41 protein-coding genes, 1 other RNA gene and 1 pseudogene (1 of these 43 running past the window's edge) are annotated in these 57,671 nt (G+C 63.2%); 35 read left to right on the forward strand and 8 right to left on the reverse strand.

What is annotated here, in order from left to right; translation table 11 throughout:
* Positions 1–343: 343 nt before the first annotated feature.
* The 4 genes from PKA57_RS09335 to PKA57_RS09350 all read left to right on the forward strand — a co-directional run bounded on the left by PKA57_RS09335 (position 344) and on the right by PKA57_RS09350 (position 5,610).
* On the forward strand, positions 344–2,437 hold the full coding sequence (locus PKA57_RS09335) for an AAA family ATPase (RefSeq protein WP_324299839.1): 2,094 nt from the start codon (positions 344–346) through the stop codon (positions 2,435–2,437).
* Positions 2,438–2,730: 293 nt separating this feature from the next.
* Positions 2,731–3,846, forward strand: a complete 1,116-nt coding sequence (locus PKA57_RS09340; RefSeq protein WP_324299840.1) for a WYL domain-containing protein — start codon at positions 2,731–2,733, stop codon at positions 3,844–3,846.
* Positions 3,847–4,467: 621 nt separating this feature from the next.
* Positions 4,468–4,725 carry a hypothetical protein gene (locus tag PKA57_RS09345; protein ID WP_324299842.1) on the forward strand — a complete coding sequence of 86 codons (258 nt, stop codon included), beginning with the start codon at positions 4,468–4,470 and terminating at the stop codon, positions 4,723–4,725.
* A 219-nt stretch (positions 4,726–4,944) separates the two neighbouring features.
* The gene (locus PKA57_RS09350) at positions 4,945–5,610 is read left to right on the forward strand and encodes a hypothetical protein (protein WP_324299844.1); all 666 of its coding nucleotides are present in this window, start codon (positions 4,945–4,947) and stop codon (positions 5,608–5,610) included.
* A 518-nt stretch (positions 5,611–6,128) separates the two neighbouring features.
* Here the strand turns inward: PKA57_RS09350 and PKA57_RS09355 are convergent.
* Positions 6,129–6,755, reverse strand: a complete 627-nt coding sequence (locus PKA57_RS09355) for a TetR/AcrR family transcriptional regulator (protein WP_324299845.1) — start codon at positions 6,753–6,755, stop codon at positions 6,129–6,131.
* Between the two features lie 275 nt (positions 6,756–7,030).
* On the opposite strand from PKA57_RS09355, the gene PKA57_RS09360 reads away from it, so the two are divergent.
* Together PKA57_RS09360 and PKA57_RS09365 are read left to right on the forward strand one after the other, a co-directional pair.
* On the forward strand, positions 7,031–8,374 hold the full coding sequence (locus PKA57_RS09360; protein ID WP_324299847.1) for an LLM class flavin-dependent oxidoreductase: 1,344 nt from the start codon (positions 7,031–7,033) through the stop codon (positions 8,372–8,374).
* A gap of 78 nt (positions 8,375–8,452) precedes the next feature.
* A complete protein-coding gene (locus PKA57_RS09365) occupies positions 8,453–9,298 on the forward strand; it encodes a DMT family transporter (RefSeq protein ID WP_324299849.1) in 846 nt (281 codons plus the stop codon).
* A gap of 328 nt (positions 9,299–9,626) precedes the next feature.
* Here PKA57_RS09365 and PKA57_RS09370 read toward each other — a convergent pair whose 3' ends face one another.
* On the reverse strand, positions 9,627–10,853 hold the full coding sequence (locus tag PKA57_RS09370) for an amidohydrolase family protein (RefSeq protein WP_324299851.1): 1,227 nt from the start codon (positions 10,851–10,853) through the stop codon (positions 9,627–9,629).
* 606 nt (positions 10,854–11,459) lie between these two features.
* Here PKA57_RS09370 and kdpA point away from each other — a divergent pair.
* The 7 genes from kdpA to PKA57_RS09405 all read left to right on the forward strand — a co-directional run bounded on the left by kdpA (position 11,460) and on the right by PKA57_RS09405 (position 21,802).
* On the forward strand, positions 11,460–13,187 hold the full coding sequence (gene kdpA / locus PKA57_RS09375; protein WP_324299854.1) for a potassium-transporting ATPase subunit KdpA: 1,728 nt from the start codon (positions 11,460–11,462) through the stop codon (positions 13,185–13,187).
* A gap of 9 nt (positions 13,188–13,196) precedes the next feature.
* Entirely contained in the window at positions 13,197–15,284 is a 2,088-nt protein-coding gene (kdpB, locus tag PKA57_RS09380; protein ID WP_324299856.1) for a potassium-transporting ATPase subunit KdpB, read from the forward strand.
* A 10-nt stretch (positions 15,285–15,294) separates the two neighbouring features.
* Positions 15,295–15,903: a potassium-transporting ATPase subunit KdpC gene (gene kdpC / locus PKA57_RS09385; RefSeq protein ID WP_324299858.1), complete on the forward strand. Its 609-nt coding sequence runs from the start codon at positions 15,295–15,297 to the stop codon at positions 15,901–15,903.
* A 14-nt stretch (positions 15,904–15,917) separates the two neighbouring features.
* Positions 15,918–18,602 carry a sensor histidine kinase KdpD gene (locus tag PKA57_RS09390; RefSeq protein WP_324299860.1) on the forward strand — a complete coding sequence of 895 codons (2,685 nt, stop codon included), beginning with the start codon at positions 15,918–15,920 and terminating at the stop codon, positions 18,600–18,602.
* On the forward strand, positions 18,599–19,288 hold the full coding sequence (locus tag PKA57_RS09395) for a response regulator (RefSeq protein ID WP_324299862.1): 690 nt from the start codon (positions 18,599–18,601) through the stop codon (positions 19,286–19,288). Before PKA57_RS09390 ends, PKA57_RS09395 begins: the two co-directional genes overlap by 4 nt.
* A 255-nt stretch (positions 19,289–19,543) precedes the next feature.
* On the forward strand, positions 19,544–20,254 hold the full coding sequence (locus PKA57_RS09400; protein ID WP_324299863.1) for a TetR family transcriptional regulator: 711 nt from the start codon (positions 19,544–19,546) through the stop codon (positions 20,252–20,254).
* 150 nt (positions 20,255–20,404) lie between these two features.
* A complete protein-coding gene (locus PKA57_RS09405) occupies positions 20,405–21,802 on the forward strand; it encodes an MFS transporter (RefSeq protein ID WP_324299865.1) in 1,398 nt (465 codons plus the stop codon).
* Here the strand turns inward: PKA57_RS09405 and PKA57_RS09410 are convergent.
* Entirely contained in the window at positions 21,799–22,833 is a 1,035-nt protein-coding gene (locus tag PKA57_RS09410; RefSeq protein ID WP_324299867.1) for a hypothetical protein, read from the reverse strand. The genes PKA57_RS09405 and PKA57_RS09410 overlap by 4 nt on opposite strands.
* A 180-nt stretch (positions 22,834–23,013) precedes the next feature.
* Between PKA57_RS09410 and ettA the strand changes: the two genes are divergently transcribed.
* The gene (gene ettA / locus PKA57_RS09415) at positions 23,014–24,669 is read left to right on the forward strand and encodes an energy-dependent translational throttle protein EttA (protein WP_324299869.1); all 1,656 of its coding nucleotides are present in this window, start codon (positions 23,014–23,016) and stop codon (positions 24,667–24,669) included.
* 75 nt (positions 24,670–24,744) lie between these two features.
* Here the strand turns inward: ettA and PKA57_RS09420 are convergent, their stop codons facing one another.
* Complete coding sequence (locus PKA57_RS09420) at positions 24,745–25,371, reverse strand: TetR/AcrR family transcriptional regulator (protein WP_324299871.1); 627 nt, start codon at positions 25,369–25,371, stop codon at positions 24,745–24,747.
* A 158-nt stretch (positions 25,372–25,529) separates the two neighbouring features.
* Here PKA57_RS09420 and PKA57_RS09425 point away from each other — a divergent pair, with 158 nt between their 5' ends.
* Positions 25,530–26,918 carry an aminotransferase class III-fold pyridoxal phosphate-dependent enzyme gene (locus PKA57_RS09425; RefSeq protein WP_324299873.1) on the forward strand — a complete coding sequence of 463 codons (1,389 nt, stop codon included), beginning with the start codon at positions 25,530–25,532 and terminating at the stop codon, positions 26,916–26,918.
* A gap of 72 nt (positions 26,919–26,990) precedes the next feature.
* Here PKA57_RS09425 and PKA57_RS09430 read toward each other — a convergent pair whose 3' ends face one another.
* Entirely contained in the window at positions 26,991–27,674 is a 684-nt protein-coding gene (locus tag PKA57_RS09430) for an ABC transporter substrate-binding protein (RefSeq protein ID WP_324299875.1), read from the reverse strand.
* Between the two features lie 71 nt (positions 27,675–27,745).
* Positions 27,746–28,567, reverse strand: a complete 822-nt coding sequence (locus tag PKA57_RS09435; RefSeq protein WP_324299877.1) for a VacJ family lipoprotein — start codon at positions 28,565–28,567, stop codon at positions 27,746–27,748.
* Positions 28,568–28,957: 390 nt separating this feature from the next.
* Here PKA57_RS09435 and PKA57_RS09440 point away from each other — a divergent pair, with 390 nt between their 5' ends.
* The 3 genes and pseudogenes from PKA57_RS09440 to metH all read left to right on the forward strand — a co-directional run bounded on the left by PKA57_RS09440 (position 28,958) and on the right by metH (position 34,662).
* Positions 28,958–29,953 carry a metalloregulator ArsR/SmtB family transcription factor gene (locus PKA57_RS09440; RefSeq protein WP_324299879.1) on the forward strand — a complete coding sequence of 332 codons (996 nt, stop codon included), beginning with the start codon at positions 28,958–28,960 and terminating at the stop codon, positions 29,951–29,953.
* The gene (gene metF, locus PKA57_RS09445) at positions 29,950–30,843 is read left to right on the forward strand and encodes a methylenetetrahydrofolate reductase [NAD(P)H] (RefSeq protein WP_324299881.1); all 894 of its coding nucleotides are present in this window, start codon (positions 29,950–29,952) and stop codon (positions 30,841–30,843) included. The genes PKA57_RS09440 and metF overlap by 4 nt, the downstream gene beginning before the upstream one ends.
* Positions 30,844–30,857: 14 nt before the next feature.
* Positions 30,858–34,662: pseudogene (metH, locus tag PKA57_RS09450) on the forward strand (methionine synthase).
* A gap of 346 nt (positions 34,663–35,008) precedes the next feature.
* On the opposite strand, the gene PKA57_RS09455 reads toward metH, so the two are convergent.
* The gene (locus PKA57_RS09455) at positions 35,009–38,599 is read right to left on the reverse strand and encodes a hydantoinase B/oxoprolinase family protein (protein ID WP_324299883.1); all 3,591 of its coding nucleotides are present in this window, start codon (positions 38,597–38,599) and stop codon (positions 35,009–35,011) included.
* 230 nt (positions 38,600–38,829) lie between these two features.
* Here PKA57_RS09455 and PKA57_RS09460 point away from each other — a divergent pair, with 230 nt between their 5' ends.
* The 3 genes from PKA57_RS09460 (at position 38,830) to PKA57_RS09470 (ending at position 41,292) form a co-directional block, all read left to right on the forward strand.
* Positions 38,830–39,546, forward strand: coding sequence for a TerB family tellurite resistance protein (locus PKA57_RS09460; RefSeq protein WP_324299885.1), 717 nt, complete (start codon positions 38,830–38,832; stop codon positions 39,544–39,546).
* 147 nt (positions 39,547–39,693) lie between these two features.
* Entirely contained in the window at positions 39,694–40,560 is an 867-nt protein-coding gene (locus tag PKA57_RS09465) for a DMT family transporter (protein WP_324299887.1), read from the forward strand.
* Entirely contained in the window at positions 40,561–41,292 is a 732-nt protein-coding gene (locus PKA57_RS09470) for an N-acetylmuramoyl-L-alanine amidase (RefSeq protein WP_324299889.1), read from the forward strand.
* Positions 41,293–41,295: 3 nt separating this feature from the next.
* On the opposite strand, the gene PKA57_RS09475 is transcribed toward PKA57_RS09470, so the two are convergent.
* The gene (locus PKA57_RS09475; protein WP_324299891.1) at positions 41,296–42,258 is read right to left on the reverse strand and encodes a zinc-binding alcohol dehydrogenase family protein; all 963 of its coding nucleotides are present in this window, start codon (positions 42,256–42,258) and stop codon (positions 41,296–41,298) included.
* A 122-nt stretch (positions 42,259–42,380) separates the two neighbouring features.
* Here PKA57_RS09475 and rnpB point away from each other — a divergent pair.
* The 14 genes from rnpB to PKA57_RS09545 all read left to right on the forward strand — a co-directional run.
* Positions 42,381–42,760: RNase P RNA component class A (gene rnpB / locus PKA57_RS09480), an RNA gene on the forward strand.
* Between the two features lie 348 nt (positions 42,761–43,108).
* The gene (locus tag PKA57_RS09485) at positions 43,109–43,585 is read left to right on the forward strand and encodes a division/cell wall cluster transcriptional repressor MraZ (RefSeq protein WP_324299893.1); all 477 of its coding nucleotides are present in this window, start codon (positions 43,109–43,111) and stop codon (positions 43,583–43,585) included.
* Positions 43,582–44,586 carry a 16S rRNA (cytosine(1402)-N(4))-methyltransferase RsmH gene (gene rsmH, locus PKA57_RS09490; protein WP_324299895.1) on the forward strand — a complete coding sequence of 335 codons (1,005 nt, stop codon included), beginning with the start codon at positions 43,582–43,584 and terminating at the stop codon, positions 44,584–44,586. The genes PKA57_RS09485 and rsmH overlap by 4 nt, the downstream gene beginning before the upstream one ends.
* The gene (locus PKA57_RS09495) at positions 44,583–44,957 is read left to right on the forward strand and encodes a hypothetical protein (RefSeq protein ID WP_324299897.1); all 375 of its coding nucleotides are present in this window, start codon (positions 44,583–44,585) and stop codon (positions 44,955–44,957) included. The genes rsmH and PKA57_RS09495 overlap by 4 nt, the downstream gene beginning before the upstream one ends.
* Positions 44,954–46,723: a penicillin-binding protein 2 gene (locus PKA57_RS09500; protein WP_324299899.1), complete on the forward strand. Its 1,770-nt coding sequence runs from the start codon at positions 44,954–44,956 to the stop codon at positions 46,721–46,723. The genes PKA57_RS09495 and PKA57_RS09500 overlap by 4 nt, the downstream gene beginning before the upstream one ends.
* Positions 46,724–46,725: 2 nt before the next feature.
* Positions 46,726–48,195: a UDP-N-acetylmuramoyl-L-alanyl-D-glutamate--2,6-diaminopimelate ligase gene (locus PKA57_RS09505; RefSeq protein WP_324299901.1), complete on the forward strand. Its 1,470-nt coding sequence runs from the start codon at positions 46,726–46,728 to the stop codon at positions 48,193–48,195.
* A complete protein-coding gene (locus PKA57_RS09510) occupies positions 48,192–49,631 on the forward strand; it encodes a UDP-N-acetylmuramoylalanyl-D-glutamyl-2,6-diaminopimelate--D-alanyl-D-alanine ligase (RefSeq protein ID WP_324299903.1) in 1,440 nt (479 codons plus the stop codon). Before PKA57_RS09505 ends, PKA57_RS09510 begins: the two co-directional genes overlap by 4 nt.
* Positions 49,631–50,719, forward strand: coding sequence for a phospho-N-acetylmuramoyl-pentapeptide-transferase (gene mraY / locus PKA57_RS09515; protein ID WP_324299905.1), 1,089 nt, complete (start codon positions 49,631–49,633; stop codon positions 50,717–50,719). Before PKA57_RS09510 ends, mraY begins: the two co-directional genes overlap by 1 nt.
* A gap of 5 nt (positions 50,720–50,724) precedes the next feature.
* Positions 50,725–52,134, forward strand: coding sequence for a UDP-N-acetylmuramoyl-L-alanine--D-glutamate ligase (gene murD / locus PKA57_RS09520; RefSeq protein WP_324299907.1), 1,410 nt, complete (start codon positions 50,725–50,727; stop codon positions 52,132–52,134).
* Positions 52,131–53,279 carry a putative lipid II flippase FtsW gene (ftsW, locus tag PKA57_RS09525; RefSeq protein ID WP_324299909.1) on the forward strand — a complete coding sequence of 383 codons (1,149 nt, stop codon included), beginning with the start codon at positions 52,131–52,133 and terminating at the stop codon, positions 53,277–53,279. The genes murD and ftsW overlap by 4 nt, the downstream gene beginning before the upstream one ends.
* The gene (gene murG / locus PKA57_RS09530; RefSeq protein WP_324299911.1) at positions 53,276–54,466 is read left to right on the forward strand and encodes an undecaprenyldiphospho-muramoylpentapeptide beta-N-acetylglucosaminyltransferase; all 1,191 of its coding nucleotides are present in this window, start codon (positions 53,276–53,278) and stop codon (positions 54,464–54,466) included. Before ftsW ends, murG begins: the two co-directional genes overlap by 4 nt.
* On the forward strand, positions 54,466–55,950 hold the full coding sequence (gene murC, locus PKA57_RS09535; protein WP_324299913.1) for a UDP-N-acetylmuramate--L-alanine ligase: 1,485 nt from the start codon (positions 54,466–54,468) through the stop codon (positions 55,948–55,950). Before murG ends, murC begins: the two co-directional genes overlap by 1 nt.
* Positions 55,947–56,873 (forward strand): UDP-N-acetylmuramate dehydrogenase, encoded by a 927-nt coding sequence (murB, locus tag PKA57_RS09540; protein ID WP_324299915.1) that lies wholly within the window; start codon positions 55,947–55,949, stop codon positions 56,871–56,873. Before murC ends, murB begins: the two co-directional genes overlap by 4 nt.
* Positions 56,870–57,671, forward strand: partial view of a D-alanine--D-alanine ligase gene (locus tag PKA57_RS09545; protein ID WP_324299917.1) — the 5' portion only. It continues 122 nt past the right edge of the window; the window shows 802 of its 924 coding nt (coding positions 1–802); its start codon is at positions 56,870–56,872; the stop codon falls past the right edge of the window. The genes murB and PKA57_RS09545 overlap by 4 nt, the downstream gene beginning before the upstream one ends.

Genomic DNA, 57,671 nt, shown 5'->3' on the forward strand with positions numbered 1-57,671 from the left:
GACGGCCGGCGACCTCGAACACCTCCCAGATCGTCCGGTCCTTGCGCTCGGGACGCGCCGCGAGCCCAGCATGGGCGAGGAAGCGGTCCTCCAGCCAGGTGTTGAGCTCGGCATGGCTCTTCAACCGCAGCCGGGGCGTGCCGAAGCGCTTGCGCCGCAGGCCCCCCTGGTTCTCGACGTGCCCCTTCTTCCAGCCCGATATCTGCCGCCGCGATCGTGCTCCATCGTCTGCCGGTGTTGTCCGGATGCGTCATGCCGCCCGGGAAAGATGACCCGGCAAGGGATACGTCCGTTTCTGACGCATCCTGCCATCATGCTCTTCTGAAATATCCCGGAGAAGACGATGGTACGCAGCAATCGAAAATCACCACGCAAGGCATCGAACAAAACAGGCGACACCGCCCGCCGGGAGCTGGGCTGGTACGTCCGGAATTGCGCGATGGGTCCTGCGGCGGGGACACTTGAGAGGATCATACTGGAGCGTCTCAATCGGCTGAAAGAGCTCAGGACGGAAGGCGAACCGGACCTGGACGTTGGCGAGGATTATTTTCGCGCCGGGGACCTCGCCCGCCGTCGTCGAGAATTGCGGCAGGTGCTCAAGCATTTTGCGGTCTTACCGCCCGGCGATGAAAGTCTCGACATCAACGCGATTTTTGCTCGCGATGAGTTCGGGCTGGACGAGGTCGATACCGAGACTTTTCTTTTGCTCCTGCGCATGGAGCGCAACAGCGACCTCGAACGGTTTGCCGACGAGGTTCTGGAACGGCTTCACGAACCTTCACGTGCCCTCTCGGCTCTGCTCGGAATCGATCGCCGTGAAGCTCGGCGCCGGATCGCAGCCGATAGTCCGCTGATCAGCAGCGGTCTTCTGTGTCTGGGGGAAGGCAGTTTCTGTAGCGGGCTCGGCGGGCATAGCGGGTACCTCCAGCTCTCACCTCCTGTTCGCAGGGTCATGCACCGCTCTTATGCCTCCCGGCGGGAGTGGGTTGCCGCGATCGTTGGACAGCCGCTTGTAACACCGCTGGCATGGGACGATTTCGCGCATCTGGGTGCGGTGCGCGATCTGGCGGCCAAGGTGATTGCAGGCGCAGGCAAAACCAATGCCAGTGGTGTCAATCTACTGCTTCACGGACCGGTCGGCACGGGCAAGACGGAGCTTGCCAAGGTGCTGGCGGCACAGGCAGGCATGAGCATCTGGTCGGTCGGAGAAACGGACGACGAAGGCGGCGAGCCGACGCGCGGCGAGCGCCTCGCTGCGCTGAGGTTGGCCCTCCAGCTTCTCGGCAAGCGGAAAGACGCGCTTATCCTTCTCGACGAGGCAGAAGATATTCTGGCATCAGACACTCCCTTTTTCGGATTTCTGGCTCCCCGTCAGCGGGATGGATCAAAGGTCTATGTCAACCGGATGATCGAGAAAAATACCGTCCCGATTGTCTGGACATGCAATGACGTCGCGGGGATCGAGCCGGCAGTCCTGCGGCGCATGACGATGGCCGTCGAGGTCAGGACGCCGGACCGGCTGGTGCGGACGCGCATCTGGCGGCAGATTCTGAGCGAGACGGGGCCGGAACTCAGCGAGGAGGGTGTACAACGTCTCGCGGACCGCTATGCGGTTCCTCCGGCGGTGGCCGCCAATGCCGCGCGGGCGGCCGCTCTCTCCGGCGGCGGCGAGGCCGCGGTCGAGGAAGCGATGGGCGGTGTCCTCCAGATTCTTGGAATTGGGCCATGCGCCCCGGATGCCGATGCGCGCGATTTCGACCCGGCGCTTGTCAACTGTCAGAACGATCTGGAGGCGCTTGTGGAACGGCTCATCCTTCCGGGAACCTCACGTCAATGGTCGCTTTGTCTTTACGGCGCTCCGGGTACGGGAAAATCGCAATTCGCCCGTTATATCGCCTCGCGTCTGGGCATGGAGGTCATGCAGCAGCGGGCGAGCGATCTTCTGTCCCGCTGGGTCGGCGACAGCGAAAAGCAGATCGCCGCAGCGTTCCAGACGGCGCGCAGAAGCCGCGCCATGCTGGTTATCGACGAGGCGGATTCCCTGCTTTCCGACCGGCGTAGCGCCGCGCGGAGCTGGGAAGTCACACAGGTCAACGAGATGCTGACCTGGATGGAAAATCATCCATTGCCGTTCATCTGCACCACGAACCTGATGGATCGGCTCGATCAGGCCTCGCTTCGCCGCTTCACCTTGAAACTGCGTTTCGATCCGCTGACCTCCGCCCAAGCCGATCTCGCTTTCCAAAAGTTCTTTGGCATAGCCGCGCCGCGGGCTCTGGCCGACGACCTGACGCCAGGCGATTTTGCCACGGTGCGCCGCAAGCGCGACCTCTTCGGTGTCGCAACTCCGTCTGTGCTCGTCGACTGGCTCGATGAGGAAGCGGATGCAAAAGGAATGCGGGCCAGAGCGATCGGCTTCGCCGTCGGGCGAAACTAAGCAGAGGGTAGGCAGGAGAACATGGCGGACACCAAAGCCATATTTTATGGCTGCGAGGTCTCTTCTCTGGAAGGAACTCCCATCGAGATCGGTCGTGCCTTCGCTGATGCAGGGACAGACTTCATGACTTCCGGAAGCCATTTCAATAATCGCCGCCAATCGTGGCCTGAACAAAAACCTGTCTGTGAGCCAGAACGGCAGCGGCCAAGCGGCGCCACAACAGCGCCGGCGGGAGCAGATGCTTGCCATCTTGCGCCCCTCTGGACCATAGTTGCAGGGAGAACTTCAGTACAATGACGGCAGCCCGCAAGATTGGCGGATATGAGCCGAAACGGGGGGCTTGCGGGGGACCGGTGCGTTACGAAAAAGCGGATACCATTCTCCGGATCGCTCTGGATATGCAGGGGACGGCCGAAGGCCTGTCGCTTGACGATATCCGGCTGAACTATTCGGACAGGCCCCTCAGTCGGCGCACGGCGGAGCGATTGCGGGATGCCATCGAGCGGGTCTTCCCGCAAATGCAGCAGGCCAATTCCGGCGAGGTTCCCAAGCGCTGGAGGCTTCCGACAGGGACCGTCTCCGGCTTTGCCTCTGTCTCCGCCGAGGAGCTTGCCGATCTCGCAGCAGGCGTGTCGCTGCTGCGACGCGACAACATGCTCGTGCAGGCGGAGAATGCCGGACGCGCCATCTCGAAACTGCGCGCCCACATGAAGCCTGACGCGCTGACGCGGGTTGCGCCTGATCTGGAAGCGCTCACGGAAGCCGAAGGCATCGCCATGCGTCCCGGCCCGCGGCCGAAGATCGATCCGGAGATTGTAGCGATCTTGCGCCAGGCGATTCTCGCCGGCCGCAAGATCAAGCTTCATTACAGGTATCGGGGCTCGGGCAAGATCGGGTTCGATACCGTACATCCCTATGGCTTCCTCTATGGCAACCGCCATTACCTTGTCGCCTGGAGCGAGAACATTCAGGCGCGCGACTTCCGGAATTTCGCACTATCGAATATCGAGCGTGTGGAATTGCTCAATGGTGCTTTTCGACGGCGGCGTTTTTCCCTTCAGGACTATGCCGAGCGATCGTTCGGCGTGTTTCAGGAAAAACCCGTAGACGTCGTCTGGAAATTTTCAGCAAAAGCTGCGGGTGACGCGAAGGAATACCTGTTTCATCCTTCCCAGACGATGGAAGAGCAGCCCGACGGATCGCTTGTTGTCAAATTCCGCGCGGGAGGGCTTCTCGAAATGGCATGGCATCTGGTGACATGGGGAAGCAGCGTATGCATTGTCGAGCCGCCACGGCTAAAGCAATGCATGACCGAGTTGGCTGCCGATATTCGGAATACGACGCAGTTGACGACTTCAAGGCAGAAGCGCCAGCGAAAGACGCCGATACGCAGGACTGTCATGGGTTAAGTCACGCAGGCAACGCGTCGCGCAGCGCGTTCAGCTGTGCGTTGTAGGAAGTGACGATGATGATTTCCGATTGGCGCATGCGTTGCGTTGCGCCGTCCTTCTCCCTTCATGCGCCCAACAAAAGATCGCACACGGCACTGCGGATGGCCGCATCCCGGCGCGATGGAGTCAGCCTAGAGGACATTTGCTCCGGATTCGGAGTGTCGTATCGAACGACACAACGAATGATGGAGGCGCTGGCAAGCGCCTCTGCCAACGTGATAACGATAGATGCCGAGGATAGGTGAAGGTACTAGCGGCTTGAGATGCCCCCGCCCGAGCGCCTGCAACCGTGACAGGGAACTACGATCGTAGCATTGGAATTAGCTGCACGGGCCGCAAGGGATCAGGCGAGACACGCGCCACGCCCACGGACTTGACGATCTGAGCGACGGACCAACAGCGCGGCCGAGACCGCGTGATGCGACCCGAACCGAAGCCGACGCGGTGCTGGCTGGTCTGGGTCATGCGTCCCGGTCCGACCGTCACCATGTGCGCCGAGTTGACCGATGCAGTGATCGAGGCGCTGCGAGGACGGTTTCGCCTGCGGGTCACCTATGGCTCGTAGACGCTGCACCCCGGGTGGTCGAGCCGCATGGGTTGTTGTTCGGGCACCGCATTTACCACGTTGCGCGACAACCGGCGCGCAGAAAGACGATACTGAACTTCCGTATGGACCGGCTTCATGCTGCCGAGGTGATGGGCGAAAGTTTCGCCTTCGCATCGGAGTTCACTTTGGAGGACGGCGCCGGCTCGCCCATCGACCTCTACCAGGATCCAGCGCAGTATGGTGAGGTCCTCTGGTGTTTCGTGCCCGAGGCCGCAGAGTGCGCGGCTTGATTTTGCTTCCATCCCGCGCAAAGCCTGGAGCCCCAGGATGATCGGAGCCAGGTCGTCCGGTTCAAGGCAGCGGGGTGGCTCGAAATGGCTGGCGTCTCTCTCAGTGCGGCGACAAGATCGAAGTCATCGCACCTGAAGGACTGCGCGCCTTGGTCGATGGATATAGAAGGCCGGGTTTCGACGCCTTGCCTTGATTGGATCTTGTCAAGGGGGCTGTGAATGGTGGATGTTCTCGACCACGCGACATTGAAAGCCAAACAGCGCGCAATCCGCGATGGCTTTCCTGAAACAATGGGCCTGCGCGCTCATCGTGCCATCAGCTGGATCGGCCGGGCAGAGGCTTGCGGCGACGACGAAGATGCCCGCTTCATCTTTCTTTGGATTGCATTCAATGCCGCCTATGCTGACGAACAGGAGTTTCAGTCCGCTGCCTCCAGCGAACGTGCGGCTTTCGTCGATTATTTTCGTCGGGTCGTAACGCACGACAAAAATCGGCGAATCTACAAGGCACTATGGCAACGGTTTTCCGGACCGGTGCGGATGCTCATGGACAACCGCTATGTTTTCAACCCGTTCTGGCAACATCACAATGGCATTGATGGGTTCGAGGACTGGGAGGAAAAGTTCAGGGCCTCATTGCGGAGCTTCGCACAGGCATTCCAGGCTGGTGACAGTGTCCGCGTTCTGAGCTTCGTTTTTGACCGGCTCTATGTCCTGCGCAATCAATTGGTCCATGGCGGGTCGACCTGGAACAGCGGGGTCAACCGCGCGCAGGTGCGAGACGGTTCCGCAATCCTCGCCTTCCTAATGCCGGTTTTCGTGGACTTGATGATGGACAACCCTCAGGAGGATTGGGGGCGGCCATTTTATCCGGTCGTCGATTAAGGGCGGGGGTAACCCGATTCCAGCTGATAGGACGAGACCAACGCCATCTGATGCAGAGTTATTTTACGTAACGGCGTGTTCGCGAAGAGGAAGCAAAATCAATTACCTAACTGTTTTGTGTCAGGCGAACTTGAAAGATACCCCATCTGAATCACATTAAGTCTGCGAAACGATTCACTGGCTCCCGAAAAAATTCAATGAAATCAATGGTTGGCTGATTCATTTCCAACCTGTCCCCACAGTTCCTGTGACGCATGCAAGCCAATGAAGGCAAGGAGGCGCGACTTTAGGTGCTGGCCGAACAGGCAGGGCTCGAAGGTGCGTACCTTCTTGCGCCGCCTGCAAAGTCTTCATCCGATCGTTGGGCTGACGCCCGGGGATTGCCGGCAAAGGTTCCATACTTGAGGAAATCCATGGCACCATTATTGAGAGCGGACACGTCATTGCCGCCCGTCGCAGCGCCGGATGCTTGAACAGATCAATATTCCGATGCGCAAGTAAGGGGTAGTTAATCAACATCAACTTTCACTTAACGGCACCAACAATTCAAAGGTCTGATCAAGAAACTGCCGCAACTTCTTTTGGCTCGTTCCGGAAAATTTCAGCCGGATGATGACAAACGCGCTACCCAGCCAAAGTTGAACAAAGGTCTCCACAGGCTGAACGCGGGTGCCTGTGGCGACGAACGGCAGCGCTTTCACTCGCCGAGTTATCTTCTTTTCCAGATAGTTGATGTGCTCCAGAAACATGTCCCAGATGCCATGCTCATTTCCGACTGCTGCCGCCCATTGCAAAAATACAGCCGCATACTGAGGGTGGGTGTCGATCGAGTCCACGAAGGCATTGCCATACTTTTGCAAGTCGCCGGGAGAAGCGTCGCGCCCCTTGAGATATTGGTCGCATTGCTCACGGTAAAAAATCCCGACTTCCTCGACGACCGCGCGCACCAGACTCTCTGCATCGGGAAAGTATAAGAAGACGGTCGCAACAGCGACCTTGTTGGCGCGTGCTATTTCCGCATGAACCAATTTTCCCAACCCTATATCCGCCGCGATCTGGACGGCGGAGGCCAACAGCTCTTTCTTCCTGTCCTCACGCAACAAGCGTCTTCGTTTGGGTGCGGGTGCAGTCGGGTTCGCTGACATCTATTGATCCGAAGACATGGCTGAATCGGAAAACATAAGGCAGGTGAAGTCGGGGGAGAAAGACCTGGAGAGAAATCCAGACATGCGCGGGTCAATCCTTGAGATGTTGCCGCCGATAATGGCAACACCAAAAAGCCTTTTCATAAATGATTTCCCTTACCTTTGGGCGACTGTCGCCAGTAATGATAGAAGTATCATTATGCCTTGACAATCCCTTTTAATGATAGAAAACTCATTAGTAGCAAGCGAGATTGGCTCTGAGAGTGGGGAAAGCCGTGCCGAAGGAAATGCTGCTGTGTGCGTTCGACATGAATTGCGTTGGACATCAATCTCAGGGTTTGTGGCGTCACCCGCGGGATAATTCATCAGAGTTCAACACAATGAAGTATTGGCAGGATCTGGCGCGGACGCTGGAGCGCGGCCTGTTTGATGGCATTTTTCTGGCTGATGTAACGGGTGTTTATGATGTCTTTGGCGGAACACCTGACGCCGCATTGCGCGCGGCGACGCAGGTTCCAGCCAACGATCCATTTACGATAGTCCCTGTCATGGCGTCGGTGACAGAGAACCTTTGCTTCGGAGTCACGGGGTCAATTCCCTATGAGCCGCCCGTCAGCTTTGCGCGCAAGATTTCTTCGCTTGATCACCTGACGAGCGGACGTATGGGCTGGAACATTGTGACCGGTTATTTGGACAGCGCCGCGAAAGGTGTGGGAGCGAAGCAACAAACCGCACATGACACGCGATATGAAATCGCCGCTGAATATATGGAAATTGTCTACCGGCTTTGGGAACAGAGTTGGGAAGAGGGTGCTGTTTTGAAGGATAAGGAAACAGGTGTTTTCACTGATCCTTCCAAGGTTCACGCGATCAAGCACGATGGCAAGTATTTCAAACTTGAGGCTGTGCACCTTTGTGAGCCGTCGCCGCAGCGTACACCAGTATTGTTTCAGGCCGGCTCATCTGACAAGGGGCGGGCCTTTGCGGGCGCTCATGCGGAGTGTGTGTTCATTGGTGGAAACTCCCCGGAAGCGCAAGCCATCGCTGTCAAGAAATTACGCCAGGAGGCCGTCAATAACGGACGCAAACCGGAAGACCTCAAAATTTTCTCTGTCGTTACTGTGATTGTTGCACCTACCGACAAGGAGGCAGAGGAAAAACTGAATGACTACAAGAAATATGGTGACAAGAAGGGGGCGTTGGCATTGCTCTCAGGGTGGACGGGCATGGACCTTTCCAAACTGGATATGGACGCGACCATTGAGCAGGTTGAGTCCAATGCAATTCAGTCCGCTTTGAAATCTCTTGGCGCGGCAACGGTAGGCGAATGGGCAGACGCTTTGACGATTGGCGGAGCTGGAGAACTATTGGTTGGGTCTCCGCAGGCCGTCGCCGACAAGCTTCAACATTGGTTTGAAGTGTCGGGAATAGACGGCTTCAATCTTGCCTACACCGTGATGCCTGAATCAGTCGATAGTTTTGTCGATATGGTGGTGCCTGAGCTGCAAAAACGGGGCATCTACAAAACCGCATATACGAACGGCACCATGCGACACAAACTGTTTGGAGAAGGCGCCCGAGTTTCCGCCTCGCACCCGGCGGCACGATATCGCGCTTGATCTTGACCCTGTAGTGTCACGCTCGCTGGACGACCACCCCACAGTCCAGATCTCACCCTTCCCGGCACAGAGGCCGTTTTGAAGCTCATAATTCTGACTGCAATCGCGATGATTGCATTTGCAGCGAACTCTGTTCTGTGCCGCCTGGCGTTGGAGGGGCATCATATTGATGCTGCATCATTCACATCAATTCGATTGGTAGCCGGTGCAATTGCGCTCTTGGGTATCCTTCTTGTCCGTCGGTCAACATTTGTAATTCATCGGCCAAACTGGAAAACCGTCGGATCTCTTTTTGCCTATATGGCCTGCTTCTCTTTTTCATACCGATATCTGGACGCAGGAACGGGCGCCCTCATTCTTTTTGGTGCCGTCCAGCTGACGATGATCGGCGCAGCGCTCTTTGCCGGAGAGAGACTCTCTCTGATGATTTCTTCGGGTTTAGTCATCGCTGTGGGCGGGCTTGTGGTGCTTCTGCTCCCCGGGGTTTCTGTGCCCAATCCCGTTGGCGCGGTCCTGATGGGAATCGCAGGAATGGCCTGGGGTTTCTATTCGCTAGGCGGTAGAGGAGCCGTCGACCCGACCGCAACGACCGCGACGAATTTCTTGTATGCGCTCCCCCTTGCGTTGGTCTTGAGCATTCTGAGTTTTGGTTCTGCCTCACTGGAGCCATATGGAATTGCATTGGCGATTGCCTCTGGCGCAATCACGTCCGGGATGGGTTACGTCATATGGTATGCGGCATTGCCCTTGTTGAGTGCCACGCGGGCGGCGAGCGTCCAGCTGTCTGTTCCGGCGATCGCTGCAGTCGGCGGCGTGCTGTTCCTGGGCGAACCGATATCCTTGCGGCTTGTCATTGCAACAATCCTACTGATAAGCGGAATATCGCTCGTGCTCTGGAGCCAGTCGATGAAAAGCGCCCGATGAATCGCTGGGGCTTCGTCTGCATGTCCATATGCATAATTACCGGCAATCCGCCTATGACCGCTTTGGCGCAAGGCGGGCAGATTTAACGATAGCAGGCGTCCAGAAACTCGCTGACAGCACGTGAATGAAATCAAACATTTACGACGTCCAAGTCAATTCAGCCTGCACCAGCGATCTTTTGAATCACTTTGAGCCCGTGAAACGAATCTGTGACTGTCAGAAAAGCTAACCATCTCGATGATGGGATGAATCAGGGTCAATCTGTCCCTACAATTTCAATCGGCGCTTCGTGAAGCAGACTTATTCGCTGGATTGACGAAAAAAAAGCTCAGGCAGCATTGCTCCAGGCCACCGCACCGGCCTTGATGACGTACTCCAGAGCAGTTTCCGGCGTTGCGAGATCGGCGATCTTCTTCAAGGGATCGACCCTTGAAAGTACGATGTCCGCATATGCTCCTTCGGACAGAGTGCCGATTTCACCCTCCATCCGACAAAGAACGGGGTTGATCTGGTACATCGATCGCAGGATGTCGGTTGCGGGCTCCACTTCCGCGCGAATTGCAAATTCCCTGTTCTGACGAGATTGCGTCTCACCGATCAGGTCGGTGCCGAATCCCATGGTCACATTCGCGGCCCGTCCAATTTCGAGCGATGTGAGGCCGGCGCTGAGAACCTGCTTGTTCTTCTTCAAATTCTGCTCGGGTAGCCCTAGCGATGGGCCGAACGCCTCCATGGCCTCGTATGTCGCCAGGGTCGGCACCATGATCGCCCGATGAGCCGCAATCGCCGCCGCGGAATCCTTGTCGAGCATGTTGGCGTGCTCGATCGAACGAACACCGTTAGCGACCGCCATTATGATTGCTTCCGGCAGATAGGCGTGCGCCGCCACATACGTTCCCCGATGACGCGCTTCGGTGACGACGGCCGCAATCTCTTCGGGCGTATACTGAATGGATTCAAGCGGGTCGGTGGGCGTCGCCACGCCGCCTGAAACATGAATCTTCAGGAAGTCCGACCCTTCCTTCAACAGATGTCGCGCGCCCTTTCTTACGGCGTCCACTCCGTCCGCGATGATGCCGAAGGCGGAATGCGGCATGTGGCAAGCGCAGGACGGAACAAGGCGCGTGTCGCTGTCGACATCCCCGTGACCTCCGGTCTGGGACAGCATACGTCCCGCCCGGACAATGCGCGGTCCTTCCGCCGCGCCTGCAGCAATCGCGCGGATGAGCCCCGTCACATCGCCACCGAGGTCGCGGACGGTTGTGAAGCCGCGCTCCAGCGTTTCTCGTGAAAGCGTCGCCATAACGATGCCGAATTCCACCTCGGACCACCGGCTGAGACGCGCGAAATTCAGGGTGGCCAGACGGAAATGAACATGAGCATCGATAAAGCCGGGCAGCGCAAAAAGCCCCCGTGCATCGATCGTCCGGTCCGCCGTGCGTGTTTTCTCGCCGACGGCGACAATCCGGCCGTTTTCACATACGAGCGGAGCTTCTCCCGTGAATGTCAGTTTGTCCGTGTTGAAGATATTTGCATTCTCGATCAGTAGCCGCATCGTACGCTCCATGTCGCCGGCGAGCCGTGCCGCAATTACCGCGGGCGGCCAGAGGCGAACTGTTTGTTGATAAGGGCTTTGTGTCAATGCGCAGCGTTAGCGTCCGGTGCGTGAAGCCGGAATTTGGAAGCCGGGATGGTTCAGGGTCGGGGCCGGATAGCATCAGCCCCGAAACTGGACAAGCTCATTCTCGCTGAGGCTGCCAGCGGAACATATAACGCGCCGCATGCCGCCATGCCGAGGGCGCAGATCAGCCAGTCACCATGAGCTACCCCTGACGGCGTACCCATCTTTATACGTTCTTTATTGATCGAGCCCGAAGTCCCTCTCGAATTTTGATGGTGTGATCGCCGACAATCGTTGCGTTCGCCAAGGTTGAAGCGCGCCCGGCGCGTCGCGGCAAGGCAGAGGCTCACCATGCTCGATCTCGGAATGCTTGCCCTCGCGCTGGCCTGTTTCGCGGCCTTCCTTGGCTATCTCTTTCTTTGCGACCATTTGTGAGGCGCCATGAGTTTCGAACTCGTTCTGGGCGGTTGCGTCGCTCTTTTCATCCTGGGCTATCTTCTGGTCGTGCTCGCCATGCCCGAGAAGTTCTGAGGGCGGGTCATGACAGCGAACGGCCTGCTCCAGATCGCGATCTTCTGCGTGATCGTCGTTCTTATCACCCGCCCGTTCGGCGGATACATGACGCGCGTCTTTGCGGGAGAGCGCGTCTTTCTCTCGCCCGTCCTGCGGCCTGTCGAGGTGTTCTTCTACAGGCTGGCGGGCGTCGATGAGAAGGACGATCAGCATTGGCTGCGCTATGGCGGAGCTATGCTTTTCTTCAACCTCGCCTGTTTCCTTCTTCTCTATGCCATGCTGCGGCTGCAGGCTCATCTGCCGTTCAATCCGCAACGCCTCGGGAATGTTGATCCGCTGCTTGCCTTCAACACCGCCATTTCCTTCGTCACCAATACCAACTGGCAGAACTACGGCGGCGAAACGACGCTGAGCTATTTCGTGCAGATGGCGGGCCTCACTGTGCACAATTTCGTCTCGGCGGCGACCGGCATCGCCTTGGCGGTCGCCTTCATTCGCGGTTTCTCACGCGCATCGGCAAGCGGCATCGGAAACTTCTGGGTCGATCTCACACGCTGCTCTCTCTATGTCCTTCTGCCCGTATCCATCGTTGTCGGCCTCTTCTTCGTCTGGCAGGGGATGCCGCAAACGCTCGCCGCCTATGTCGATGCGACGACGCTTGAAGGCGCACGTCAGACCATCGCCGTCGGTCCCGTCGCGTCGCAAGAGGTGATCAAGATCCTGGGAACCAATGGCGGCGGCTTCTTCAATGCGAATTCGGCGCATCCCTTCGAGAACCCCAATGCCCTCACCAATCTCGTCGAGATGGTTCTTATCTTCGCCATCGGCGCGGCGCTCACAAATGTCTTCGGGCGCATGGTGGGGCAGGAACGGCAGGGCTGGGCGCTGTTCGGTGCCATGGGCGCGCTCTTCCTCGCCGGCGCGCTCTTTGCCTATCATTTCGAGGCCGCGGGCAATCCGAACATCGCTGTGCTCGGTGTCGATCAGGCGCAGACTGCGCTTCAACCGGGCGGCAATATGGAAGGCAAGGACGTCCGCTTCGGCATCGTCAATTCCGCGCTATTCGCAACAGTGACGACCGATGCCTCCTGCGGCGCGATCAATTCCTGGCATGACAGTTTCACGCCGCTCGGCGGCCTTGTGCCTCTCGTCAACATGGAGCTTGGCGAGATCATCTTCGGCGGGGTTGGCTCCGGCCTTTACGGCATGCTTCTTTTCGCCATCGTCGCCGTCTTCATCGCCGGGTTGATGGTCGGGCGCACGCCGGAATATGTCGGAAAGAAGATCGAGGGCTATGATGTGAAGATGACGGCGCTTGCCATCATCATTCTGCCGTTCTCGACGCTAGGTTTCACCGCCCTTGCAAGCGCCCTGCCGGCAGGTGTCGCGGCGATTGGCAATCCGGGACCGCACGGTTTCAGCGAGATCCTTTACGCCTTCTCCTCGACCACGGGCAACAATGGCAGCGCCTTCGGCGGTCTTTCCGGAAACTCGCCCTTCTACAATATCACGCTGGGTCTCGCGATGGCGCTCGGCCGCTTCGGGATGATCGTCCCGATGCTTGCAGTCGCGGGTTCGCTCGCGCGCAAGAAGCGGGTGGCTTTCTCCGTGGGCACATTTCCGACCGATGGCGGGCTCTTCGTTGCGATCCTCGTCGCCGTGATCATCATCGTCGGCGGCCTTACCTATTTTCCCGCGCTTTCGCTTGGTCCGATCGTCGAGCATTTTTCGATGATCCGGGGCACGCTTTATTGAGGATGGATCATGTCGCTCGTTCATCACCCGGCAGGCGGTGAGGCATCGTCCCATCGGCTCGGCACGGCGTCGCTCTTTCAGGGCGATCTCGTCAGGCAGGCGGCGATCGATGCAATCGCAAAGCTCAGCCCGCGAAAGCTGGTCAGAAACCCGGTCATGTTCGTGGTCGAGATCGTGGCCGGGCTGACAAGCGTGCTTCTGCTGCGCGATGTCGCTGCCGGCGGCGCTCATATCGGTTTCACCGCCCAGGTCGTCTTCTGGCTCTGGTTTACCGTGCTTTTCGCCAATTTTGCGGAAGCGCTCGCCGAGGGGCGCGGGAAGGCGCAGGCCGACGCGCTCCGCCGCACGCGATCGGAAGCCATCGCCAAGCTGATAAGCGGGCAGGGCGCAGGCTACGAGATCGTCCCTGCATCCCGGCTCGCGGTCGGCGATATCGTGCTTGTCGAGGCGAACGATCTCATTCCGAGTGACGGCGAGGTCATCGAGGGCGTGGCCTCTGTCGATGAATCCGCCATCACGGGCGAGTCGGCGCCTGTCATCCGCGAGAGCGGCGGCGACCGTTCCGCCGTCACAGGTGGCACGCGCGTTCTGTCGGATCAGATCAGGGTTCGCATCACCGCCGCGCAGGGTTCGACCTTCCTCGACCGGATGATCCATCTCGTCGAGGGCGCGGAGCGGCAGAAGACGCCGAATGAAATCGCGCTCAACATATTGTTGGTGGGTCTGACCATCATTTTCCTCTTCGCGACGGTCACGATCCCGAGCTTCGTCAGCTATGCGGGCGGCGCCGTTCCGGTCACGGTGCTCGTCGCGCTCTTCGTCACGCTCATTCCGACGACCATCGGCGCGCTTCTCTCAGCCATAGGCATCGCGGGCATGGACCGGCTTGTGAAGTTCAACGTGCTCGCCATGTCGGGCCGCGCGGTCGAGGCCGCGGGCGATGTGGACACGCTGCTGCTCGACAAGACGGGCACGATCACGCTCGGAAACAGGGTGGCGAGCGAATTCGTCGCCATGCCGGGCGTGAGCGCGATGGAGCTCGCCGACGCGGCGCAGCTTTCCTCCCTCAGCGACGAGACGCCGGAGGGCCGCTCCATCGTCGTGCTCGCCAAGGAAAAATATGGCCTGCGCGGCCGCGAGCTCGCCGGTCTGCATGCGAAGTTCATCCCGTTCTCTGCGCAGACGCGCATGAGCGGCATCGACATGGAAGGGCACAGGATTAGAAAGGGTGCCGCCGACTCGATTCTTGGTTTCATTCGCGCCGAGGCGCCGGATGCCGTGGTGCCGAAGGAATTTCAGCAGGCCGTCGACCGCATCGCGCGCTCCGGCGGCACGCCGCTTGCGGTCGCGAAGGATCAGGCGATCCTGGGCATCATCCATCTCAAGGATATCGTAAAGGGCGGTATCCGCGAGCGCTTTGCCGCGCTGCGCCGCATGGGCATCCGCACCATCATGATCACGGGCGACAATCCGCTGACGGCCGCGGCCATCGCGGCGGAATCGGGCGTCGACGATTTTCTTGCGCAGGCAACGCCCGAGGACAAGCTGCGGCTCATCCGGGAGGAGCAGGCCAAGGGAAAGCTCGTCGCCATGTGCGGCGACGGCACCAATGATGCCCCCGCGCTCGCGCAGGCCGATGTCGGCGTCGCCATGCAGACGGGTACGCAGGCCGCCCGCGAGGCGGGCAACATGATCGATCTGGACAGCGATCCGACCAAGCTCATCGAGGTCGTCGCCATCGGCAAGCAATTGCTGATGACGCGCGGAACGCTCACCACCTTCTCGATCGCCAATGACGTCGCCAAATATTTCGCGATCATTCCGGCCATGTTCGCGGCCTTCTATCCCGGCCTCGGCGTTCTCAACATCATGCACCTTGCGACGCCGCAAAGCGCGATCCTGTCGGCGATCATCTTCAATGCGCTCATCATCATCACCCTGATCCCGCTCGCCCTGCGCGGCGTCCGGTACACGCCGCGCAGCGCCGCCGCCTTCCTCATGCGCAATCTGCTGATTTACGGGGCGGGCGGAGTGATCGTTCCCTTCATCGGCATCAAGCTCATCGACATTCTCATCACCGCCATCGGTCTTGCATGAGGTGCAGGTCATGCTGAAGGAAATCCGTCCCGCCATCGCTCTCACGATCCTCTTCACCGTGGTGCTTGGCATCATCTACCCGCTCGGCATGACGCGCCTTGCACAAGCGATCTTTCCTCATCAGGCGGAGGGCAGCCTCATCCTGCGGAACGGAACGGTGATCGGCTCCGGGATCATCGGGCAGGAATTCGTCCGTGCCGACTATTTTCACGGGCGCCCCTCGGCGACGACGGGGACCGACGAGAAGGGTAACACCATTGCGCTTCCAGACAATGCCGCCAATTCGATGGGGTCCAATCTCGGGCCCACGAGCAAGGCGCTGATCGAGCGTATTCGGAGCGATGCCGAAAGGCTGAAGGGCGAAAATCCCGGCATGGCCGTCCCGGTCGATCTTGTGACGACCTCGGCAAGCGGTATCGACCCGGACATCACGCCCGCCGCCGCGCTCTTTCAGGTGCCCCGCGTCGCAAAGGCCCGCAATCTCGATCCAGCCCGGCTTCAGGCGCTTGTCGGTCAGTTCACGCGGCCGCGGACTCTCGGTATTATTGGCGAGCCGTCGGTCAACGTCCTGCAACTCAACATGGCGCTCGACGCCGCGACGGCAAAAATGGTGCGCTGATCCGACAGGGCCATATGGCAGGCATCGACCAGACGGCGAGACGACCCGCACCCGAAGCCCTGCTCGTGGAGGCGGCAGCGGAAGGGCGGGGCAAGCTCAAGATCTTCCTTGGCGCCGCCCCCGGCGTCGGCAAGACCTATGAAATGCTCAGCTCCGGCGCCGAGCGCCATAGGGAAGGCGCGGACGTCGTTGTCGGTATCGTCGAGACGCATGGCCGCGCGGAGACGGAGCGACTGGCGCGCGGCCTCGAAACGCTGCCCCGGGCGCGTGTGTCCTACAAGGGCCGGATATTGGAAGAGATGGATATCGACGCCGTTCTCGCGAGACGGCCTTCGCTCGTTCTCGTCGATGAGCTGGCGCATACCAATGCGCCCGGATCGCGCCATCCCAAACGCTATCAGGATGTTGAGGAACTGCTCGATGTGGGCATCGACGTCTACACGACGCTCAACGTGCAGCATGTCGAAAGCCTCAACGACGTCGTGGCCCAGATCACGCGGATTCGCGTGCGCGAGACGGTACCGGATTCGATTATCGACCGGGCGGACGAGATCGAGGTCGTCGATGTCACGCCAGAGGTGCTGATCCAGCGCCTACATGAAGGAAAGGTCTATGTGCGCGACGCAGCGCAGCGCGCGCTCAAACATTATTTCTCGCCCGGCAATCTGACGGCGCTGCGCGAGCTTGCGCTTCGGCGGACGGCGCAGCGTGTCGACGAGCAGATGCTGAACTATATGCGCGCTCATGCGATCGCGGGCCCGTGGCCGACGGATGAGCGGCTTCTCGTCTGCATCGACGGCGGGCCCGCATCGACCGGCCTTGTGCGCTATGCGCGCCGCTCGGCGGACCGGCTGCGCTGCAACTGGGCGGCGATCCATGTCGAGACGCTCGGTCACGTTCCGGTGAGCGAGGCCGAGCGCGACAGGTTGAGCGAAGCCTTCCGCCTCGCGGAAAAGCTCGGCGGGAAAGCCGTCATGCTCTCGGGCGATCATGTGGCCGACACGATCCTCGACTATGCGCGCGAAAACAACGTGACGCAGATCGTTCTCGGGCGGCCGGCCGGCGGTCGTTTCCTCGCGGCCTTCCGGCCCACTCTCGTAGGCTCGCTCATCCGCAATGCGGGCATGATCGGCATTCATGTGGTGCCGGGCGATGCCGGGTCCACCGAAAGGGCCATCCGCACGCGCGCCGTCGGCGACGGCATCGACCCGATGCCCTATGCGGTGAGTACACTGACCATCGGTCTTGCGATCGTCTTGGGAAGGCTCATCCAGCTCGTCGCGCCGCTTCCCAATATTTCGCTCGTCTTCCTCGCGGCGATCCTCTTCACGGCCGTCAATTACGGTTTGTGGCCGTCGCTTTTTGCCTCGCTCCTCAGCACGCTCGCGTACAATTTCTTCTTTCTGCCGCCGCTCTACACATTCACGATCACCGATCCGGCGAATGTCCTGGCGCTCATCTTTTTTACCGTGGTGGCTGTTCTCACCAGCAATCTGACGGCCCGCACGCGTCGCCAGATCGTCGTCGCGCAGGCGCAGATCAAGACGACGACGGAACTCAACTCTTTCAGCCGCAAGCTCGCCGGGATCAACGATCTCGACGATCTTCTCTGGGCCGCATCCTTCCAGATCGCCTCGATGCTGAAGCTGCGCGTCGTCTTTCTCTTTCCCGCCGACGGCCATATGAGCGTCGCGGCGGGCTATCCGCCGGACGATGTCGCCGACGAGGCGGACCTCGCCGCCGCTCGCTGGGCCTTCGATCACCAGTGCCCGGCGGGGCGCGGCTCGAACACGCTGCCCGGAGCGAAGCGGCTCTTTCTGCCGATCAGGACCGCAAGCGGAATGCTCGCCGTTGTCGGTCTGGATCGCGAGGCGCCGGGCCCGCTCTTCACCGCCGACGAAGGGCGGCTCCTCGATGCGCTGCTCGACCAGATCGCCGTTTCGATCGAGCGCATCCGGCTTGCCGAGGATATCGACAATGCGCGCGTCATGAGTGAGACGGAGCGGCTGCGCGGCGCGCTCCTCACCTCCATTTCGCACGATCTCAGAACGCCGCTCGCCTCGATCATCGGCGCTGTCTCGAGCCTCAGAAGCTATTTCGACCGTTACGATGCCAAGCAGAGGGGTGAATTGATCGCGACCATCGAGGATGAGGCAGAGCGCCTCAATCGCTTTGTCGGAAACCTGCTCGATATCACGCGGCTAGAGGCGGGCGCACTCAACATCCGCGCCGACCGCGTCGAGATCGGCGAGCTTGTCGAAACGGCGTTGCGCCGCGCGGCGCGCCTGCTGGCGAGGCATCGCGTGGAGGTCGATCTGTCGCCGGACCTGCCACCTGTTCGCGCCGATTCCGTTCTGCTCGAACAGGTGATCTTCAATCTCCTCGACAATGCGGCCAAATATTCGGGCCCCGGCAGCCTCGTTCGCATCAGCGCGGAGCGCGCGCATGACGAGGTTCTCATTCGCGTGAGCGATGAAGGCGAGGGCATCCCGCCCGACGAGATCGAGCATATCTTCGACAAGTTCCACCGCGTCCGCGCGGGTGATCAGCGTCCGGCAGGAACGGGGCTCGGGCTTGCTGTCTGCCGCGGCTTCGTCGAGGCCTTTGGCGGGCGCATCACGGCCGCCAATCGGACGGACAGGCGCGGGGCGCAATTCACCGTCATGCTGCCCGCAGCCATGGGCGGAGGTCAGCCATGAGCGCCCAGACGCATATTCTTGTCGTTGACGACGAGCCGCAGATCCGGCGCTTCCTGCGCACGAGCCTCGGCGCGCAGGGCTACCGGCTTTCAGAGGCGGCGAGCGGCGCCGAGGCGCTGGCCAGGGCGCAGAAGGACGAGCCCGATCTCGTCATTCTTGACCTCGGCCTGCCGGACGGTGACGGCTTTTCGGTTATCGAAAGACTTCGCGAGAAGTCGCAGGTCCCCATCATCGTTCTCTCTGTGCGCAACGACGAGAAGGGCAAGGTGCATGCGCTCGATCTCGGCGCCGACGACTACGTGACCAAGCCGTTCGGGATGGAGGAACTGGTCGCCCGCATCCGGGCCGCCATGCGCCACAGGCTTCAGGCGCAGGGCGAGGCGCCGGTCTTCCGCAGCGGTGATCTCGCCGTCGATCTCGTGCGACGCATCGTCACGGTCGGGGACCGGGAGGTGAAACTCTCGGCCCGCGAATACGATCTGCTCCGCATTCTCGTCATGCATGCGGGCAAGGTGCTGACGCATGGTTTCCTGCTTCGTGAAGTCTGGGGGCCCGCCCATACGGAAGACGTGCAGTATCTGCGCGTCTATGTCCGTCAACTTCGCGAAAAGCTCGAAGCCGACCCGACGATCCCGCGTCATATACTGACGGAAACGGGAGTGGGCTACCGGCTGAGAGCGGAATGACGGCAGGCCTGCTGCGATTGGCGTCAGTTCGTCCGGATATGCCGCGATGGTCCGCTTGCGGTCATCAGCACTTTATTTGTGCGTCTGCATAAATCATCCACATAATTTTTATTCAAATTGGGGCATACGGCTGTTCGTCTGACGCACATTCCGGCAAAAGACGTGTTATTATGTCAAATTGTTAGGATCGCTGCGAAATTGAAGCGGGGGCGTGCTGTCAGCATGAGAGGCGACGAAACAAGAGACCGTATCAAGTTGGCCGCTTTGAAGCTCTTTGCGGAGCGCGGCGTCGATGGGGTCTCGATCCGCGAGATCGTTTCGGAAGCCGGGCAGCGTAATGTCGGCTCCCTGCATTACTATTTCCGCACGAAGGAAGCGCTGGTCCGCGAACTCGTGATCGACGGCGCGAAGGTCATCAATGAGCGGCGCAACGAGATGCTCGCCCATCTTCACCGCGATGGCGGGCCGAAGACGCTCCGCGAAGTCATCGAGGTGCTCGTCTGGCCGTCGATCGGCGGCACGGATACGAGGGAGCAGGACGGCACCTATATGCGCTTCGTCGCGTCCCTTTCGATGAACCACCGCGAGATTATCGTCAGAGCGCTGCAAGGCGGTGAGTGGGATTCCGGCTATCGGGAGTGCCTGAAGTACATAAGGGAGCTGTTGCCACATATTCCCGAACGGGTTCTCGATCAGCGCCTCGTCTTCATGGGCATCTATCTTGGGGCGACCGTCGCGACCCGCGCTTCGGCGGTCGATGCGGGTGGCAAGGCCCGCGATTTCTGGATGATCAAGTCCACCATGGACAATTTCATCGACACGATCGAGGCGCTGCTTGAAGCGCCGGTCGAGGGGGAAGCCGGGTTGCACCGGCCCGAGCATGCGCGCCCCGGCGAGTTTTCCGAAATTCGGGCGTCGATCGAATTGCGCAACCAGGCGGCGGGCCTGGCGGGCGGACGCCGATGAAGCGCGCATAACCCTCAGGCGCTTCCGTTCGGGCTCGCAAACTCTTTCATTCCTGCTACAGAATCCGGGTCCCGGTTCGGGTGAGCCTCATGCCTGCCGGACAATGAGGGCGTTGCCGCAACGAAAATTCCGGAACGGGTGGCTTTTGAAATGAGCAGCGAGGCGGGGCGGCAGGACGGCTGGCGCGATCTGTTGCGGGAGGGGCGTTTCGCCCGGTTTGCGCTTCTCTGCCTCGGGGTCTGGCTCAATGCAGCGGACGCATTGATGACGGCCACGATCATGCCGAGCGTGGCGCGCGACATTGGCGGCTATGCCTATTTCGGCTGGGCGATTGCGGGCTATCTGCTCGGCTCGATTGTGGCGGGCGCCAGCGCCGGGCAATTCTCCATGCGGTTCGGCGTGCGGCGAGCCCTGGCGATGGCGGCCATCGTCTATGCGGCGGGATGCGTCGTCAGCGCGATCGCGCCAGAGATCGCGAGCTTCCTTGTCGGCCGGCTCCTCCAGGGCGTGGGCGCAGGCTGGGTCGTCGGCCTTTGCTATGTCGCCATCGGAACGATGTTTCCCGAGCATCTATGGGCGCGGGTGCTTGCGTCCATTTCGGGCGTCTGGGGCGTCGCCACGCTGCTGAGCCCGTTGATCGGCGGCATATTCGCGGAAGCCGGCATCTGGCGGTGGTCGTTCTGGCTCTTCGCTGTGCAGGGGACAGGCTTTGCGGCGGCGGCGCTCGCGCTGCTTGGAGAGGGGCATCCGCAACGGGACGACCATCCGCTTCCGATCCGGCAGCTTGCGATCCTGACGTCTGGCATTCTCGCCATCGCGGCGGCGGGGCTCCTTCCGGACGCCGCTCGCGCGCTTGCTCTCGGCGCGGCGGGTCTTGCGCTCCTCCTCTGGTTCGTTCGCTTCGATGCGCGCTCTCGCGCGCCCCTTCTGCCGCGCCAGACCGGGAACCCCGCAACGGCCGCCGGGGCAGGCTATGCGATGATCTTCCTTCTCGCGGCCGGAACGATCAGCTTCAGCGTCTATGGCTCGGCGATCATGCAGGCGCTCTACGGGAGTTCGCCGCTTGCCGCCGGATATATCATCGGCGCGGAGGCCATGGCCTGGACGCTGGCGGCGCTCGCCGTTTCAAGCCTGCCCGACAGGTGGCACGGCTTCTTCATCCGCCTCGGCGCGAGTTGCATCGTTGCAGGCGTGGCGGGGCTTGCGATCGCGATGCCGCGCGGCCCCGTGGCCGCCATCGTCGCCAGCGCCATAATCATGGGATGCGGCTTCGGCCTTGCCTGGGCGTTCATGGCGCGGCGCATTCTTTCGAGCGTCGACGGAGAGGAGAGGGCGGTCGCCTCTTCCGCCGTGCCGACGATGCAGCTTGTCGGCGGCGCGGCCGGCTCGGCGGGCGCAGGCGCCATCGCCAATCTGCTCGGCTTCGTCCATGGCATAGACGCGACGACGGCGGCGGCGGGGAGCTTCTGGCTCTTCGCGGCCTTCGTGCCCGTGGTCGGGCTCGGCTGGCTTGCAGCCTGGCGGCTTGCGGGGCTCGAGCGCGGCTAGATGAGGCCGCGCGCGGAAAGCTCGTCCTTCACATAGGCGTAGTAAATCGGCGCGGCGATGACGCCGGGCACGCCGAACCACGCTTCCATCGCCAGCATTGCGATCAGCATTTCCCATGCGCGCGAGCGGATCTGCGTGCCGATGATGCGCGCATTGACGAAATATTCGAGCTTGTGGATGAGGACGAGGAACAGGAGCGATCCGATGGCGGCCGAGGCTGAAACGCTGAGGCTCACGATCACGATGACCGTGTTCGAGATGAGATTGCCGATGACGGGAAGAAGTCCGGCAATGAAGGTGACGGCGATCATGGTCTTCACAAGCGGAAGATTGATGCCAATCGCAGGCAGGATTGCCGCCAGATAAAGCGCCGTCAGGGTCGTGTTGAGCGCGGAGATGCGGACCTGCGCGAAGACCACGCGGCGGAAAGCATTGCCGAGGATCTGCGCGCGCCCGAGCAGCGCTCCCCGGAGCGGGGGCAGATTGGCGGGCGTCGGCGTCGCCTCGCCCAGCACGGCGAGACCGCCGATGACCGCGCCGACGATGATGTGAACGACGATGCGGCCGAAATTCTCGCCGACGCTTTGCAGGACGCCGGCATGCGCCCGCAGCCATTGCGCGGCTTCCCGTTCCCAATCCTGCGCCGTGGCGGGAAGCATGTCCTGCGCCCAGGCGGGGAAATGGGTTCGCGCCGTCAGCACGATATCCGCCATTTTCTGCATCAGGATGACGACGTTGTCGGAGCTGTCGGTGAAGAAGGCGGTAAGGCCCGCGACGCCGGAGGAGAGGATCAGCGTTGCGATAAAGGCGAGAAGCGCCAGCGCCACGGCCTTGCCCGTCCGGTGCGTGAGGCCCGGAATGTGAACATAGGGCGCCATCATGTGCACCAGCTCATAAACGAGCACGCCGGCGAGGAAGGCGGCGAGAAGACCGAGATTGAGCACGGCATAGAGCGCCAGCCCCATGAGAGCGAGGGCCGCGATCTCTATCCTGCGGGTGCTGGCCAGTTCGAAGGCCGTCGGTGCAGTCATTCTGTTTCTTCCCGCCTTGGCGATGTCCGGATGCCTTGTCCCGGCGGCGAGCATATAACCGCCCGCCGCTTCGGCCTACAGCCAAAGGGACGGCCGGGCGGCGAGGGCCGATTTGCCGCCCGTGGCGCGATCGGCTAGAAGAGGCCCGACATTCCCCAGACCGTCGAGAGCGAACCGCCTATGGCATCCTATCAATATGTCTACGTTATGGACCGCCTGTCCAAGACCTATCCGGGCGGCAAGCAGGTTCTGAAAGATATCCGCCTGTCCTTCCTGCCGGGCGTCAAGATCGGCGTCGTCGGCCTCAACGGCGCGGGTAAATCGACGCTGCTGCGGATCATGGCCGGGGTGGACAAGGATTACACCGGCGATGCCTGGGCGGCGGATGGCGCCAGGATCGGCTATCTCGCGCAGGAGCCCGAACTCGACCCGACGAAGGACGTGTTCGGGAACGTGCTCGACGGCGTGAAGGAGAAGCGGGCGCTTCTCGACCGCTACAACGAGATTGCGGTCAACTATTCCGACGAGACCGCCGACGAGATGGCGAAGCTCCAGGACACGATCGACGCGCAGAACCTCTGGGATCTCGACAGCCAGATCGAAATGGCGATGGATGCGCTGCGCTGCCCGGCGGGCGATGCGGATGTGGCGAAGCTTTCGGGCGGTGAAAAGCGCCGCGTTGCGCTTTGCCGCCTGCTGCTCGAGGGGCCCGATCTCCTGCTTCTCGACGAACCGACCAACCATCTCGACGCTGAATCCGTCGCCTGGCTCCAGAACTATCTGAAGGAGTACAAGGGCACGGTCATTCTCGTCACTCACGACCGCTATTTCCTCGACAATGTGACGGGCTGGATCCTCGAACTCGATCGCGGCCAGGGTATCCCCTATGAGGGCAACTATTCCTCATGGCTCGAGCAGAAGCAGAAGCGGCTCGAGCAGGAGGGCAGGCAGGACGAAGCGACGCAGCGCACGCTGGCGCGCGAACTCGAATGGATCAGGCAGAGCCCGAAGGCCCGCCAGGCCAAGAGCAAGGCGCGTATCCGCGCTTATGACGAACTGCTCGCGGAGGCAGGCCGCCAGCAGGAAGGCAAGGCGCAGATCGTCATTCCCGCAGGTCCGCGCCTCGGCGGCGTGGTGGTGGAGGCGGAGAACCTCTCCAAGGCGTTCGGCGACCGTCTGCTCATCGACGACCTCTCCTTCAAGCTCCCGCCCGGCGGCATTGTCGGCGTCATCGGCCCGAACGGCGCCGGCAAGACGACGCTCTTCCGTATGCTGACGGGGCAGGAGAAGCCCGATAACGGTACGCTCAAGGTCGGCGAGACGGTGGTGATGGGCTATGTGGACCAGAGCCGCGACGATCTCGATCCGAACAAGACGGTCTGGGAAGAGATCTCCGGCGGCACGGACATTGTGGAGCTTGGCAAGATCACCATGCCGAGCCGGGCCTATGTCGGCGCCTTCAACTTCAAGGGCAGCGACCAGCAGAAGAAGGTCGGCGTTCTCTCCGGCGGCGAGCGCAACCGCGTGCATCTGGCGAAGATGCTGAAATCGGGCGCCAATCTGCTTCTCCTCGACGAGCCGACCAACGATCTCGACGTCGATACGCTCCGCGCGCTCGAAGACGCGCTCGTGGCTTTCGCGGGCTGCGCCATCGTCATCAGCCACGATCGCTGGTTCCTCGACCGCATCGCGACGCACATCCTCGCCTTCGAGGGTGACAGCCATGTCGAATGGTTCGAGGGCAATTATCAGGACTATGAGGAGGACAAGAAGCGTCGCCTCGGGCCGCAGGCGGAAATCCCGCACCGGATCAAGTACAAGCGCTTCAGCCGCTGAGAAGGCGGACAGGATCGAAGACATAACGGCGCGGGGGTTTCTCCCGCGCCGTTTTCTTTTGCGCCTCGTCTGGCATCAGCGCCGCGGCGCGGCGGTCATGTCGAGAGCGATATAGGCCGTGAGGACGTTCTTGAATTCGCGCGAGAGAGTGCCGAGCGCCGATTGCGGCACGCGCACGACCTCGATCACATAGGCATCGAGCATGATGGTGGCGATCCGTGCCAGCGTCGAGGCCCGGCGCTTCGCAATGCCCATGGCTTCGAGGAGACGGGTCAGTTGCCTTGCTACCTGCGTGTTGATGCGGTCGTCGAGCTTGCGAAGTTCGGGATCGGCCTTGAGCGCGTGCAGGATGACGGCGGTGACGGGCGCTGCGCGATAGGCTTGCGTGAGGTCGTCGATCAGCGTGTCGACGATGCCCGGCCAGGGCTCGCCCCGGTTCGCGCGCTCGATCAGCATGTCGAGATCGCTCTTGCGGTGCCGGACGAAGTGCCCGGTCAGCTCCGCGACGATCGCCCGCTTGTTGGCGAAGTAATGATAGAGCGACGTGACGCTGATGCCCGCTTCCTCGGCGACGCGCGTGGTCGTCAGCGCGTCATAGCCTGCTTCCACCAGGAGCCTGGTGGCGGCTTCGAGGATCCCCTGGACGCGGATGCGGGCGCGCCCCTGGCGCGGCGTCGTTCTCTTCGCAAGCGTTGCGGACATGGATGCGATTCTTGATCGGGCGGCTGGCTTTTGACCGGAATTTGAAAGCTACACAAATTGTTTGACCGCGAACAGGGCACCCACTTAGATTTCTAAAGTTGAATGGTATTCAAAATAAGGCGCGAAGCCTTCACGCCATGACAAAGGGAGACCCCGCGATGAGCGACCGCCTGGCCAATCTGCCCGCGCCACTCGAGGCTGAGGGCGTCTGGAAGAACGTGTTTTCCTATCACCCGATGGATGTGGAACTGGCGCGAGCGGAGGGGGTTCATCTCTTCGACACCAAGGGCAATCGCTATATCGACGCGTCGGGTGGGCCGATGGCTGTCAATCTGGGGCACAACGATCCCCGCATGCGCGCCGCCGTCGAGGCGCAGATGCGCGACTTCGCCTATGTGCATCCGGTGCTCGCCAACCGTCCGCGCGCGGCGCTCTGCAATGCCATTGCGGAGGTCGCGCCCGAGGGGCTCAATGCGACCTATCTCGTCTCCGGCGGTTCGGAGGCAGTGGAAACCGCCGTCAAGATCGCGCGGCAATATTGGGTCGGTGCGGGCAAGCCCGAGAAGCACAAGGTCATTGCCTGTTACGAATCCTATCATGGCATGACGCTCGGCACGATGGCGCTGTCGGGAAATGCGGCGACGATGCGGCCCTTCGACCCGATGCTTCAGAAATGGCCGCATGTCCGTCAGTATTCGGACCATCTGAAGCCCGCCCATCTCGACCGGGACGAGTGGGCGGTCGAATGCGCGCGCGATCTCGAGCGGCTCATCCATTGCGAGGGCGCGCATTCGGTCGCGGCCTTCATCGTGACGCCGCATGGCTGCGGCTCCGAATATGGCGTCGTAGCGCCCGCCCGCTATTGGGAGGAGGTGCGCCGCATCTGCGACGAATACGAGGTTCTGCTGATCGCGGATGAAGTCGTGACCGGCTTTGGCCGGACGGGCGAATGGTTCGGCATGCAGCATTTCGGCGTCGCGCCGGACATCATGACCATGGCCAAGGGCATCTCCTCCTGCTTCCTGCCGCTCGGCGCCGTCACGGTGAGCGACGCGATCAACGAGGTCTTCCGCGCCGGCACACCCTTCATTCACGGCTTCACAAATGGCGGCAATGCGCTTTCCTGCGCGGCGGGGCTGCAGGTCATCGACATCATCAAGGAAGACGGGCTCATCGCCCATTGCCGCGAGATGGGGGAGCGGCTCTTTGCCCAGAAGGAGCGCCTGCTTGCGCATCCGACGGTTGCCGATGCGCGCGGCTGGGGGCTCTTCATGGTTCTCGAAATGGTCGAGAGCAAGGCCAGCCGTGAATATTTCGCGCCCGAGAAGCAGGCGGAACAGTTGTTCCAGAGCCTCGCGCTCAAGAACGGGCTTGTCTTCTATTCCACTCTTTACGGTGCGCGCCGGCGTCCGCTCTTTCGCCGCGGTCTGCCGCTCTGGGTGTCGCCGCCGCTCACCATTTCGGCGAGCGAGATCGACGAACTCGTCGACCGGCTCGACCGCACGCTCGGCGAATGGGAGCGGATGCTGGGCGTCGCTGGCGTGTAAAACGCCGGAGCTCCAAAATGCGAACGCCCCCGGATTTTGTCCGGGGGCGTTTTCAATTCGATGGGAGGCGTCTCAGGGGGCGGTGCTTGCCGAGCCGGTCGCCGGGAGCTTGCCCGCATCGGCATCCGCGATCTGGTGGCGCAGGTGGTCGAGCAGGGCGTTGAAGTCGCCATTGTGATTGTTGATCACCGAGGTGAAGGCGGAGCGCTGCTCCTGAGCCAGCCACACGCCGACGACATTGACGTCGAAGATCTTGTAGCCATTGTCCTTCTTCAGGAGCCACCAGGTGACTTCAACGGGCTGACGGCCATTCGTGAAATTGATCCGGCTCTGGACGATGGCCTGGTTCGTGCCCTTGGGCTGCGAGCCGGTCACCTGCAGCTTCTCGTCATGATAGTCGGAGAGGCGCGTCACATAGACCTTCACGACGAAATTGTCGAAGAGCTTGAGATATTCGTCGCGCTGATCGGGCGTGGGCACACGGAGGAACTGTCCGAGGCAGAAGGCGGCGATCTTCTGCATGTCCGCATTCTCGGTCAGGAGCTTGTTGAAGGCGGCTTCGCGCGCCGTCTTGTCCAGGCTCTTGTCGCTGATGATCTGGATCGCCTTTGCGGAGATGTCCGAAACCCATGCCTCGGCGGCGGGATCGGCATTCGCGGCCCTTGCGGGTGTGCCTGACATCGCGATTGCGCCGAGAAGGGCGAGCGCGAGCGCGAGTGGTGCGAGGGCGGGACGCATGGACTTGAGCGAAATCATTGCCTGTCTCCTTCAGACGAACACGTCGAAGCGGCCGATCATGGCTTCGGAGGGCACCGAAACTGTCGCTCCTACTTCTCGGGAGCGACAGTCTGGGGTTCGTTTGTGTCGAAATTCAGATTGTCGATATCCGGCAGATTTTGCGTATTCGTCTTGCCGTTCGCAATCTCGTTGGCGCGGGTCTGTCGATAGAGGCTGCGCACGGTCGCGTAGTAATCGACGGATGTCCGCTCGATCTGATCCAGCGTCGCGAGGTTCCGCGAGCGCACGTCGATGCCGTTCACGACGAAGCGCGTGACGGGAACCGTGTACGGACCACCCCAGTAGATATAGGTGAGCGGATCGAAGAACAGTTCATCGACGGCGAAGCCGGCGAGATCGCGGGGCGGCGAGGGGCCTAGCACCGGCAGGAAGAGATAGGGGCCTTCAGGCGTATCCCAGGTCGCGAGCGTCTGGCCGAAATCTTCCCTGTGCTGCGGATAGCCCCAGCCGGTTGCCGGGTCGAAGAGGCCGAGAACGCCGACCGTCGTATTGATGCCGAAGCGCGAGGCCGTGGTGCCGGCGCGCGACCACTCGCCCTGCAGCGCGTCGTTGGCGAGGACGGTGGGAGCGGCCAGATTGTCGAGGAAATGCCGGATGCTGTTGCGCGCCGGGTCGGGAACGACGCCCTGATACCATGTCGCGACGGGCTTCAGCAGAATGATGTCGAAGAAGCGGTTGAGCTCGAAGAAATAGCGGTTCAGCGGCTCGACCGGATCGTTTGCCTCTTCATAGGCCTGAACGGCCGCCTTGTTCGACGGATCGGGGCGTGTGGCGCAGGCCGCAAGCGTGATCATGAGCGCGATGCAGGCCGCGCGTGCCGCGAAATTCGCTGTCCTGGCCAGTAAGTCCATCGTTCCCCACACCCAGCGCCGCCATGACCGTGAACCGGTCGGGACCAAGGCGCCCGCCTCGCAATACAAGGCTCCGATCGGGAATTCCCGTCGGAGCCCCAGTTTCTGCCATGAGCGCCGCGTCCAGAATTCGTCAACTTGCTTAATACGCGGTAAATGCCGCCAGAATGTGGCGCATTCCCTGCCGTCAATCCAGCGGGCTCAAGCGACAAGTTGGTATCACAGCCCCCAGCCGTTAACCAGCGGAGCGGGCGCCCCTCTTATGCCGATGTGGCTCAGGTGTTGCCCGATTGCTGCAGCGAAATGGCTAGAATCCACTTGAATTTGAACATAAAGATATGTTTATGTTTGATCAGAGCGGAAATCTGGTGAGTAGGCATGGATGAGCTGTTGACAGGGCTGAGAGCGGCGGGCGAGCCAACGCGCCTCAGGCTGCTTGCCATCCTGATGAAGAGCGAACTCACCGTAACCGAACTCACCCAGATCCTCCGCCAGAGCCAGCCCCGGGTCAGCCGCCATCTGAAGCTCATGTGCGAGGCTGGGTTGCTCGACCGCTTTCGTGAGGGAAGCTGGGTTTTCTACAGGCGTGCCCAGTCGGGCGCTGGAGCGCGGCTCGCCGCATTGCTGACCGGCCTCATCCCGGCGGGCGATCCCACCACCGCGCGCGATCTGGAGCGGCTGGAGGCCGTGCGCGCCGCCCGCGCGGAACGCGCCGCCGAATTCTTCCGGGCCAACGCCGAGCAATGGCGCCGCATCCGCTCGCTCTATGTGCCGGAGGCGAAGGTTGAGGAGGCGCTGCTCGATCTCGGCGCGCGCGAGCGGATCGGAACGCTCGTCGATCTCGGGACCGGCACGGGGCGCATTCTCGAACTCGTCGGCGCGCGGGCGGAAACGGCGATCGGCATCGACCTGAGCCCGGAAATGCTCGCCTTCGCCCGCGCCTATCTCGAACAGTCGGGCGTCGAGAGCTGCTCGGTCCGGCAGGGCGATCTCTACGATCTGCCGCTTCAGGACGAGATGGCCGATCTCGTCACGCTGCACCAGGTGCTGCATTATCTGGACGATCCGGCGGCGGCGGTCGGCGAGGCCGCTCGCGTCCTCAAGACCGGCGGGCGGCTTCTCATTGCCGATTTCGCGCCGCATGACCTCGACTTTCTCCGGGAAGAGCAGGCGCATCGCCGCCTCGGCTTCTCGGAAGAGGAAGTCAGGAGCTGGCTCGATCAGGCCGGGCTTGAACTCAGGGAGCTTCGCCGTCTGCCGCCCGAGGGCGGGGACGAGGCGAAGCTGACAGTTGTGATCTATGCCGCCGATAAGCCGCGCGCCGCGCTTGCACATGCGGCAGGCCGCGCGGAGCGTGGAAGCGAACTCGAGGGAGTCGAAGGATGAGCGGAGAGCCCATGAACAAGGCGCAGGCGACGCGCGTCTCCTTCGAATTCTTTCCGCCGAAGACGCCGGAAATGGAAGAGACGTTGTGGCGTTCGATCCGGCGGCTCGAGTCGCTCCGGCCGGAATTCGTTTCAGTCACCTATGGCGCGGGCGGATCGACGCGCGAGCGCACGCACGCCACGGTCAAGCGGATCGTGCAGGAAACGGCGCTCACGCCGGCCGCGCATCTCACCTGTGTCGGCGCGAGCCGCGAGGAAGTGAACGAGGTCATCCGCAGCTATTGGGACGCGGGCGTGCGCCACATCGTGGCGCTGCGCGGCGACATGCCGGAACTCGGCGCGCCCTATCATCCGCATCCGCAGGGCTACCAGTCGACGCCTGAACTGATCGATGGCATCAGGAAAATCGCCGATTTCGAGGTCAGCGTCAGCGCCTATCCGGAAGGCCATCCCGAATCCGCCTCCATCGACGCCGATATCGAACTCCTGAAGAGAAAGGTGGCCGCCGGCGCCACGCGCGCCATCACGCAATTCGCTTTCGACACGGAATGCCATGCCCGCTTTCTGGAACGCGTGCGACGCGCGGGCATTACCGTGCCGATCGTGCCGGGCATCATGCCGACGACGAATTTCAAGGGCACCAGGCGGATGGCCGAGCGCTGCGGGGCGAGCATCCCAAAATGGCTCGCCGACTATTACATCGGGCTCGACGACGACCTCGAAACGCGCAAGCTGATCGCGGCCTATGTCGCGGCCGAGCAGGTGAGCCGCCTGCGCGCTTACGGCTTCGACCGCATTCATTTCTATACGCTCAATCAGGCCGATCTCACTTTCGCCATCTGCCACGTGATCGGGCTTCGGCCCGAGCATGCGCCAGTTCTCGCGCAGTGAGAGAAAGGATCATCATGACCAGAGACGAACGCATCGCGAAGCTCAAGGAACTCGTCAAGGAGCGCGTGCTCGTGCTCGACGGCGCCATGGGTACGATGATCCAGGGCTACAAGCTCACCGAGGCCGATTTTCGCGGCGAGCGGTTCAAGGATCATCCGGTCGATCTGAAGGGCGACAACGAACTGATCTCGCTGACGAGGCCCGACATCCTGCGCGACATCCATCTTGCCTATTACCGGGCGGGCGCGGATTTCGCCGAGACGAACACGTTCAGCGCCACCGTGATCGCGCAGGCCGACTACAAGCTCGAGGCCGTCGCCTATGAGATGAACGTCGAGAGCGCGCGGATCGCGCGTGAGGCCGCCGACATCGCGGAGAGCGAGACACCGGGCCGCGTCTGCTTCGTCGCGGGCGTGCTCGGGCCGACGAACCGCACCGCGTCGATCTCGCCCAAGGTCAACGATCCGGGCTTTCGCAACGTGACCTTCGACGAACTGCGCGAGGCTTACAAAAGCGCCACGCGCGGCCTCATCGAAGGCGGGGCGGACACGATCCTTGTCGAGACGGTCTTCGATACGCTGAACGCCAAGGCGGCTCTTTTCGCCATCGACGAGGTTTACGAAGAACTCGGGGTCGAGCTGCCGGTCATGATCTCGGGCACGATCACGGATATGTCGGGCCGGCTTCTTTCGGGCCAGACGCCGGAGGCGTTCTGGAACTCGGTGCAGCATGCGAAGCCGTTTTCGATCGGCCTCAACTGCGCGCTCGGCGCCAAGGAGATGCGCCAGCACATCGACACGCTGTCGCGCATCGCCAATACCAATGTCAGCGCGCACCCGAATGCGGGCCTTCCGAACGAGATGGGTGAATATGACGAGAGCCCGGAGCATATGGCGCGGCTCGTCGGCGAGTTTGCCGCGTCGGGGCTTGTCAATGTCGTTGGCGGATGCTGCGGCACGACGCCCGCGCACATCAAGGCAATAGCCGAGACCGTCAAGGACAGGACGCCGCGCCCGCTTCCCCAAATCGAGCCGCGTCTGCGCCTCTCGGGTCTCGAAGCCTTCACCGCCCCGTGAGGCGGCCGGCCGAACATCAGCATGCGCTCAAGACGACGTCAGGCGCAGGAAGAAAAGTAAAATGACAAATGCCTCCGCGAATTTCATCAATGTCGGCGAACGGACGAACGTCACGGGCTCGGCGCGCTTCCGAAAACTGATCGTCGAGGGCAACTTCGACGAAGCACTGTCAGTGGCGCGCCAGCAGGTCGAGAACGGCGCGCAGGTGCTCGACATCAACATGGACGAGGGCATGCTCGACAGCAAGCAGGCCATGGTGACGTTTCTCAATCTCCTCGCCGCCGAGCCTGACATCGCCCGCGTGCCGATCATGATCGACTCCTCCAAATGGGAGATCATCGAAGCCGGACTCAAATGCGTGCAGGGCAAGGCGATCGTGAATTCGATCAGCCTCAAGGAAGGCGAGGCGCAGTTCCTCGAACATGCGCGAAAGATCCGCCGCTACGGCGCGGCCACCGTCGTGATGGCCTTCGACGAGGAAGGCCAGGCGGATACGGCGGCGCGCAAATTCGCCATCTGCGAGCGGTCTTACAATCTGCTCGTCGAGAAGGTGGGATTTCCGCCGGAAGACATCATCTTCGATCCGAATATCTTTGCCGTCGCCACCGGCATCGAGGAGCACAACAATTACGGCGTCGAGTTCATCGAGGCGACGAAGCGCATCCGGCAATGCCTGCCTTACGCGCATGTCTCGGGCGGCGTCTCCAACGTCTCGTTCTCGTTCCGCGGCAATGAGCGCGTGCGCGAGGCGATGCATTCCGTGTTCCTTTATCATGCCATTCAGGCAGGCATGGACATGGGCATCGTCAATGCGGGGCAGCTTGCCATCTATGACGAGATCGAGCCGGAACTTCGCGAATGCGTGGAGGATGTGATCCTCAATCGCCGGCCGGACGCGACGGAGCGGCTGCTCGAGATTGCCGAGCGCTACAAGGGCGATGCGGGCAAGAAGAAGGAGGAGGATCTTTCCTGGCGCGAACTGCCCGTGAAGGAGCGGCTCACCCATGCGCTCGTGAAGGGTATCAACGCCTTCATCGAGGAGGATACCGAAGCCGCGCGCAAGGAGGCGGCGCGGCCGCTCGATGTCATCGAGGGTCCGCTGATGGACGGCATGAACGTCGTCGGCGATCTCTTCGGCGCCGGCAAGATGTTCCTGCCGCAGGTCGTGAAGTCCGCGCGTGTGATGAAGCAGGCGGTCGCCTATCTGCTCCCCTTCATGGAGGAGGAGAAGAAGCGGACGGGCGCGGCGCAAAAGGAAGCCGCGGCCAGGATTCTCATGGCGACGGTCAAGGGCGACGTCCACGATATCGGCAAGAACATCGTGAGCGTCGTGCTCCAGTGCAACAATTTCGAGGTGATCGATCTCGGCGTCATGGTTCCGGCGCAGACGATCCTCGAGACGGCGCGCAAGGAAAAGGTCGATGTGATCGGGCTCTCGGGCCTCATCACGCCGAGCCTCGACGAGATGTGCCATGTCGCGGCGGAGATGGAGCGCGAAGGTTTCGACATTCCGCTTCTCATCGGCGGGGCGACGACGAGCCGCATCCATACCGCCGTCAAGGTTCATCCCAACTACAAGCGCGGTCAGGCGATCTATGTCACCGATGCGAGCCGGGCGGTCGGCGTCGTCTCGAGCCTCGTATCGGAAACGGCGAAGGACAAGTACATCGCCGATACGCGCGATGAATATGCGAAGCTCGCTGCCGCTCACGCCAATGCCCGCAACGCCAAGGATCGCCAGACACTCGTCGCCGCGCGCGAGAACCGGACGAAGATCGACTGGACGAATTACAAGCCGACGCGGCCGAGCTTCCTCGGCACGAAGGTCTTTACGGACTATCCGCTCGAGAATCTCGTTCCCTATATCGACTGGACGCCCTTCTTCGCGACCTGGGAGCTTGCGGGGCAATATCCGCAGATCCTGAAGGACGACAAGATGGGCGAGGCGGCGCGCACGCTCTATGCCGATGCGCGCGAGATGCTCCAGCAGATGATCGAGGAAAAGTGGCTCAGGGCCTCGGCGGTCATCGGCTTCTGGCCGGCCAATGAGATCGGCGGCGACGATATCGAGCTTTACACCGACGACAGCCGCAAGGAGCGCCTCACCGTGCTTCATACGCTGCGCCAGCAGATGATGCGGCGGAACTCCGACCGCCCGAACATGGCCATCGCCGATTTCATCGCGCCGAAGGAAACCGGCATCGCCGATTACATCGGCGGGTTCGCGGTCACAGCCGGGCATGGTGAAGACGAAGTGGCGAGCCGCTTCCAGAGCGCCAACGACGATTACAAGGCGATCCTGTCGAAGGCTCTTGCCGACCGTCTGGCGGAGGCCTTTGCCGAGCACATGCATGAGCGGGTGCGGCGCGAATTCTGGGGCTATGCGAAGGATGAGCGGCTCTCGAACGAGGAGCTGATCGCCGAGAAATATCAGGGCATCCGGCCCGCGCCCGGCTATCCGGCGCAGCCCGACCACACGGAAAAGCGCACGCTCTTCGATCTGCTCGACGCGGAGAAGGAAGCTGGCATCAAGCTCACCGAGAGCTTTGCCATGTGGCCGGGAGCGGCTGTCAGCGGGCTATATATAAGCCATCCACAGTCGGAATATTTCGGTGTCGGCCGGATCGAGCGCGATCAGGTGAAGGATTATGCCGCACGCAAGGGCATGACCCTTGCCGAATGCGAACGCTGGCTTGCCCCGATCCTCAACTACACGCCGGGATCGGAGGAGGAAGCGGCCTGAGCCATCCGATCGGCGTCAGAAGACGCCGATCGTGATCGCGCCGACAAAGATGAATGCGAGACAGGTGGCCAGGTAACCAACTTTTGCGGACAAGGTCATAGCAGTGGCCTCCCGAAGTGGTTGCCGCCGGGCTGTGCCCGACCGTTCACGGCGAAAAGTTTCGCAAGGCTGATGTTCCGCGCAAGCGGAATCGCGGGCGCGGTAGGCGGGCCACATTGTGGCCTTGTTGCAAGAGCCGGGAAGGGCGGAATTCGGCCATCCGGGGCGTGGCTGTGCTCTGGAGGCCATGTGCCGTTTCGCGCCACAAGGCTGGCTCAGACGGCCGCCGACTCGAAAGAGTTACATTTCACGTGGACGGCTCGCCAAATCCCCCGCCGCCCGGCGTCCTTATGACGATGGTGTCGCCCGCGTCGAGTTCCACCTGATCGGAGCCCGCGAGCGTTTCGATGCGTCCGTCCGCGCGGCGAATGAGATTTTCTCCGCAGGCCGCCGCTTCGCCGCCATCGAGGCCGAAGGGCGGAACGATGCGATGCGTCGAAAGGATCGAGGCCGTCATCTTTTCGCGGAAGCGGATGGCGCGCACCGCACCGTCGCCGCCCCTGTGCCGGCCTTTGCCGCCGGAGCCCCGCCGGATCGAAAATTCCTCGAGGATGACGGGAAAGCGCCATTCGAGCACTTCGGGATCGGTGAGGCGTGAATTCGTCATATGCGTGTGGACGGCATCCGCGCCGTCGAAGTCCATGCCCGCGCCTGCGCCGCCGCAGATCGTTTCGTAATATTGGTAACGCGCATTGCCGAAGGTGAGGTTGTTCATCGTGCCCTGCGCGGATGCCATGACGCCGAAGGCGCCGAATAGCGCGTCCGTCACAGCCTGGCTCGTCTCCACATTGCCGCCGACGACCGCCGCGGGATAGCGGGGCGCGAGCATCGAGCCCTCGGGAATGACGATCTCGAGCGGCTTGAGGCAGCCTTCATTGAGCGGAATGTCGTCGTCCACCATGCAGCGAAAGACATAAAGCACGGCAGCCCGCGCCACGGCGGAGGGCGCGTTGAGATTGGTGGCGAGCGTCGGGCTCGTGCCGGTGAAGTCGATCTTCGCCGAGCGCGTTCCGGCATCGACCGTCACGGAAACCTTTATGAGCGAGCCGTCATCCATCTTCTGCTCGAAGGTCGCATCCGTCAGCCGGCCGATCACGCGGCGGACGCTTTCCTCGGCATTGTCCTGCACGTGCCGCATATAGGCTTCGACCACGCCGAGGCCGAATTGCGCCACCATGCGACGTAGTTCCTGCGCGCCTTTCTCGCAGGCCGCGATCTGGGCGCGGAGATCGGCGATGTTCTGGTCCGGGTTGCGGGCGGGCCAGCGCCCTGAAGCGAGCTGGGCGCGCATCTCCGTTTCGCGGAAGCGGCCGCGCTCGACGAGCCGGAAGTTGTCGATGAGGACGCCTTCTTCCTCGACGCTGCGCGAATGGGCCGGCATGGAGCCCGGCGAGATGCCGCCAATGTCGGCATGATGGCCCCGCGCCGCGACATAGAACAGCCGCTCGCCGCCCGTCTCGTCATAGACAGGTGCCACGACAGTGACATCGGGCAGATGCGTGCCGCCATTATAGGGCGCGTTGAGCACGAAGACGTCGCCGGGGCCCATGTCCGGGTTCTGCTCGATCACGGCGCGCACGCTGGCGCCCATGGAGCCAAGATGCACGGGCATGTGCGGCGCATTGGCGACGAGCCCGCCCTCGCGGTCGAAAACAGCGCAGGAGAAATCGAGGCGTTCCTTGATGTTGACGGAATAGGCGGTCTTTTCGAGCGTGAAGCCCATCTGCTCGGCGATGGACATGAAGAGATTGTTGAAAATCTCGAGCATGACCGGGTCTGCATCGGTGCCGATGGCGTGGGCGCGCGTCTTCTTTTCGCGGCGCGTCAGGACGATGTGATCGAGGGGCGTCACATCGGCGCGCCAACCGGGTTCGATGATGATGGTCTGGTGCGGTTCGATGATGATGGACGGGCCTTCCAGGGCGTCGCCCGCCGCCAGCGCTTCGCGCAGATAGACTGGCGCCTCGTGCCACCTGCCTTCGCTGAAGAAGCGGACCTGCCGCGCGGGGCGCGCCTCGCCCTCGCCGCGCGGGGTTCGCCGCGCTTCCGATGCTTCAGCATCGCGGCCGACCGCCTCCACCGAAACGGCTTCGATGACGATGGGCTTTTCCGTAGCGATGAAGCCGAAGCGCTTGCGATGCGCGCTCTCGAAGCGCGCACGGAGTGCATCGAGCGAACCATGTTCGATGATGAGCGCCGTATCGGTGCCGGCATAGCGAAGATGAAGGCGGGGCACGATGGCGATCTGCGCTGCCGCGACGCCTTGTCCGGCGACTTCTGCCGCCGTCTCCTGCCCGAGTTCGCGGATGGTTGCAGCGAGCGCGGCAAGGCTTTCTTCTGCCAGCGCTTCCTCGACGGCGCGCTGGCGGCTTGCGCGAATGTCGGCGAGCCCCATGCCATAGGCTGAGAGCACGCCCGAGAGCGGATGAAAAAAGACCTTCGTCATGCCGAGCGCGTCGGCGACGAGGCAGGCATGCTGGCCGCCAGCGCCGCCATAGCAGGCGAGGGCATAGGCGCTGACATCGTGGCCCCGCTGCACGGAGATCTTCTTGATCGCCTGCGCCATGTTCTCGACGGCGATGCGGATATAGCCGTCGGCCGTTTCCTCCGGGCTGCGGCCGATCTCGCGGGCGAGCGCCGTGAACTTCCCGCGCACGATTTCGGCATCGAGCGGCAGATCGCCGCCAGGGCCGAAAATCTGCGGGAAGAAATCGGGGAGGAGCTTCCCCACCATGACATTCGCATCGGTCACGGTGAGGGGGCCGCCATGCCGGTAGGCGGCGGGGCCGGGTTCGGCGCCCGCGGAATCGGGGCCGACGCGAAGCCGCGCGCCGTCATAATGGAGGATGGAGCCGCCGCCTGCCGCGACGGTGTGGATCTGCATCATGGGCGCGCGCATGCGCACGCCCGCCACCTCTGTCTCGAAGCTGCGCTCGAACTCGCCGTCATAGTGGCACACATCGGTCGAAGTGCCGCCCATGTCGAAGCCGATGATGCGCTCGAAGCCGGCGAGGCGGCTCGTCTCGACCGCGCCCACCACGCCGCCGGCGGGCCCGGAAAGGATGGCATCCTTGCCCTCAAAGAGGCTCGCGTCGGTGAGCCCGCCCGAAGACTGCATGAAAAAGAGGCGCCTGCGCGCTTCCGTGCCCAGCGCCGCCGCCACGCGATCGACATAGCGCCGAAGGATCGGCGAGAGATAGGCATCGACGACGGTGGTGTCGCCGCGCGAGACGAACTTCATCAGCGGGCTTACATGATGGCTCGCCGAGACTTGGCTGAAACCGACCTCACGCGCCATCCGCGCGGCGGCCTGTTCATGTTCGGGATGGCGATAGCCATGCATGAAGCAGATGGCGACAGCGCGAAAACCGGCGGCATAGGCATCCTTGAGGATGCGGCACGTCCCTTCCTCGTCGAGGGGCGTCAGCACCTCTCCCTCGGCGGTCACGCGCTCGTCGACCTCCGCCACGCGCTCGAAAAGCATGGAGGGCTTTTCGATCCTGAGCCTGAAAAGGTGCGGCCGGTTCTGATAGCCGATGCGAAGCGCATCCGCGAAACCGCGCGTCGTCAGGAAGAGCGTGCGCTCGCCTTTCCGTTCGAGCAGCGCATTGGTGGCGACCGTCGTGCCCATCTTGACGGCGCCGATCCGCGCCTGTGGCAGAGGTTCGGTGGCGGGCACGCCCAGAATGTCGCGAATGCCCTGAAGCGCCGCGTCCTCGTAGCGGTCGGGATTTTCCGAGAGGAGCTTGCGGGCGATGAGGTGTCCGTCCGGTGCGCGGGCGACAATGTCCGTGAACGTCCCGCCTCGATCGATCCAGAAGTCCCAACGGCTTGTCATGATGGAAACTCTGCTGCGTGTCGTTGCGGAATGGGCGGGACGGCGCGCGGATATCGACACGCTTCAGGCGATTAGACCCATCGCGGGAGCAAAATCAACCCATGCGGGGCGCAGCGGCTTGGCAGCCCTTGCATGACGGTTGCGTGACGTCTGCGTCATGAAGCGCCTTCACAAAGCCCCATGCAGATTTGCGAAGTGCGGGGCTGGCTGAATCGTCTTACTCTTGACCAATGTCAATCTGGGGAAAAATAGCAGGCGCAGGTGTCGGTCTTGCCGTGGGCGGGCCGCTCGGCGCGCTTGTCGGGGCGGTCGCCGGCCACCTCGTGATCGACCGCGCGCTCGAAGACAATGACGTCGTGTTCACCATCGCGCTGATCGCGCTTTCGGCCAAGATGGCAAGGGCGGACGGACAGGTGACGGATGCCGAGATCCGCGCCTTCGAGGAGGTGCTGAAGGTACCCGAATCCGAACGGGCGAACGTCAAGCGGCTCTACCGGATTGCCCAGCAGGACGTTGCGGGTTTCGAGAGCTATGCGGCGCAAGTGGCGCGGATCTATCGCGGCAAGCCCGCCGTGCTCGAGGACGTGCTCGACGCGCTGTTCCATATCGCCATGGCCGACAAGGTCATCCATCCGGCCGAGGTCGAGTACCTGCGGACGGTTGCCGATATTTTCGGCTTTTCGGAAGTGGAGTTCGCGCGCATCCGGGCGAGCCATCTCGGCACGCCCCGGCTCGATCCCTATCTCGTGCTCGGCATCACGCCCGACATTTCCAACGACGACCTGAAAAAAGCCTACCGGCGGCTCGTGCGGGAGAACCATCCCGATACGCTCATCGCGCGCGGCGTGCCGGAGGAACTGGTGCAGATCGCCAATGACAAGCTCGCGGCCATCAATGTCGCCTATCAGAAAATCCTGAAGGCGAGGGGGCTCGACAGCGCCACCTGAGGGGCGCTTTCCGGCCTGTGGCCAAGGGGCCGGGCGACGCCTGAAAATGAAAGTCGGGCGCTTTTCGATGTTGCCGCTGGCGGCGCCTGCGGGGCTGCGCTAACAAGGGCGGGCGCCCCGCCGTTCCGCACCGTCAGCCCGTCCGACATGACCCCCCAGCACCTCGCGTTCATGATGCTCATCAACCTCATCTGGGGGTTCGCGCTGGTCGCGGCCAAGGTGAGTCTCGAGCATTTTCCGCCGATGATGTTCACGGCGCTGCGCTTCACGCTCATCGTCATGGTGCTCTTTCCGTTCCTGCGCCTCCATGAGGGGCGCATGAAGGAGGTGCTCATCATCGCCCTTTGCGCTGGCCCGATAGGGTTCGGCTTCTTCTTCGCCGGGGTCGCGCTCTCAAATCCATCCGTCGTCGCCATTGTCGGCCAGCTCGGCGTGCCCTTTTCGACCATCATGTCGGTGATCTTTCTGAAGGAGAAGGTTTACTGGCGGCGCTGGTCCGGCATCGGCCTCTCATTCGCCGGGGTCATGGTCATCAGCTTCGACCCGACGGTCTTCCATTTCATCTGGGGCCTTGTCTTCATCGTCGCCTCCTCGCTCGTGGGGTCGGTCGGCACGATCTATCAACGCCAGATCAAGCGCGTGGGCGTCTTCGAGCTACAGGCCTGGATCGCGGTGGTGGCCGCGCCGGTCATGCTGGTCGGCTCGCTTCTTTTCGAGCGCGACCAGATCGAACTCATAACATCCGCGACCATGCTGCAATGGTCCGGGGTCTTCTATGTCGCCTTCGCCTCGAGCCTCGTCGGCCATGCCGGCATCTACTATCTGCTGCAGCGCTATGAGGTGTCGCAGACGGCGCCATTGACCTTGCTTTCGCCCATTTTCACGATCATTTTCAGCGTGGCGCTGCTTGGCGACGTGCTGACGACGCGCATGATTGTCGGCACGCTGATCGCGCTGACAGGCGTGCTCATCGTGTCCCTGCGGCAGAAACAGATCGTCCGGACGGACCCCTGAATGACCATTGTCACCCAAGAAAGGCTGTCGCCCAATTTCAACGACCGGCCCGAGCCCGTCCGTATCGACATGCTCGTGCTCCATTACACGGGCATGGCCTCCACGGCGGATGCCGTCGATCTCCTTTGCAGCCCCGAGGCGAAGGTTTCGGCTCATTATGTGGTCGATGAGGACGGGCAGGTGCTCCGCCTCGTGCCCGAGGAGAAGCGCGCCTGGCATGCCGGGGTTTCGAGCTGGGCAGGGGTGAGCGATATCAACGGCCATTCGATCGGGATCGAGATCGGCAATGGCGGGCATGATTTCGGCACGCCGCCCTTTCCGGAAGCGCAGATGAAGGCGGTCGAGACGCTCTGCCGCGAGATACTGGCGCGCCATCCGATCCCGCCGCGCCATGTGCTCGGCCATTCGGACATCGCGCCGGAGCGCAAGTCCGATCCCGGCGAGCGCTTCGACTGGGCGCGGCTCGCGCGGGCGGGCGTCGGGGTCTGGGTCGAGCCGTTTCCGATTGTCGAAGGGCCCTCGCTCATGCCCGGCGATCGCGGCGACACGGTCGCGGAATTGCAGTTCCGGCTCGCGACCTATGGCTATGGCGTCGAGGTGCTTGGTGTCTATGACGCGAAGACCGAGGCAGTCGTGCGCGCCTTCCAGCGTCATTTCCGCCCGGAGCGGGTGGATGGGGTGGCTGATCTTTCGACCGTCGCCACCCTTCACCGTCTTCTCGAAGCAGTCTGATCCTCAGGGGATCAGCAGCACGCGGCCGACAGCCTTTCGGCTCTCGATATATTCATGCGCGGCGGCTGCCTCCCTGAGCGGGAAGCTCCGGTCGAGCACGACCTTGAGGCTGCCCGCCGCCACATCGTCGATGAGGCGCTGAATATTGGCGCGCACCCGCTCGGTGCCGATCTCCGCGCCGAGAAAGACGCCGGACATCGACTGGTTGCCGCCCATCATGGTCTGCACATCGACCGTCATGGGCTCGCGGCCCGCGCGGCCCACGAAGGACACGCGCCCGCGATAGGCAAGCGAGAGGATCGACTTCTGGAGCGTCGAGCCGCCGACCGGATCGACGACGAGATTGACGCCCTTGTTGTCGGTCAGGCGCCTGACCTCGGCGACGAGATCCTGGGTGCGGTAGTTGATGCCGTGGTCGAGCCCGAGTTCCTTGAGCCGGGCGAGGCGCTCGTCGCTCGACGCGGTGGCGATCACCCTCGCGCCCGCGCGCTTGGCGAGCTGGATCGCCGCAAGCCCGACAGCGCCCGCGCCCGCCTGCACGAGCACGGTTTCGCCCGCCTTGAGGCGCCCGAACTCGAAGAGGCAGTCATCGGCCGTGCCGAAGGGAACGGGGATCGCCGCCGCTTCCCTGATATCGAGATTGTCCGGCACCGGCCAGGCGGTGAGCGCCGGCACGGCGCGATATTCCGCATGGCTTCCATAGGCGTTGACGGTCGTCACCCTCTGGCCGGGTTTGAGGTTCTTCACCTCGGCGCCGACCTCGACGATGGTTCCGGCCGCCTGATAGCCGACGATGTGCGGCTTCGAGGCGAGCGCGCCGCCAGCCCGGTTGAGCGTGTCTCCGCCCTCGATGCTTACGGCCTCTACCTTGATGAGAACCTCGTGCGGCCCGCATTCCGGGTCGGGCACATCCTCATATCTGAAGACGCTGGGCGGTCCGTTTTCATAATAGACGGCGGCCTTCATCGGTATTTCCCCTGTTCATGTTCTGTCGGATGACTATAGGCGCAATGTCGGCGCTCGATTGACCGGCTGCAAGCCCCTCGCGCCGCTTGCCTTCGCCCGGAAAGGCCCCTATCTCCAAAGGGTCAGATGGCCGGATGGCCGCTGTCCGCAAGGGCAGAGGAAAGTCCGGGCTCCACGGAAGCACGGTGCCGGCTAACGGCCGGCGGGGGCGACCCCAGGGAAAGTGCCACAGAGAACAGACCGCCTGAAGCGGGCTTCGGCCCTCAGGTAAGGGTGAAACGGTGCGGTAAGAGCGCACCGCGCTGCCGGTAACGGGAGCGGCACGGCAAACCCCACCGGGAGCAAGACCAAATAGGGGCGGCAGGTCCCGGCTTCGGCCGGGCGGGCCTGTTTCCGGGTTGCCGCCCGGGTTGGTTGCACGAGGCGTCCGGCAACGGGCGTCCCAGATGAATGGTCATCGCCCGCAAGGGTACAGAACCCGGCTTACAGGCCATCTGACATTGCTTTCCCGCATTGCCGCCTGCCCCCGTCCTGCCACGGGCCCGACCTTGTGGCGCCAAACTTCCCTGCGAGGGTTCGAGCCTTCCCCCATCCCGGCCGATTTTGCGGTTCGATGTTTTACTTTTGTTCTCAAATATTCACGTTGTTGAATCCTGCTTCGAGACAGCCAGATACCGCGGAAAACCGCGAAATTACTAGGCTTTCCCGTTGACGCCCATACTTTCCCATGTTATCCCATGATGTCCCGGATGGTAGCCAAGCCGACCCGGCTGGCACTCGCCGCTCGGGCGGGGAGATTGGGCAAACCCGAGGGGACCGGGTGGCCCGAAAGAGGGAATGAGTACGGCCTATGGAGTCGTTCCGGGGACGCTTCACCAACAAGATCGATGCGAAGGGCCGCGTCTCGGTGCCGGCGAAATTTCGCGCGATCACGGTCGCCCAGGGGTTCGGCGGCATCGTCTGCTTTCCTTCGATCCAGGGCGCCTTTGTCGAGGGCTGCGGCCCGGCCTTCTCCGCCGTGATCGACGAGATGCTCGACCGGCTCGATCCCTTTTCGCGTGAGCGCGACCTGCTTGCCTCCGTGCTTCTTGGCGACAGCGCCGAGCTGAGCTTCGACAGCGACGGCCGCATCGTCCTGCCGGAGGATCTGCGCGCCCATGCGAACATCACCGACGAGGCGACGTTCGTCGGCATGGGCCGGAAGTTCCAGATCTGGGAGCCGCGTGCCTATGAGGCCTTCCGCGCCGAGGCGCTGGAGCAGGCGCGGGCGCATGGCGATCTCCTGCGCTCGCCGCTGGCGCTCGGTCCGGGCGGAGGCGCGCGATGAACGCCCAGGCCCCCCATATCCCCGTCATGCTCGCCGATGTGCTCGCCGTGTTGCAGCCGAAGGATGGCGGCGTCTATGTCGACGGCACGTTCGGCGCGGGCGGCTATACGAGCGCCATTCTCGGCAGCGCCGATTGTGCGGTGCTTGCGATCGACCGCGATCCGAACGCCATTCTGCGCGGGCGCGAGCTTCAGTCGAAATTCGGGGAGCGGCTTACCCTGGTCGAAGGCTGCTTCGGCGACATGGCGCGGCTCGTCCGCGAGCTTGGCCATGCGACGGTCGATGGCGTCGTGCTCGATATCGGTGTCTCCTCGATGCAGATCGACGAGGCGGAACGCGGTTTCTCGTTTCAGAAGGACGGTCCGCTCGACATGCGGATGAGCGGGGCGGGGCTTTCCGCCGCCGATGTCGTCAACACGTTCGACGAGCACGATCTTGCGCGCATCATCGCCGTCTATGGCGAGGAGAAGCGCGCCCGCGCCGTTGCGCGCGCCATCGTGGCGGCGCGGGAGACGGCGCATTTCGAGCGCACGCTCGCGCTTGCCGACACGGTCGCCCGCGTCGTGGGCCGCCGCCCGCAGGATCGCATCCATCCCGCCACGCGGACCTTTCAGGCGCTGCGCATCTTCGTCAATGACGAGCTGGGCGAGCTTGCGCGCGGCCTTTCCGGCGCGGAAGAGATGCTGCATGAAGGCGGGCGCCTCGCCGTCGTCACCTTTCATTCGCTCGAAGACCGCATCGTGAAGCGGTTTCTCACCGCGCGCACGGGGCGCGCGGCGCGGGCGAGCCGTTACATGCCCGAGCGGAGCGAGGTCGCGCCGTCCTTCCGCGAGATCGCGCACAAGGCGCTGAAGGCATCGGAAGCCGAGGCCGAGGAGAACCCCCGCGCGCGCTCCGCGAAGCTGCGCGCGGCGGAGCGCACATCCGCGCCCGCGCTGCCGCTCGATCTTGCCGCGCTCGGCATGGCGCGCATGCCCGCCCTCATGGAGGGCCGTGCATGATCCGTACCTTCAACATCGTTCTCATCATCGTAGGCATCGCGCTCGCGGCCGGCCTTTACGACATCAAATATCGCGCCGAGGCGGCGCAGAAGCGCGCCCAGCGGCTCGAGCGCGATATTGCAAGCGAGCAGGAGGGCATTCGCGTGCTGCGCGCGGAGTGGAGTTATCTGAACCAGCCCGAGCGGCTCCAGCAGCTTGCGCAGCGCTACACGTCGCTCGAAGCGCTCAAGGCATCGCAGATCGGTTCCTTCAGCGACGTTCCGGTGCCGCACAAGACCGATGACTTCTATGTGCCGAGCCGCAAGGCGCTGGGCGGCTATGCCGGCTCGCTGCCGCAGGATATCGGCGCGGCGGAAAGGACGGTCAGATGATCGGCCGCCGCAACCAGTCCGCCACTCGCGGCCGCGTCGTGCTTGCCGGCTATGACGCGGTTTCGCGCGCGCGCCAGCCGCGCGGCGTCGGGCAGGAGGGCGTGCGCTCGCCGTCCGAGCGGCGCATCTTCCTCGCGCTCGCCGTTTTCGCGGCCTGCTTCTCGCTCGTCGGCGCGCGTCTCATCGAGCTTGCGATCGTCGGCGGCGACCGGGGCGCACGCGTCGCCGCGGCGGATGTGGTCGACCCTATCCATCGTCCCGACATTGTGGATCGCAACGGCGAGATTATGGCGACGGATATCGTCACAGCCTCGCTCTTTGCCGACGGGCGTGCGATCGTCGATCCGCAGGACACGGCGCGCCAGCTTGCAACCGTGCTCCCCGATCTCAATCCGGAGGCAGTGGCCGCGAAGCTCGAAACGGGCCGCGCCTTCATCTGGCTGAAGCGCGATCTGACGCCGAAGCAGCAATATGCCGTGCACTATCTCGGGCTTCCCGGGCTCGGCTTCCGCCGCGAGCAGCGGCGCGTCTATCCCAACGGGCACAACGCATCGCATGTGCTCGGCACCGTCGATCTCGACAATCGCGGCACGTCGGGCATCGAGCGCTATATCGACAAGGTCGATTTGCTTGGCAAGGGCGGGAGCGGCGGCGAGCGTTCCGCGCCGATCGCGCTTTCGATCGACATGCGGGCGCAGTTCGCGCTGCGCAACGAGCTTGAGAGCGCGCTCGCCGAATTCAAGGCCAAGGCCGCCGTCGGCATCATCATGGATGTCTATACGGGCGAAGTGGTGGCGCTTTCCTCGCTGCCCGACTTCGATCCCAACGACCCGATGCTGGTGACGGATGAGGCGCGCTTCAACCGGGCGACGCTCGGCGTCTATGAACTCGGCTCGGTCTTCAAGGCTGTCACGCTCGCTTCGGCGCTCGATTCCGGCAAGGTGCGGATGACGAGCCGCCTCGATGCGACGCAGCCCATCCGCTACGCGCGTTTCACCATTCACGACTTCCACGCCGAAAACCGTTGGCTCACGCTGCCGGAAGTCTTTATGTATTCCTCCAATATCGGCACGGCGAAGGTCGCGCTCGAGCTTGGCACGGAAGCCTATCGCGAATATCTGCGCCGCTTCGGCCTTCTCTCGCGGCCGCAGATCGAGCTGCCGGAAGCGGGCGATCCTTTGCTGCCGCCGCGCTGGAGCGAATTGTCTACGATCACGGTTTCCTACGGCCAGGGTATCGCCGTGACGCCGATTCAGGTCGTGGCGGCGCTTGCGAGCATCGTGAACGGCGGCACCAGGGTCACGCCGACCTTCATGCGCCAGACGAACCCGCAGGCCGGCCCGCGGCTCATCTCGTCGGAAACGAGCAGGGACATGCAGGCGCTGCTTCGTCTCGTCGTTACCGACGGCACCGGCAAGAAGGCGGATGTGCCGGGCTATCCGGTGATGGGCAAGACCGGCACGGCGGAAAAGGCGGTTGCCGGCGGTTATGCGAGGCACAGGCTGATCTCGTCGTTCCTGAGCGCGTTTCCGGCGAACAATCCGCGTTACGCGATGCTGATCATGTTCGACGAGCCGCAGGGATCGAAAGCGACATATGGCTATGCGACAGCCGGCTGGAACGCGGCGCCGGTGACGGCACGTGTCGTCAAGCGCGTTGCGCCGCTTCTCGGGCTGCCGCCGATGGTGACACCGCAACCCAACGACATGATCCACGAAGCGAAGCTCGTGTCATACGAGCCGGGGAATGGAAATGCAGGCGATTAGGAATGCTGGCTGACATGCAGCTCGCGGCGCTCATGGGCTCCGATCTCCCGCCGCTCTCCGAAGGGGGGGCGACGGAGATTGCCGGCCTGACGGCGGACAGCCGCGAGGTGAAGCCGGGTTTCCTCTTCGCAGCGTTGCCGGGAACGCGTGTTGATGGAACGCGCTTCATTCCGCAGGCCATCGCTCAAGGGGCGGCCGCCATCCTCGTTTCCACGGGCGCGGATGTCGGGGCGGGCGTGCCCGTCATTGCCGACAGCAATCCGCGCCGCCGCCTCGCGCTCATGGCGGCGCGTTTCTTCGGCAAGCAGCCGCGCACCGTCGTCGCCGTAACCGGCACGAACGGCAAGACCTCGATCGTCACTTTCGTTCGCCAGATCTGGACGTCGCTCGGGCATGAGGCGGCGAGCCTCGGCACGGTCGGCGTCGTGACCGCAAGGGGCGAGCGCCCGCTCGGCCACACGACGCCCGATCCCGTCACCCTTCAGGCGGGGCTTGCCGAGCTTGCCGATGAGGGGGTCACGCATCTGGCGATGGAGGCTTCGAGCCACGGGCTTGCGCAATTCCGCCTCGACGGGGTGAAGATCGCGGCCGCCGCCTTCACCAACATCACGCGCGATCATCTCGACTATCATCACACCTTCGACGACTACGCCTATTCCAAGCTGCGCCTTTTCGGAGAGGTCATGGCGCCGGGCGGCGTCGCGGTGCTCAATGCGGATGCCGAGCACTATGCGGAATTCGAGGCGGTGTCCTGGGCGCGTGGCCACCGCGTGATTTCGATCGGCCGTCGCGGGCGCGACATCTGCCTTCTCGGCACGAAGCCGACCGCGCGCGGGCAGGCGCTCGAACTCGTTCATGATGGCCGCAACTACAATGTGAACCTGCCGCTGATCGGCGGGTTTCAGGCGTCGAACGCACTGGTGGCGGCCGGCCTCGTCATCGGTTGCGGGGGGCAGCCCGCGCGGGTCTTCGCGGCGCTCGAAACGATCCGGGGCGCGAAGGGGCGGCTCGAAGAAGTCGCGCACCTCCCCAATGGTGCCTCGATCTATGTCGATTATGCCCACACCCCCGATGCGCTGATGAACCTGCTCGAGGCGATGAGGCCGCATACGGCGAGGCGTCTTGTCGTCGTCTTCGGTTGCGGCGGCGACCGCGATCCGGGCAAGCGCCCGCAAATGGGCGAGGCGGCCGCTCGCCTTGCAGATAAGGTTTATGTGACCGACGACAATCCGCGCAGCGAAGACCCCGCGTCGATCCGCGCCGCGATCATCGCTGCCGCGCCCGGCGCCATCGAGATCGGGGATCGCGCGGCGGCGATCGAGGCGGCCACGCGCGATCTGCGGGCGGGCGATGTGCTCGTCATTGCGGGCAAGGGGCATGAAACGGGCCAGATCGTCGGCACACGCACGATCCATTTTTCCGATCATGAGGCAATCGAGGCCGCGGTGCGGCGGATCGGGGGTGCGCAATGACCTCGCCTCTCTGGACGCGCGCAGATGTCATCGCCGCCACGGGCGGCAAGGCCGAGGGTGGCGACTGGGTCGCCAAGGGCGTTTCGATCGACAGCCGCACCATCGAAGCGGGTGATCTCTTCGTCGCGATCAAGGGCGAGAACACGGACGGCCACGCCTATGTCGAGGCGGCCTTCAGCCGTGGCGCGGTGGCGGCCATCGTTTCGGATGTGACGCCGGCGATGCGCGCGGGTGGACCGCTCGTCGTCGTTCCCGATGCGCTGGAGGCGCTGAACGCGCTCGGCCGCGCGGCGCGGCATCGCACGGAGGCGAAGATCGTCGCGGTCACGGGTAGCGTCGGCAAGACCGGCACCAAGGAAGCGCTGCGGATGATCCTTTCGCAGCAGGGTGCGACGCATGCTTCGGCGGCGTCCTACAACAATCTCTGGGGCGTGCCGCTTTCGCTTGCGCGCATGCCGGCCAATACGCGCTTCGGCATTTTCGAGATCGGCATGAGCGCGCCGGGCGAGATCACGCCCCTGTCGAAGCTCGTCGAGCCTTTCGTCGCTCTCGTCACCACGGTCGAGGCGGTGCATATGGCCTTCTTCAACTCGGTCGAAGAGATCGCCGATGCGAAGGCTGAGGTTTTCGATGGATTGCAGAAGGGCGGCGTCGCGGTCCTCAACCGCGACAATCCGCATTTCGCGCGGCTCGAGAAGCGCGCGCGCGCGGCTGGTGCGGGCCGCATCATTTCCTTCGGCGAGGACGAGAAGGCGGATGCCCGCCTCGAGAAGGTCGTGCTCAAGGACGATTGCTCCTGCGTTTCGGCGACGATCTGCGGCGAGCCCGTGACCTACAAGCTTGGCGTGCCGGGCCGGCATATCGTCATGAACAGTCTCGCCATGCTCGCCTGCGTCAAGGCGGTGGATGCGGATCTCGCGCTGGCGGCACTCGCGCTCGCCAATCTCAAGGCGCCCAAGGGGCGCGGCGAGCGCCATCACATTCTGGCGCCGGGGCGGCCATTCCTGCTCATCGACGAAAGCTACAATGCCAATCCCGCTTCGATGCGGGCGGCCATCGAGACACTGGGCAGGATCGAGCCGGGAAGGCGCGCGCGCCGCATCGCCGTGCTTGGCGACATGCTTGAACTGGGCGAGGAGTCCGTCGCGCTTCATCGCGCGCTCTCGATCCCGCTCGCTCATGCCGATATCGACCTCGTTTTTGCCAGCGGTCCGGATATGCGTGCGCTTTTCGATGCGCTGCCTGCGGACCGGCAGGGCGCCTATTCGGAAAAGTCGAGTGGATTGATTGCGCCGCTCGTCGAGGCTCTTCACGACGGCGACGTGGTGATGGTGAAGGGCTCGAACGGATCGCGCATGGGTCTTGTCGTCGAGGCCCTTCTGGCGCTCGGCGAAGACGACAGCGAAAGCATTCGGCGCAACAGGGGGGAGGCCTGATGCTTTACGATCTTCTTGCGGGCATGTCGAAGGATCTCGCGGTGCTGAACGTGTTCCGCTACATCACGTTCCGCACCGGGGGCGCCACGCTCACCGCGCTTCTCATCACATTCCTCTTCGGGCCGCGCATCATCGCGCTGCTCAAGTCGCGCCAGCGCAGGGGGCAGCCGATCCGCGAGGACGGGCCGAAGACGCATGTGATCCAGAAGCAGGGCACGCCCACCATGGGCGGCTTTCTCATTCTGGTCGGTCTTGTGCCTTCGGTTCTCATCTGGGCCGATCTTTCCAACCGCTATGTCTGGATCGTGATGCTCGTCACGCTGGGCTTCGGCGCCGTCGGCTTCGCGGACGATTATCTCAAGGTGTCGAAGATCTCGCCGAAGGGCGTGCCGGGCCGGGTCAAGCTCTTCTTCGAGTTCATCATTGCCGGGCTCGCCATGTGGGCGCTCGTGTCGATCACTCGGGAGCCGCTTGCGACCGCGCTCACCATTCCCTTCTTCAAGGGCGTGCTCATCCAGATGGGCGCTTTCTTCTTTCTCTTCGGCGCGCTCGTCATCGTCGGCTCGTCCAATGCCGTCAATCTGACGGACGGGCTCGACGGGCTCGCGATCGTGCCGGTGATGATCGCGGCGGCGAGCCTCGGCCTCATCGTCTATCTCGTCGGCAACGCCGTCTTCGCCGATTATCTGCAAATCCATTTCGTGCCGGGCACTGGCGAGCTTGCGGTCTTCTGCGGCGCTCTTATCGGTGCGGGGCTGGGTTTTCTCTGGTACAACGCGCCGCCTGCGATGGTGTTCATGGGCGACACGGGATCGCTCGCGCTTGGCGGCGCGCTCGGCGCAATTTCGGTTGCGGCCAAGCATGAACTCGTTCTGGCGATCATCGGCGGCCTCTTCGTTCTCGAGGCGATCTCGGTGATCGTGCAGGTCGCGTCCTTCAAGCTTACGGGCAAGCGCGTCTTCCGCATGGCGCCGCTCCATCATCATTTCGAGCAGAAGGGATGGGCGGAGCCGACCGTCGTGATCCGCTTCTGGATCATTGCTGTCGTGCTTGCGATGGCGGGGCTCGCGACACTGAAGTTGAGGTGAGTTGAATGATTGCGGCGACTGGCTTCGCTGACCGTACGGTGGCTCTCTTCGGGCTCGGAAAGTCCGGGCTGTCGACCGTGCGCGCGCTCGAAGCCGGGGGCGCGCGCGTCGTTGCGTGGGACGATTCGGAGGCGAAGCGCGCCGAGGCCGCGCGCGCGGGTGTCGCAGTCGAGGATCTGACGAAGCGGACATGGAGCGATGTCGCCGCCTTCGTGCTCAGCCCCGGCGTGCCGCTCACCCATCCCGAACCTCATCCGACCGTGAAGCTCGCCCATGAAGCGGGCGTCGAGATCATCGGCGATGTGGAGCTTTTCCAGCGCGCCGTCAGGGCGAGCGATGCGGGCGCGCGCATCGTCGCCATCACGGGGACGAACGGCAAGTCGACGACAACGGCGCTCATCGGTCATATGGTCCGGCGCTGCGGCGCCGATGCGCAGGTCGGCGGCAATATCGGCAAGCCCGTGCTCGAACTCGATCCGCCGAAGCCCACGACCGTCTATGTCGTCGAGGTTTCCTCCTACCAGATCGACCTTGCGCCCAGCCTTGCGCCGGATGTCGGCGTGCTCCTCAACATCACGCCCGACCATATCGACCGTCATGGCTCGATCGAGAATTACGCGGCGGTGAAGGCGCGCCTCTTTGCCCATCAGCCGGCCGATGCGACCGCGATCATCGGCGTCGACGACGTCTATTCGATGGATATCTGCACCGCGGTTTCCGCGTCGCGCGGGCCGAGGGTCGTTCCGATCTCTGTCGGCAAGACGCTTGGCCGCGGCGTCTATGTGCTCGACGGCACGCTCTATGACGGCACGGGAACGCAGACGGTCAAGGCCGGCGACTTCCGGCCGCTGCGCACGCTGGCCGGCGCGCATAACTGGCAGAATGCGGCGGCGGCCTATGCGGTCGGGCGCGCGCTCGGTTTTTCGCGCGACAAGATCCTCACCGCCTTCGAGAGCTTTCCCGGCCTTGCCCATCGCATGGAGATCGTCGCCGAGGAAGCTGGCGTGCGCTATGTCAATGACAGCAAGGCGACCAATGCCGACGCCGCATCGAAGGCGCTCGCCACTTACGACAACATCTACTGGATCATCGGCGGCAAGGCGAAGGCAGGTGGCATCGAGACGCTCGGCGACTATTTTCCGCGCATCCGTCGCGCCTATCTGATCGGGGCGGCGTCGGACGAATTCGCGCGCACGCTCGAGGGCAAGGTCGATTATGTCCGCTGCCAGACGCTCGACCGCGCGGTCGAGGCGGCGGCGGAGGATGCCGAGGCCGCCGAGGGCGCGCCGCGCGTCGTTCTTCTGTCGCCCGCCTGCGCCTCGTTCGATCAGTTCGCCAATTTCGAGGAGCGGGGCGAAGCCTTCCGCACATTCGTCCTGAAGCATCTCGACGCCGAGGGGAGGGCCACGGCATGATCCGCCTCGCGCGCACCAATCGCAGCCAGCTCGCCGAATGGTGGTGGACCGTCGACAAGTGGACGCTGTTCGGACTCTTCTGCCTCATGCTGATCGGCGGCGTGCTGACGCTGGCGGCAAGCCCGGCGGTCGCGATGCGCATTCATCTGCCGCCGTTTCATTTCGTCTATCGCCAGCTCTTCTTCCTGCTGCCCACGATCATGGTCATCGTCGGCGTTTCGCTGCTCAATGTGCGTCAGGTGCGCCGTCTCGCCGCCATCACCTTCGCCTGCGCCTTCACGCTGATGGCACTGACGATCTTCATCGGCCCGGAGGTCAAGGGCGCGCATCGCTGGCTTCAGATCGGGCCGCTCGCCATCCAGCCCTCGGAATTCGTGAAGCCCTCCTTCATCGTGCTCGCGGCGTGGATGTTCGCTGAGGCGCAGCGCGCGCCGGGCTTTCCGGGCACGCTCATCGCGCTCGCGCTCTACGGGATGGTGGTCGGCATTCTCGCGCTCCAGCCCGATTTCGGCCAGCTCATGCTCGTGACCATGGTGTTCGGCGCGATCTTCTTCATGGCCGGTCTTTCCTGGCGCTGGATCGTTTCGCTCGGCGCGGTGGCGATCGTCGGCGCGCTCGCGGCTTATACGCTGATGCCGCATGTGGCGAGCCGCGTCGACCGTTTCCTCAATCCTGAATCGGGCGACACCTACCAGATCGACCGCGCGCTCGATGCCTTTCATACGGGCGGCTTCTTCGGACGCGGTCCGGGCGAGGGCTCGGTGAAGCGCATCCTTCCCGACGCGCATACGGACTTCATCTTCGCGGTCGCCGCGGAGGAATATGGCGTGATCGTGGGTCTCCTCATCATCGGCCTCTTCTCCTTCATCGTCATGCGGACGCTCAACCGGGCCATGGACGAGCAGGACCTCTTCATCCAGTTCGCCTCCTGCGGTCTCGTCGCGCTGTTCGGGCTTCAGGCGCTCATCAACATGTCGGTGAATGTGAACCTCATTCCCGCCAAGGGCATGACGCTGCCCTTCATTTCCTATGGCGGCTCGTCGATGATCGCGCTCGGCCTCACGATGGGGATGCTGCTCGCACTGACGCGGCGCCGCGCCGGCAGCAATGTGGCGCCGCCCAGTGGAAAGAGGGCGCACGCATGAAGCTCCATCCACAGGGCCCGATCGTCATTGCCGCAGGCGGCACGGGGGGACATCTCTTCCCCGGCCAGTCGCTCGCGCAGGAGCTGAAGCGTCGCGGCCGCCGCATCGTGCTCATGACGGACGAGCGTGTGCAGCATTTCGACAGGCTCTTTCCGGGTGCCGATATTTACGCCGTGCCCTCGGCGACGCCGACCAATCGCGGATTCGCGGGGCTCGTGCGGGCCGCGCCTGCGATCGTCTCGGGCATTGCGCAGGCCTTCGGCATACTTGGCCGCATCGAACCTTCCGTCGTGGTCGGCTTCGGCGGCTATCCGACACTGCCGCCGCTTGCGGCCGCGATCCTGCGCGGCATTCCCACTTGCGTGCATGAGCAGAATGCGGTGCTCGGCCGGGTGAACAGACTTGCAGCACCCTTCGTTCATGCCATCGCCTCGACCTTCGCGGCGCCGAAATTCCTGCGGGCGCGCGATGCCGGCAAGCTCGTCGTCACCGGAAATCCCGTCCGCGATGCCGTCATCGAGCAGGCTGGCGCGCCTTATGCGGAACCCGGCGCGCCGGAGCCGCTTCATCTTCTCGTGTTCGGCGGCAGCCAGGGCGCGCGCGTCTTCGCCGATGTGGTGCCGGGGGCGCTGGCGCTTCTGCCCGATCATCTGAAATCGCGTCTCGAGGTCGTGCAGCAGGCGCGGCCCGAAGATCTGGAGCGTGTGCGCGCGGCCTACGAGCGCGCCGGTATCCGCGCGACGCTCGAAAGCTTCTTCGACGACATGCCCGCCCGCATCGCCCGCGCGCATTTCGTCATCGGCCGTTCGGGAGCCTCGACGGTCGCGGAACTTTGCGTCATCGGGCGGCCGTCGATCCTCGTGCCGCTCCCCCATTCGCTCGACAACGACCAGAAGGCCAACGCCGAAAAGATGCAGGCCGCCGGCGCCGCCTGGATGATCGAGCAGAAGGATTTTTCGGAAGCCCATCTCGCGGCGCGGCTGACCGCGCTGCTCGAAGACGGCGCGGCCCTCGCCCGTGCGGCGGTGGCTGCGCGCGCTCAGGGAGAGCCCGGCGCCGTGCGCCGTCTCGCCGATCTCGTCGAGGCACTGGGGCGGGGCGAACTCCACCTGCTCGGGAGCGCCGCGCGGCAGGAAGACGACATTCAATCGCCCGGTCCACTTCTCTTTGCGCAGGGAGGCTGTTGATGCGCCCAGCGCCACTCGACATAGGCACCATTCATTTCGTCGGCATCGGCGGCATCGGCATGAGCGGCATTGCCGAAGTCATGCGCAATCTCGGCTATGAGGTGCAGGGGAGCGACGTTTCCGAAAGCGCGAACGTCAAGCGCCTGCGCACGCTCGGCATTCCGGTGAAGGTGGGCCACGCCGCGAGCAATCTGGGCGACGCGCATGTGGTTGTCGTGTCCTCGGCGATCAAGCCCGACAATCCCGAACTCGTCGAGGCGCGGGCGCGCTTCCTCCCGATCGTGCGCCGCGCGGAAATGCTTGCGGAGCTGATGCGCCTCAAATCCTGCGTCGCCATTGCCGGCACGCATGGCAAGACGACAACGACCTCGCTCGTCGCGGCGCTGCTCGATGGCGCGGGGCTCGATCCCACCGTCATCAATGGCGGCATCATCAATGCCTATGGCACCAATGCGCGGCTCGGCGCGGGCGAATGGATGGTCGTCGAGGCGGATGAATCCGACGGCACCTTCGTCAAGCTGCCGGCGACGATCGCCATCGTCACCAATATCGACCCCGAGCATCTCGACTATTACGGCACTTTCGAGGCGGCGAAGGATGCCTTCCTGACCTTCGTCGAGAATGTGCCGTTCTATGGCTGCGCGGTCATGTGCATCGACCATCCGGAGGTGCAGGCGCTCATCGGCCGCGTGCGCGACCGGCGCATCGTCACCTATGGCACGAGCCCGCAGGCCGACATCCGCGCGACCAATCCACGCGTCGAGAAGGGGCTCAACGTCTTCGACGTGACGATCGCGGATCGCAAGAGCGGCCAGACGCGCGAAATACCGGCGGTGAAGTTGCCGATGCATGGCCGCCACAACATGCTGAACTCGCTTGCCGCGATGGGCGTGGCCCTTCAGATGGGCATTCCCGAAGCGAAGATCCGCAAGTCGCTCGAGAGCTTCGGCGGCGTCAAGCGCCGCTTCACCCATGTCGGCGCGTGGAACGGCGTTGATATCTATGATGATTACGGCCATCACCCGGTCGAGATTGCCGCCGTGCTACAGGCCGCGCGGTCGGCCTGTTCGGGCCGCATCGTCGCCGTTGTGCAGCCGCATCGCTACACGCGGCTTCACAACCTCTTCGATGAGTTCTGCGCCTGCTTCAACGATGCCGACACGGTAGTCGTCGCCGATGTCTATGCGGCGGGCGAAGCGCCCATCGAGGGAGCCGACAAGGCGTCTCTCGTTGCCGGGCTTCATGACCGTGGCCATCGCGATGTGATTGCGCTCGACGGGCCGGAGGCGCTGCCGAAACTCGTCTCCGAGATTGCGAAGCCGGGCGACTTCGTCGTCTGTCTCGGCGCGGGCAGCATCACCTATTGGGCGAATGCGCTTCCCGCCGATCTCGCCGCCCTTTCCACCAAGCCGAAAAAAGCGGCGAAGGGCGACAAGGCGGAAAAGAGCGTGAAGGCGAAAACGAAGAAGGGGAAAGGGAAATGATGGCGGCTCATGCGCCTGCTTCTTCCCTGATCGAAAGGCTCCCCCGGGTGCGCGGTGAGCTTGTCGCGAATGCGCCGCTTGCGCCGTTCACCTGGTTCCGTGTCGGTGGCCCGGCCGAAGTGCTCTTCCGACCGGCGGATGCGGACGATCTCGCCGCCTTTCTCGCGGGCACGCCCACAGATGTGCCCGTGACCGTCATCGGCGTGGGCTCCAACCTGCTGGTGCGGGATGGCGGCGTCGCGGGCGTCGTCATCCGTCTTGGCGGCAAGGGCTTCTCGCATATCGAGGCGCTGGACGGCCACCGGCTGCGCGCGGGCACCGCGGCGCTCGACGTGGCGGTCGCGCGCGCGGCGCAGGAGGCGGGCATTGCCGGTCTGGAATTCTATCGCGGCATTCCGGGTTCCATCGGTGGCGCGCTGCGGATGAATGGCGGCGCTTACGGGCGCGAGACGAAGGATGTGCTCGTCGAGGCCGTCGCCATCGACAGGCAGGGGCGGCGCCAGGTCCTCTCCAATGCCGATATGGGCTACAGCTACCGCCATTGCGGCGCACCGGAGGATCTCATCTTCGTCGAGGCGATCTTTCAGGGCGAGGCGGGCGACAAGGCCGAGATCCAGCGCCGCATGGACGAGATCACCGCGAAGCGCGAGGAGAGCCAGCCCATCCGCATGCGCACCGGCGGCTCGACCTTCAAGAATCCCGAAGGGCACAAATCCTGGCAGCTCATCGATGCCGCGGGCTGCCGCGGCCTCGTCAGGGGCGGCGCGCAGGTTTCGGAACTGCACTGCAACTTCCTCATCAATACCGGCACGGCGAGCGCGGCCGATCTCGAAGGTCTGGGCGAGGAAGTCCGCGCGCGCGTGAAGGCGAAGAGCGGCGTCGTTCTCGAGTGGGAAATCAGGCGGATAGGAGAGCCGGCATGACGCGCAAGCATGTCGCCGTTCTCAAGGGTGGCTGGTCGCCGGAACGCGAGGTGAGCCTCGTCTCCGGGCGCGGCTGCGCCGATGCGCTCCGCCAGCACGGCTACCGCGTGACGGAGATCGACGCCGGCCGCGATCTTGCCGATCAGCTTCTCAAGGTGAAGCCCGATGTCGTCTTCAACGCGCTTCACGGCCGCTGGGGTGAGGATGGCTGCGTGCAGGGACTGCTGGAGATCCTGAGCATCCCCTATACCCATTCGGGTGTGCTCGCCTCGGCGCTCGCCATGCACAAGGAGCGCGCCAAGGCCGTCTTCCGTTCCGCGGGTCTTCCGGTTGCGGAGAGCCTTGTCCTTCCGCGCGAGGAGGCGGCGAAGGGCCATGTCATGGAGCCGCCCTATGTCATCAAGCCGGTGAACCAGGGTTCCTCCGTCGGCGTCTTCATTGTCCGCAAGGGCGAAAATCGTCCTCCGGTAGAGCTGACCTCGTCCGATTGGGATCTCGGCGAAGAGGTGATGGTCGAGCGCTTCATCGCCGGGCGCGAGCTGACCTGCGCCGTCATGGGCGAGGAAATACTGGGCGTCACCGAAATCTTCGCCAGCACCGTGTTCTACGATTATGAGGCGAAATATGCCGCCGGCGGTTCGCGCCATGAATTTCCAGCCAGGATCGATGCCGATGATTATGCGGAGGTGCAGCGCGTGACGCTCGCCGCCCATCGCGCGCTTGGCTGCCGCGGCGTCAGCCGCGCCGACTTCCGTTTCGACGACACGAGGAAGGGAAAGCCCGAACTCATTCTCCTCG

This window comes from Parvibaculum sp., assembly GCF_035325945.1.
Lineage (GTDB): Bacteria > Pseudomonadota > Alphaproteobacteria > Parvibaculales > Parvibaculaceae > Parvibaculum.

What these genes read in the sequence shown, in the direction of transcription:
- ettA (WP_324299869.1), top strand. Translation starts at nt 23,014, where the DNA reads ATGGCATCCTATCAATATGTCTACGTTATGGACCGCCTGTCCAAGACC.
- kdpC (WP_324299858.1), top strand. Translation starts at nt 15,295, where the DNA reads ATGCTGAAGGAAATCCGTCCCGCCATCGCTCTCACGATCCTCTTCACC.
- mraY (WP_324299905.1), top strand. Translation starts at nt 49,631, where the DNA reads ATGCTTTACGATCTTCTTGCGGGCATGTCGAAGGATCTCGCGGTGCTG.
- rsmH (WP_324299895.1), top strand. Translation starts at nt 43,582, where the DNA reads ATGAACGCCCAGGCCCCCCATATCCCCGTCATGCTCGCCGATGTGCTC.
- murG (WP_324299911.1), top strand. Translation starts at nt 53,276, where the DNA reads ATGAAGCTCCATCCACAGGGCCCGATCGTCATTGCCGCAGGCGGCACG.
- metF (WP_324299881.1), top strand. Translation starts at nt 29,950, where the DNA reads ATGAGCGGAGAGCCCATGAACAAGGCGCAGGCGACGCGCGTCTCCTTC.
- PKA57_RS09355 (WP_324299845.1), bottom strand. Translation starts at nt 6,755, where the DNA reads ATGTCAGCGAACCCGACTGCACCCGCACCCAAACGAAGACGCTTGTTG.
- ftsW (WP_324299909.1), top strand. Translation starts at nt 52,131, where the DNA reads ATGATCCGCCTCGCGCGCACCAATCGCAGCCAGCTCGCCGAATGGTGG.
- murC (WP_324299913.1), top strand. Translation starts at nt 54,466, where the DNA reads ATGCGCCCAGCGCCACTCGACATAGGCACCATTCATTTCGTCGGCATC.
- PKA57_RS09410 (WP_324299867.1), bottom strand. Translation starts at nt 22,833, where the DNA reads ATGACTGCACCGACGGCCTTCGAACTGGCCAGCACCCGCAGGATAGAG.
- PKA57_RS09335 (WP_324299839.1), top strand. Translation starts at nt 344, where the DNA reads ATGGTACGCAGCAATCGAAAATCACCACGCAAGGCATCGAACAAAACA.
- PKA57_RS09395 (WP_324299862.1), top strand. Translation starts at nt 18,599, where the DNA reads ATGAGCGCCCAGACGCATATTCTTGTCGTTGACGACGAGCCGCAGATC.
- PKA57_RS09475 (WP_324299891.1), bottom strand. Translation starts at nt 42,258, where the DNA reads ATGAAGGCCGCCGTCTATTATGAAAACGGACCGCCCAGCGTCTTCAGA.
- PKA57_RS09460 (WP_324299885.1), top strand. Translation starts at nt 38,830, where the DNA reads ATGTCAATCTGGGGAAAAATAGCAGGCGCAGGTGTCGGTCTTGCCGTG.
- PKA57_RS09505 (WP_324299901.1), top strand. Translation starts at nt 46,726, where the DNA reads ATGCTGGCTGACATGCAGCTCGCGGCGCTCATGGGCTCCGATCTCCCG.
- PKA57_RS09405 (WP_324299865.1), top strand. Translation starts at nt 20,405, where the DNA reads ATGAGCAGCGAGGCGGGGCGGCAGGACGGCTGGCGCGATCTGTTGCGG.
- PKA57_RS09510 (WP_324299903.1), top strand. Translation starts at nt 48,192, where the DNA reads ATGACCTCGCCTCTCTGGACGCGCGCAGATGTCATCGCCGCCACGGGC.
- PKA57_RS09340 (WP_324299840.1), top strand. Translation starts at nt 2,731, where the DNA reads ATGACGGCAGCCCGCAAGATTGGCGGATATGAGCCGAAACGGGGGGCT.
- PKA57_RS09420 (WP_324299871.1), bottom strand. Translation starts at nt 25,371, where the DNA reads ATGTCCGCAACGCTTGCGAAGAGAACGACGCCGCGCCAGGGGCGCGCC.
- PKA57_RS09435 (WP_324299877.1), bottom strand. Translation starts at nt 28,567, where the DNA reads ATGGACTTACTGGCCAGGACAGCGAATTTCGCGGCACGCGCGGCCTGC.
- PKA57_RS09470 (WP_324299889.1), top strand. Translation starts at nt 40,561, where the DNA reads ATGACCATTGTCACCCAAGAAAGGCTGTCGCCCAATTTCAACGACCGG.
- PKA57_RS09495 (WP_324299897.1), top strand. Translation starts at nt 44,583, where the DNA reads ATGATCCGTACCTTCAACATCGTTCTCATCATCGTAGGCATCGCGCTC.
- PKA57_RS09430 (WP_324299875.1), bottom strand. Translation starts at nt 27,674, where the DNA reads ATGATTTCGCTCAAGTCCATGCGTCCCGCCCTCGCACCACTCGCGCTC.
- kdpA (WP_324299854.1), top strand. Translation starts at nt 11,460, where the DNA reads ATGACAGCGAACGGCCTGCTCCAGATCGCGATCTTCTGCGTGATCGTC.
- PKA57_RS09350 (WP_324299844.1), top strand. Translation starts at nt 4,945, where the DNA reads ATGGTGGATGTTCTCGACCACGCGACATTGAAAGCCAAACAGCGCGCA.
- PKA57_RS09485 (WP_324299893.1), top strand. Translation starts at nt 43,109, where the DNA reads ATGGAGTCGTTCCGGGGACGCTTCACCAACAAGATCGATGCGAAGGGC.
- PKA57_RS09425 (WP_324299873.1), top strand. Translation starts at nt 25,530, where the DNA reads ATGAGCGACCGCCTGGCCAATCTGCCCGCGCCACTCGAGGCTGAGGGC.
- PKA57_RS09390 (WP_324299860.1), top strand. Translation starts at nt 15,918, where the DNA reads ATGGCAGGCATCGACCAGACGGCGAGACGACCCGCACCCGAAGCCCTG.
- kdpB (WP_324299856.1), top strand. Translation starts at nt 13,197, where the DNA reads ATGTCGCTCGTTCATCACCCGGCAGGCGGTGAGGCATCGTCCCATCGG.
- PKA57_RS09465 (WP_324299887.1), top strand. Translation starts at nt 39,694, where the DNA reads ATGACCCCCCAGCACCTCGCGTTCATGATGCTCATCAACCTCATCTGG.
- PKA57_RS09455 (WP_324299883.1), bottom strand. Translation starts at nt 38,599, where the DNA reads ATGACAAGCCGTTGGGACTTCTGGATCGATCGAGGCGGGACGTTCACG.
- murD (WP_324299907.1), top strand. Translation starts at nt 50,725, where the DNA reads ATGATTGCGGCGACTGGCTTCGCTGACCGTACGGTGGCTCTCTTCGGG.
- PKA57_RS09500 (WP_324299899.1), top strand. Translation starts at nt 44,954, where the DNA reads ATGATCGGCCGCCGCAACCAGTCCGCCACTCGCGGCCGCGTCGTGCTT.
- PKA57_RS09370 (WP_324299851.1), bottom strand. Translation starts at nt 10,853, where the DNA reads ATGCGGCTACTGATCGAGAATGCAAATATCTTCAACACGGACAAACTG.
- murB (WP_324299915.1), top strand. Translation starts at nt 55,947, where the DNA reads ATGATGGCGGCTCATGCGCCTGCTTCTTCCCTGATCGAAAGGCTCCCC.